Raw genomic sequence first — 57,671 nt, forward strand, 5'->3', positions numbered from 1 at the left:
GCAGGTGGGCTGTGGTTTGGTTGGAGTGGCGAAACAGGGAATGAGGTTCAGCCGCTAAAAAAGGTGAAAAAAGGAAATATTACTTGGGCCTCTTTTAACCTCAGCGAACAGGATCTCGACGAATACTACAACCAATTCTCTAATGCCGTTCTCTGGCCTGCATTTCATTATCGACTCGATCTGGTGCAATTTCAGCGTCCTGCCTGGGACGGCTATCTACGCGTAAATGCGTTACTGGCAGATAAATTACTGCCGCTGCTGGAAGACGATGACATTATCTGGGTTCACGATTATCACCTGTTGCCATTTGCGCATGAATTACGCAAACGTGGGGTGAATAATCGCATTGGTTTCTTCCTGCATATTCCTTTCCCGACGCCGGAAATCTTCAATGCGCTGCCGACGTATGACACCTTGCTTGAACAGCTTTGTGATTATGATTTACTGGGTTTCCAGACAGAGAACGATCGTCTGGCGTTCCTGGATTGCCTTTCTAACCTGACCCGCGTTACGACGCGTAGCTCAAAAAGCCATACGGCCTGGGGCAAAGCGTTTCGAACCGAAGTTTACCCCATTGGCATTGAACCAGATGAGATTGCCAAACAGGCTGCCGGACCACTGCCGGCAAAACTGGCGCAACTAAAAGCGGAACTGAAAAATGTACAGAATATCTTTTCTGTCGAACGACTGGATTATTCCAAAGGTTTGCCGGAGCGTTTTCTCGCCTATGAAGCGTTGCTGGAAAAATATCCGCAACATCACGGTAAAATTCGCTATACCCAGATTGCGCCAACGTCGCGTGGTGATGTGCAAGCGTATCAGGATATTCGTCATCAGTTGGAAAATGAAGCCGGGAGAATTAACGGCAAATATGGTCAATTAGGCTGGACGCCGCTTTATTATCTGAATCAGCATTTTGATCGTAAATTACTGATGAAAATCTTCCGCTATTCCGATGTTGGATTAGTGACGCCGCTGCGCGACGGAATGAACCTGGTCGCGAAAGAGTATGTTGCCGCACAAGATCCTGCCAATCCGGGCGTACTGGTACTTTCGCAATTTGCCGGGGCGGCAAACGAACTGACGTCGGCGTTAATTGTAAACCCATACGATCGTGATGAAGTTGCGGCGGCGCTCAATCGGGCGTTGACGATGTCGCTGGCGGAACGTATTTCCCGCCATGCAGAAATGCTGGAAGTTATTGTGAAAAACGACATTAATCACTGGCAGGAGTATTTTATTCGCGACCTAAAGCAGATAGTTCCGCGAAGCGCGGAAAGTCAGCAGCGCGATAAAGTTGCCACCTTTCCGAAACTGGCGTAATCGCGGTTAATCTCCCTTAAGCGGAACCAGTAGTACATCGACCTCGCTTGAGGCAATCACACTTTTCGCTGAGCAGGATGCTCGCGAAAAGAAACTGTGGTTATGATTGCCGCAAATCACCAAATCGAATTTATGTTTACGGCACACTGCCAGAATATGTTCGCTTAACTCTCCGCAAGCAATAAACGTCTCTTCTACCGGATATCCCGCATCCTTAATTAATTTATCAAGAAAGTTTTGTGTTTCTTCATGCATCACGCTGCGTAAATCTTCAAGCATCGGTGCGGCTAATTGATTGAATATTTCCGGGTCGGAAGCGAGAGTGATCAAACTTATGCGTCCATTAACCGGACGGGCGATAGATACCGCTTTTGTTAACAGTTGCTGGCTTTCTGGCGAGACAGCTACAGCAACAAGAACATTGGTATAGCTCATAACCTGCTCCTTATTCTGTGAACTTCAGGTGTTATTACAGCTTTACTCTGAATGAGGCACTGATGCAATAACAACTCAGTCAAAAAGGTAAATATTAGGATGGTTACTAGTAAGAATAATTAATTAGTACCGAAATGTTATCATGCGATCACCAGTGTGGTTATAAGAAGTGAAATTAACTATTTTCCTTATAAAACAAATGGATAATATTTGTAAAACATTTGCTTAACATTTGAGGAGTTCCCGGCTTTATTTTCACTTGAACAGGCTCATGTTATGTAACTCTCTGTTTGAAAATAATTTATAGAGGATAAATAAATTTATTTCATACATAACATATGGTTATTTACGGTGATTTATATTAACAGTGCGCAACATAATAATTTTATGCATCCACTTCATTTTTGAAGTCAGGGGCGCTGAAAAACTTTTTAACAGAATGAAATATCACCAAAACAAAAGTATGACTTATACATTAATGTTAAGTAATTGAGTGTTTTGTGTGATCTGAGTCACACATTATCGAAAATCGCAGCGTCGCTCCGTTGTATGTGTGAGTGGTGACGAGTACAGTTGCGTCGAATTAGGAAAAATCTTAGATAAGTGTAAAAAACACTACTCTCTGTAAGGGATTGTTTCATCTCTTACGATGCCTGTGTTTTTTCGTTGATCGCAACTATTCCATGGTTATTTACTTTTTACCGGGATTTCCCGGCGACATCACGGGGTGCGGTGATACCGCATAAAAATAAAGTTAGTTATTCTGGATGGGAATAATGCATACCTCCGAGTTGCTGAAACATATTTATGACATCAATTTGTCATATTTACTTCTTGCACAACGTCTGATCGTTCAGGACAAAGCGTCCGCCATGTTTCGTCTCGGTATTAATGAAGAAATGGCAACAACGTTAGCGACGCTGACGCTTCCGCAAATGGTTAAACTGGCAGAAACCAATCAACTGATTTGTCATTTCCGCTTTGACAGCCACCAGACTATTAATCAGTTGACGCAGGATTCCCGCGTTGACGATCTCCAGCAAGTTCATACCGGTATCATGCTCTCTACACGTTTGTTGAATGATGTTAATCAGCCCGAAGAAGTGCTGCGTAAAAAAAGGGCCTGATAATGAGCGAAAAAAGCATTGTTCAGGAAGCCCGGGATATTCAGCTGGCAATGGAATTGATCACCCTCGGCGCTCGTTTGCAGATGCTGGAAAGTGAAACACAATTAAGTCGCGGACGTCTGATCAAACTCTATAAAGAACTGCGCGGAAGTCCGCCGCCGAAAGGTATGCTGCCATTCTCCACCGACTGGTTTATGACCTGGGAACAAAATGTTCATGCGTCGATGTTTTGTAATGCATGGCAGTTTTTGCTGAAAACCGGGTTATGTAACGGCGTCGATGCCGTGATCAAAGCCTATCGTTTATACCTCGAACAGTGTCCGCAAGCCGAAGAAGGCCCTCTGCTGGCGTTGACACGCGCCTGGACACTGGTGCGATTTGTTGAAAGTGGTTTACTACAACTTTCCAGTTGCAAGTGCTGCGGCGGTAATTTTATCACCCATGCCCATCAGCCTGTTGGCAGCTTTGCCTGCAGCTTATGTCAGCCGCCATCACGAGCGGTAAAAAGACGTAAACTTTCTCAAGACCCTGCCGATATTATCCCTCAACTGCTGGATGAACAGAGAGTACAGGCTGTTTAACTCACGCGATATGGCGAAACATTCCAGTAGCGGCAAGTGATTGTCGCTGCTTTTTTTCCCCGACCGTAAGTTAACGCCCGACGACTGAACATCCTGTCATGGTCAACAGTGAAAGGATGATGTCGTGCTTATCTTATTAGGTTACCTGGTTGTTCTCGGTACAGTTTTCGGCGGTTATTTGATGACCGGCGGAAGCCTTGGAGCACTCTATCAACCCGCTGAACTGGTGATTATTGCCGGTGCAGGCATTGGGTCGTTTATTGTCGGCAACAACGGTAAAGCCATCAAAGGCACGCTTAAGGCGCTGCCGTTACTGTTTCGCCGCTCCAAATACACCAAAGCGATGTATATGGATCTGCTGGCACTGCTTTACCGGCTAATGGCGAAATCACGCCAGATGGGCATGTTTTCGCTGGAGCGCGATATTGAAAATCCTCGCGAGAGCGAGATCTTCGCCAGTTATCCTCGCATTATGGCAGATGCCGTCATGCTTGATTTTATTGTCGATTATCTGCGCCTGATTATTAGTGGTCACATGAATACCTTCGAAATCGAAGCTTTGATGGATGAAGAGATCGAGACTCACGAAAGCGAGGCGGAAGTCCCGGCAAACAGTCTGGCGCTGGTCGGTGACTCGCTCCCGGCATTTGGTATTGTCGCCGCAGTGATGGGGGTGGTTCACGCGTTAGGTTCAGCCGATCGTCCTGCCGCCGAACTGGGGGCGCTGATTGCTCATGCAATGGTGGGGACTTTCCTCGGTATCTTATTGGCTTACGGATTTATTTCCCCGCTGGCAAGTGTTTTGCGCCAGAAAAGCGCAGAGACCAGCAAAATGATGCAGTGCGTCAAAGTCATACTGCTTTCTAATCTCAACGGTTATGCACCGCCAATTGCGGTTGAATTTGGTCGCAAAACGCTCTATTCCAGCGAGCGCCCGTCGTTCGTCGAACTGGAAGAGCACGTTCGTGCAGTGAAAAATCCGCAACAGCAGACGACAACCGAGGAAGCATGAAGAATCACGCGCATCCAATTATTGTCGTCAAGCGACGCAAAGCGAAAAGTCACGGCGCGGCGCATGGATCGTGGAAGATTGCTTATGCTGACTTTATGACTGCGATGATGGCTTTTTTTCTGGTGATGTGGCTGATCTCCATCTCCAGCCCAAAAGAGCTGATTCAGATTGCGGAATATTTCCGCACGCCGCTGGCGACGGCAGTAACGGGCGGCGATCGCATTTCGAATAGTGAAAGCCCAATTCCTGGCGGGGGTGATGATTACACCCAAAGCCAGGGAGAAGTGAATAAGCAGCCAGACATTGAAGAACTGAAAAAACGCATGGAGCAAAGTCGGCTGCGGAAATTGCGGGGCGATCTCGACCAGCTTATTGAATCAGACCCGAAACTACGGGCGCTGCGTCCACATCTCAAAATCGATCTGGTGCAGGAAGGTTTACGCATTCAGATTATCGACAGCCAGAATCGCCCGATGTTTAAAACCGGCAGTGCTGACGTCGAACCCTATATGCGTGACATTCTGCGGAGTATTGCGCCTGTGCTGAACGGTATTCCTAACCGTATCAGTCTCTCCGGTCATACCGATGATTTCCCTTACGCCAAGGGTGAGCAAGGCTATAGCAACTGGGAGCTTTCTGCCGAACGCGCTAATGCGTCGCGCCGTGAGCTAATGGTGGGCGGTCTGGCTGATGGCAAAATTCTGCGCGTCGTAGGCATGGCAGCCACCATGCGTTTAAGCGATCGTGGACCTGATGATGCCGTCAATCGTCGAATCAGCCTGCTGGTTCTGAACAGACAAGCCGAACAAGCTATTTTGCATGAAAACGCTGAAAGCCAGAATGAGCCGGTAAGTGTTCTGGAAAAAACAGGGAGCGCACCGCAGGTCAGTGTTCCCACAATGCCATCAGCCGAACCGAGGTGACAGCGTGAGCATGGATATAAGCGATTTTTATCAGACATTTTTTGATGAAGCGGACGAACTGTTAGCCGATATGGAGCAGCATCTGCTTAATTTGCAACCAGAAGCGCCAGATGCCGAACAGTTGAATGCCATCTTCCGTGCAGCCCATTCCATCAAAGGAGGGGCAGGAACGTTTGGTTTTACTGTGTTACAGGAAACCACGCATCTGATGGAAAATCTGCTCGATGAAGCCAGACGCGGTGAGATGCAGCTTAATACCGACATTATCAATCTGTTTTTGGAAACGAAGGACATCATGCAAGAACAGCTCGACGCTTATAAACAGTCGCAAGAGCCGGATATCGCCAGCTTCGATTATATCTGCCAGGCCTTGCGTCAACTGGCATTAGAAGCGAAAGGCGAAACGGTATCCGCAGTGGCCCGATTAAGTGTGGTTGCCAAAAGTGAACCGCAAGATGGTCAGAATAGTAGTCAATCGCCGCGACGAATTATCCTTTCGCGCCTGAAAGCGGGAGAAATCGATCTGCTGGAAGAAGAGCTGGGACATCTGACAACGTTGGCTGACGTGGTGAAAGGAGCCGATTCGCTATCGGCGACATTAGCGGGAGATATTGCGGAAGACGACATTACTGCGGTGCTTTGCTTTGTCATTGAGGCCGATCAGATTGCCTTTGAAAGCGTTGAGTCTACGGCGAAAGTATCTGCGCCACCGGTGCTTAAACTTGCCACAGCAGAAGCGCCAGTCGTACGGGCAGAACGGGAAAAACCGCCGCGCGGCAGCGAATCCACCAGTATCCGTGTGGCGGTGGAGAAGGTTGATCAACTGATTAACCTTGTCGGCGAACTGGTTATCACCCAGTCAATGCTGGCCCAGCGTTCCAGCGAACTGGACCCGGTTAATCATGGTGATTTGATTACCAGCATGGGGCAGTTACAACGTAACGCTCGTGATTTGCAGGAATCGGTGATGTCGATCCGCATGATGCCGATGGAATATGTCTTTAGTCGCTATCCCCGGCTGGTGCGTGATTTGGCGGGAAAACTCGGCAAGCAGGTGGAACTGACGCTGGTGGGCAGTTCCACCGAACTCGACAAGAGTCTGATAGAACGCATTATCGATCCGCTGACCCACCTGGTACGCAACAGTCTCGACCACGGAATTGAACTGCCGGACAAACGCCTCGCCGCAGGCAAAAACAGCGTCGGAAATTTGGTTCTGTCTGCTGAACATCAGGGCGGCAACATCTGCATCGAAGTGACCGACGATGGCGCGGGGCTGAACCGTGAACGGATTCTGGCAAAAGCTGTTTCACAGGGTCTGACCGTCAGCGACAACATGACGGATGACGAAGTGGCAATGCTGATATTTGCTCCTGGTTTTTCTACAGCAGAGCAGGTTACCGATGTCTCTGGACGCGGCGTCGGTATGGATGTCGTCAAACGTAATATCCAGGAGATGGGCGGTCATGTCGAAATCAAATCGAAGCCGGGCGCAGGAACCACAATCCGTATTTTACTGCCGCTGACGCTGGCGATCCTCGATGGCATGTCTGTGCGTGTTGCAGATGAAGTTTTCATTCTGCCGCTGAATGCCGTCATGGAATCATTGCAACCTCGTGAAGCTGATATGCATCCACTGGCGGGTGGCGAGCGGGTACTGGAAGTACGAGGTGAATATCTGCCCATCGTCGAACTGTGGAAAGTGTTCAACGTTGCGGGCGCGAAAACTGAAGCCACTCAGGGCATTGTGGTGATCCTGCAAAGTGGCGGTCGCCGCTACGCCTTGCTGGTGGATCAATTAATTGGTCAACACCAGGTGGTAGTGAAAAACCTGGAAAGTAACTATCGAAAAATCCCGGGAATATCCGCCGCAACGATTCTCGGCGACGGCAGCGTGGCACTGATTGTTGATGTATCTGCCTTGCAGACGATAAATCGCGAACAACGTATGGCGAACACCGCCGCCTGATTGAGTAAAAAGGTAATAAATATGACCGGTATGACAAATGTAACAAAACTGGCCAGCGAACCGTCAGGCCAGGAATTTCTGGTATTTACCCTTGGTGACGAAGAGTACGGTATTGATATTCTGAAAGTGCAGGAGATCCGTGGCTACGATCAGGTTACGCGGATTGCGAACACGCCTGCATTTATCAAAGGTGTCACTAACCTGCGCGGCGTTATTGTGCCGATTGTCGACTTACGCATTAAATTCAGCCAGGTGGATGTGGAATATAACGACAACACGGTGGTCATCGTCCTGAATCTGGGGCTGCGTGTGGTCGGCATTGTGGTTGATGGCGTGTCAGACGTTCTTTCATTGACGGCGGAGCAAATTCGTCCGGCACCGGAATTTGCTGTGACGCTTTCTACTGAATATCTCACCGGGCTGGGGGCGCTGGGTGACCGCATGTTAATTCTGGTGAATATCGAAAAACTGCTCAATAGTGAAGAGATGGCGCTGTTAGATAGCGCAGCGTCAGAGGTGGCGTAATTTATCCTGCTGTACTGAAATGAACCCGATGACCTGCGCATCGGGTTTTTTTACTTCATTTCGCCATGACTGGCATCAGCAATAAAGTTTCCCTTCTTCCTGCCGATAACGAAAACAACTTGTTTTCAGGAAGGTGCCTTATGATTAACCGTATCCGCGTAGTCACGCTGCTGATGATGGTGCTGGGGGTATTTGCACTGTTACAGCTTATTTCCGGCAGTCTGTTTTTTTCTTCGCTTCACCATAGCCAGAAAAGCTTTGTCGTTTCCAATGAACTACGGGAACAACAGAGTGAGCTAACCTCAACCTGGGATTTAATGCTACAAACGCGCATTAACCTGAGTCGTTCAGCGGTGCGGATGATGATGGATTCATCCAATCAACAAAGCAGTGCAAAAGTTGAATTGCTCGATAGCGCCAGGAAAACATTGGCACAGGCGTCTACCCATTATAAAAAATTCAAAAGCATGGCGCCGTTACCTGAAATGGTCGCCACCAGTCGTAATATTGATGAAAAATACAAAAACTATCACACAGCATTAACAGAACTGATTGATTATCTTGATTATGGCAATACTGGCGCCTACTTCGCTCAACCAACCCAGGGAATGCAAAATGCGATGGGCGAAGCATTTGCTCAGTACGCCCTTAGTAGTGAAAAACTTTACCGCAATATCGTCACTAACAATGCAGAAGATTACCGCTTTTCCCAGTGGCAACTGGCGATTATCGCGCTGGTGGTGGTATTAATTTTGCTGGTGGCGTGGTTCGGCATCCGCCGCATGTTGCTTAACCCGCTGGCGAAAATCATTGCTCACATTCGCGAAATTGCCGGCGGTAACCTGGCGAATAGCCTCATCATTGATGGACGCAGTGAAATGGGCGAGCTGGCACAGAGCGTTTCGCATATGCAGCGTTCCTTGACCGACACAGTTACTCACGTGCGGCAGGGGTCGGACGCCATCTATGCCGGCACACGTGAAATTGCAGCGGGCAATACCGATCTTTCCTCCCGTACTGAACAGCAGGCATCCGCGCTGGAAGAAACTGCCGCCAGCATGGAACAGCTCACCGCGACGGTAAAACAGAACGCCGATAACGCCCGTCAGGCCTCGCAACTGGCACAAAGTGCCTCCGACACCGCGCAGCACGGCGGCAAAGTGGTGGATGGCGTGGTGAAAACCATGCATGAAATCGCCGACAGTTCGAAGAAAATTGCCGACATTATTAGCGTAATCGACGGCATCGCATTCCAGACCAATATCCTCGCGCTGAATGCCGCTGTTGAAGCCGCGCGTGCCGGGGAACAGGGGCGTGGTTTTGCTGTGGTGGCGGGCGAAGTGCGTAATCTTGCCAGTCGCAGCGCCCAGGCAGCAAAAGAGATCAAAGCTCTGATAGAAGACTCAGTTTCCCGCGTTGATACCGGTTCGGTGCTGGTCGAAAGCGCCGGGGAAACGATGACGAGTATCGTTAATGCGGTTACGCGCGTCACCGACATTATGGGGGAAATTGCTTCAGCCTCCGATGAGCAGAGCCGTGGCATTGATCAAGTTGCGCTGGCTGTGTCGGAAATGGATCGCGTCACTCAACAGAATGCCTCGTTGGTGCAGGAGTCAGCCGCCGCTGCTGCCGCACTGGAAGAGCAGGCCAGCCGTTTAACTCAGGCTGTATCCGCATTTCGTCTGGCTGCAAGTCAGCTAAACCACAAACCACCACTAAAATCCCGGCCTGCCAGTGAGCAATCACCAGCACAGTCGCGGCGGCGTATCGCGGAACAAGAGCCAAACTGGGAAACATTTTGATGGGTATTTACCCAAGCGCCATTGCCGCCAGATGAGGCCGATGATGCAACAGAACGTCGCGCTTATCGTCTCTGATGGCGCTATTACAACACAATCGGCGCAGTTACAGGCTGTGTCAGTGGTTTCCTGAAGTGATTGAGAAGGCGCTATGACATCATCTCAGCCCTGTGGGCAAACGTCTTTATTGTTACAGATGACCGAGCGCCTGGTGCTTTCCGACGTTCATTTTCGGCGGATAAGCCAATTGATCTATCAACGGGCGGGGATCGTTCTGGCCGATCACAAGCGTGACATGGTCTACAACCGGTTGATACGCCGTTTGCGTTCGCTGGGACTGGCCGATTTTGGTCATTATCTGAACATGCTGGAATCTAATCAGCTCAGCGGCGAGTGGCAGGCATTTATTAACTCGCTGACCACCAACCTGACGGCATTTTTTCGTGAAGGGCATCATTTCCCACTGATCGCGGCTCACGCTCGCCGTCGTTCCGGAGAATATCGTGTATGGAGCGCGGCGGCGTCGACAGGTGAAGAGCCGTACAGCATTGCCATGACGCTGGCGGACACATTAGGCACCGCGCCCGGACGCTGGAAAGTGTTCGCCAGTGATATCGACACCGAAGTGCTGGAAAAAGCCAGAAGCGGTATTTATCGCCATGAAGAACTGAAAAACCTGACGCCACAACAACTCCAGCGTTACTTCATGCGCGGCACGGGGCCGCATGAAGGGCTGGTGCGCGTGCGCCAGGAACTGGCGAGCTATGTCGATTTTTCCCCGCTGAATTTGTTGGCGAAACAGTACACCGTACCGGGGCCGTTTGATGCGATCTTCTGTCGTAACGTCATGATCTACTTTGATCAAACGACCCAACAGGAGATTTTGCGCCGCTTCGTACCACTACTTAAACCTGACGGATTGCTGTTTGCGGGGCACTCTGAAAATTTCAGCCACCTTGAGCGCAGCTTCACGCTGCGTGGGCAGACGGTGTATGCGCTAAGTAAGGATTAACCATGAGCAAAATCAGGGTGTTGTCTGTCGATGATTCGGCACTGATGCGCCAGATCATGACGGAAATCATCAACAGCCATAGCGATATGGAAATGGTGGCAACGGCGCCCGATCCGCTGGTCGCACGAGATTTGATTAAGAAATTCAACCCCGATGTGCTGACGCTGGATGTTGAAATGCCACGGATGGACGGACTGGATTTCCTCGAAAAGTTAATGCGTTTGCGTCCAATGCCCGTTGTGATGGTTTCTTCTCTGACCGGCAAAGGTTCTGAAGTGACGCTGCGCGCGCTGGAGTTGGGAGCGATAGATTTTGTCACTAAACCGCAACTGGGTATTCGAGAAGGGATGCTGGCGTACAGCGAAATGATCGCTGAAAAGGTGCGTACGGCGTCAAGGGCGAGCCTCGCGGCGCATAAACCATTATCGGCTCCGGCAACACTGAAGGCGGGGCCGTTGTTGAGTTCTGAAAAACTGATTGCGATTGGCGCTTCGACGGGGGGAACTGAGGCAATTCGGCACGTATTGCAGCCGCTGCCGCTTTCCAGCCCGGCACTGTTAATCACCCAGCATATGCCGCCTGGCTTTACCCGTTCTTTTGCCGACCGCCTGAATAAGCTGTGTCAAATCGGCGTGAAAGAGGCGGAAGACGGTGAACGCGTCTTACCGGGACATGCCTATATCGCCCCAGGCGATCGACATATGGAACTGGCGCGCAGCGGCGCGAACTATCAAATCAAAATTCACGATGGCCCGGCGGTTAACCGTCATCGACCGTCAGTGGATGTGTTGTTTCATTCTGTCGCCAGACAGGCGGGGCGCAACGCGGTTGGGGTGATCCTCACCGGTATGGGCAACGACGGTGCGGCGGGAATGTTGTCGATGCGTCAGGCGGGGGCATGGACCCTTGCGCAAAACGAAGCAAGCTGTGTGGTGTTCGGTATGCCGCGCGAGGCTATCAATCTGGGGGGCGTCTGCGAAGTGGTCGATCTTAGCCAGGTAAGCCAGCAAATGCTGGCGAAAATCAGTGCCGGACAGGCGATACGTATTTAAATCAGGAGTGTGAAATGGCGGATAAAGAACTTAAATTTTTGGTTGTGGATGACTTTTCCACCATGCGACGCATTGTGCGTAACCTACTGAAAGAGTTGGGTTTCAACAATGTTGAGGAAGCAGAAGATGGCGCTGATGCTCTCAACAAGTTACAGGCGGGTGGTTATGGTTTTGTGATCTCCGACTGGAATATGCCGAATATGGATGGTCTGGAGTTGCTGAAAACCATTCGTGCCGATGGGGTGATGTCGGCGCTGCCAGTGCTGATGGTGACCGCAGAGGCGAAGAAAGAGAACATTATCGCGGCAGCACAAGCGGGGGCCAGTGGCTATGTGGTTAAGCCATTTACCGCCGCGACGCTGGAGGAAAAACTCAACAAAATCTTTGAGAAACTGGGCATGTGAGGATGCGACTATGATGCAACCATCAATCAAACCTGCTGATGAACATGCAGCCGGCGATATCATAGCGCGCATCGGTAGCCTGACGCGTATGCTGCGTGACAGCCTGCGTGAGCTGGGGCTGGATCAGGCGATAGCCGAAGCAGCGGAAGCCATCCCTGATGCCCGCGATCGCCTGTTCTACGTTGTACAGATGACTGCGCAGGCCGCAGAGCGGGCGCTGAACAGCGTTGAGGCGTCGCAACCGCATCAGGATCAAATGGAGAAATCGGCAAAAGCATTAACCCAACGTTGGGATGACTGGTTTGCCGATCCGATTGATCTTGCCGATGCCCGGGAACTGGTGACGGATACGCGGCAATTTCTGGCGGATGTGCCCGCTCATACCAGCTTCACTAACGCGCAGTTACTGGAAATTATGATGGCGCAGGATTTTCAGGATCTCACCGGGCAGGTGATTAAACGGATGATGGATGTGATTCAGGAAATTGAACGCCAGCTGTTGATGGTGCTGCTGGAAAACATCCCGGAGCAGGATGCGCGCCCGAAACGTGAAAACCAGAGTTTGCTTAACGGACCACAGGTCGATACCAGCAAAGCCGGTGTGGTTGCCAGTCAGGATCAGGTTGACGATTTACTGGATAGCCTTGGGTTTTGATTTGTATTGCCTGATGGGACGTGACCGCGTCATATCAGGCGGTCGGATAAGGCGTTTACACCACATCCGACAAACGTGGACCATGCCTGGTGTATTGCGGCAAAAGCCCCAAATCCCACCTGTTTTGCCTCTTACTCCAGGCATTGAACGCTTTCCGCTCTGGCATTATTCACGCTTATCACCATTTCCAGGATTGGCGACGTGTCTGACGAGAGCGACGACAAAACAGAAGCCCCCACACCTCACCGACTTGAAAAAGCGCGGGAAGAGGGGCAGATCCCACGCTCCCGTGAGCTGACTTCACTGCTGATTTTGCTGGTTGGCGTGTGTGTTATCTGGTTTGGTGGCGCGTCTCTGGCACGGCGGTTGTCGGGGATGCTCTCCGCCGGGCTGCATTTTGATCACAGCATCATTAATGATCCCAACCTGATCCTCGGACAGATTATTTTGCTGATCAGAGAAGCCATGCTGGCACTGTTGCCGCTGATTAGCGGGGTGGTGCTGGTGGCGCTTATTTCGCCGGTCATGCTGGGGGGGCTGGTATTTAGCGGCAAATCATTGCAACCGAAGTTTTCTAAACTCAACCCGCTACCGGGCATTAAACGTATGTTCTCGGCGCAAACTGGCGCGGAGCTGCTGAAAGCTATCCTGAAATCTACACTGGTTGGCTGTGTTACTGGCTTTTATCTCTGGCATCACTGGCCGCAGATGATGCGCTTAATGGCGCAGTCACCCATTACTGCAATGGCTAACGCGATGGATGTTGTGGGGTTATGCGCGCTTTTAGTGGTGCTTGGTGTCATTCCGATGGTGGGATTTGACGTCTTTTTTCAAATTTTCAGCCACCTGAAAAAGCTGCGTATGTCACGACAGGATATTCGTGATGAGTTCAAACAAAGCGAAGGCGATCCGCATGTCAAAGGGCGAATTCGTCAGATGCAGCGTGCTGCCGCGCGGCGGCGGATGATGGCCGATGTGCCGAAAGCGGACGTCATTGTTAATAACCCAACTCACTACTCAGTGGCATTGCAATATGACGAAAACAAAATGAGCGCGCCGAAAGTCGTTGCTAAAGGCGCGGGGCTGGTGGCGTTACGCATTCGTGAAATTGCCGCTGAAAATAACGTCCCGACTCTTGAAGCACCGCCGCTGGCGCGCGCGCTGTATCGACACGCAGAAATCGGCCAGCAAATTCCCGGTCAACTGTATGCCGCCGTGGCGGAAGTGCTGGCCTGGGTCTGGCAACTGAAACGCTGGCGTCTGGCCGGTGGACAACGCCCCGTACAACCCACTTATCTTCCGGTGCCGGAAGCCCTGGATTTTATCAACGAGAAACCGTCCCATGAGTAATCTGGCCGCGATGCTGCGCCTGCCCGCAAACCTGAAATCGACACAATGGCAGATCCTTGCCGGGCCTATTTTGATCTTGCTGATTTTGTCGATGATGGTGCTGCCATTGCCTGCATTCATTCTCGATCTGCTGTTTACCTTCAATATTGCCTTGTCGATTATGGTGTTGCTGGTGGCGATGTTTACCCAGCGCACGCTTGAGTTTGCCGCGTTTCCGACCATTCTGTTGTTTACCACGCTGTTGCGTCTGGCGCTTAATGTGGCCTCCACGCGTATCATTTTGATGGAAGGCCATACCGGTGCGGCGGCGGCAGGGAAGGTCGTCGAAGCGTTCGGTCATTTTCTCGTGGGCGGTAACTTTGCCATTGGCATTGTGGTGTTCGTCATTCTTGTGATCATCAACTTTATGGTTATCACCAAAGGTGCCGGACGTATCGCGGAAGTGGGCGCGCGCTTTGTTCTCGACGGTATGCCGGGTAAGCAGATGGCGATTGATGCCGACCTCAACGCTGGCCTGATTGGCGAAGATGAAGCAAAAAAGCGACGTTCAGAAGTGACCCAGGAAGCTGATTTTTACGGCTCAATGGACGGGGCGAGTAAGTTTGTCCGTGGTGACGCCATCGCCGGGATCCTCATCATGGTCATTAACGTTGTTGGCGGATTGCTGGTTGGTGTGTTGCAACATGGCATGAGCATGGGTCATGCAGCGGAAAGTTATACGTTGTTGACCATCGGTGATGGCCTGGTCGCGCAAATACCAGCACTGGTTATTTCTACCGCTGCGGGGGTTATCGTCACGCGAGTCAGCACCGATCAGGATGTTGGCGAGCAGATGGTGAATCAGCTTTTCAGTAACCCCAGAGTCATGCTGTTAAGTGCCGCTGTGTTGGGTTTACTTGGTCTGGTGCCAGGAATGCCAAACCTGGTATTTTTACTGTTCACAGCGGGATTGCTGGGGCTGGCGTGGTGGATACGTGGACGCGAACAAAACGCGCCTGCTGAACCGAAACCAGTGAAGATGGCGGAAAATAATGCCGTTGTCGAAGCGACCTGGAACGATGTGCAACTGGAAGATTCTCTGGGAATGGAAGTGGGTTATCGGCTGATCCCGATGGTCGATTTTCAGCAGGATGGCGAGTTGCTTGGTCGTATTCGCAGTATTCGCAAGAAATTTGCTCAGGAGATGGGCTTTCTGCCACCAGTGGTGCACATCCGCGACAATATGGATCTACAACCTGCCCGCTATCGTATCTTGATGAAAGGCGTTGAGATTGGCAGTGGTGATGCTTATCCGGGGCGCTGGCTGGCCATTAACCCAGGAACAGCCGCCGGGACGCTTCCCGGTGAAGTGACTGTCGATCCGGCATTTGGTCTTAATGCTATCTGGATCGAAAGTGCGCTTAAAGAACAAGCGCAGATTCAGGGATATACGGTAGTTGAAGCCAGTACAGTGGTGGCAACGCATCTTAACCACCTCATTAGTCAACATGCCGCAGAACTGTTTGGTCGCCAGGAGGCGCAGCAGTTGCTGGATCGCGTGGCGCAGGAGATGCCAAAACTGACGGAGGATCTGGTTCCTGGCGTTGTCACGCTCACTACGCTGCATAAAGTGCTACAAAACCTGCTTGATGAAAAAGTACCGATCCGCGATATGCGCACCATTCTCGAAACGCTGGCGGAACATGCGCCCATCCAGAGCGATCCGCATGAATTAACCGCCGTTGTCCGCGTGGCGCTGGGGCGGGCAATTACTCAGCAGTGGTTCCCCGGTAAAGATGAAGTTCACGTTATTGGTCTGGATACGCCATTGGAGCGGTTACTGTTACAGGCGTTGCAGGGCGGTGGCGGACTGGAACCGGGGCTGGCGGATCGTTTGCTGGCGCAAACCCAGGAAGCATTATCCCGTCAGGAGATGCTGGGTGCGCCGCCAGTACTGTTGGTGAACCACGCGCTGCGCCCGCTATTGTCTCGCTTTCTGCGCCGTAGCCTGCCGCAACTGGTGGTGCTGTCGAATCTCGAACTCTCTGATAACCGGCAGATTCGGATGACGGCGACTATTGGGGGTAAATAATGAGGATCTTACTGGCGATATTGTTGTTTCCGCTGGTTGTACAAGCTGCCGGGGATGGGATGTGGCAGACAAGTAGTGTGGGCGTTACGCTAAATCATCGCGGTGAGTCGATGTCGTCAGCGCCTCTTTCTTCGCGACAACCAGCATCAGGATTGATGACGCTGGTGGCGTGGCGTTATCAGCTTATCGGCCCGACACCATCGGGGCTGCGGGTACGCTTGTGTTCACAATCTCGTTGTGTCGAATTAGACGGGCAGAGTGGGAGCACTGTGGCCTTTTCCGGTATACCGGCGGCAGAACCGTTGCGATTTATCTGGGAAGTGCCTGGCGGTGGGCGGTTAATTCCGCCGCTGAAGGTACAACGTAATGAAGTGATTGTGAATTATCGCTGAAGTACAAATAAAAAATACGCGCTCGCAAGCATGTTTAATAACTCAGTGAAAAAGGCTCCATGTTTTGTTGCAATTATTTATCAGGAATAGCTTGCAACAAAACATGCCAAAAATATGTGAATTACCCTCTTGTCAAAGGGCTTGGATAAAAATCTTCAGAGTTACGGTATAGCTGCAACTGGCGAGTTCGCGTATTGGTCTGGATGATCATACATGATAGCCATTCTGATTCAGAATAAGGGTTACTTAAATCCTGAACGTCCTCATTTGAAAGTATTAATTCACATTCTTTGTCCCTAAAGTCCAGCCAGGCACGCTGTGATTTTCTAAGCAAGTTAAGTTGTTCGGTATCAGGTTTTTTTGCACCTGTGCGTGGCACCTGTTCTATATAACGATAAGCTTCACCATAGGCTTTATTTAATTGCGCATCGACGAGATTGTATTCTTGTCGCAGGCATGATTTGATCACGTTAATGTCAGTATCATCATCTGAATTTTTTTGCCAACAATCTTTGATGGCTGAAATGTCATGGTCATTTACTATAACCGTATCTTCTGCGTAAGCCTGGCAAGAAATAATGCCTAATGTTAATACAAGAAATTTAAACACTGCGGTATTCCTTAAAATCAACCGTTACCGTTTCCCTGGGGCTGGATATTACGCTTCTGGCCTCTTACCCAACAGTGAGAAAACGATGGTATGTCCATTTTCAGAATACATTTAGATGGCAATAAAAAAGCCTGATCGGGTAACCCTGATCAGGCTTCATTCTCACGAAAAATGGATTACATACGCTCTACTGTCTCAATACCCAGCGTATCCAGACCCAGCTTCAGCGTCTTCGCCGTCAGTTGTGCCAGTTTCAGCCGGCTGTTACGCACTTCTTCGTTTTCTGCGCTGAGGATCGGGCAGTGCTCGTAGAAGCCAGAGAACAGACCGGCCAGATCGTACAGGTAAGAACACATCACATGCGGCGTGCCTTCACGAGCAACCACAGTGAGGGTTTCTTCAAACTGCAGCAGGCGAGCAGCCAGTTGTGCTTCGCGATCTTCACGGATGATCACCGGAGCGGCAGCCAGTTGTTCTTCGTTAATTTCCGCTTTACGGAACACGGACAATACACGGGTGTAGGCATACTGCATGTACGGCGCGGTATTACCCTCAAACGCCAGCATGTTGTCCCAGTCGAAGATGTAGTCGGTGGTGCGGTTTTTGGAGAGATCCGCATATTTCACCGCACCAATACCAACCGCGTTAGCCAGTTTTTCCAGCTCGTCAGCTGGCATATCCGGGTTCTTCTCTGCCACCAGACGACGTGCACGTTCCAGTGCTTCATCCAGCAGATCGGCCAGTTTCACCGTACCGCCCGCACGGGTTTTAAACGGTTTGCCGTCTTTGCCCAGCATCATGCCAAACATGTGGTGTTCCAGCGGTACGGATTCCGGCACGTAGCCTGCTTTACGGACGATCGCCCACGCCTGCATCAGGTGTTGATGCTGACGGGAGTCGATGTAATACAGCACGCGATCGGCATGTAGCGTCTCGTAACGGTACTTCGCACAGGCGATATCGGTGGTGGTGTAGAGATAGCCGCCATCTTTTTTCTGAATGATGACGCCCATCGGTTCGCCTTCCTTGTTTTTGAACTCATCAAGGAATACGACGGTCGCGCCTTCACTTTCTACTGCCAGACCTTTGGCTTTCAGATCTGCCACGATACCCGGCAGCATCGGGTTATAAAGGCTTTCGCCCATCACGTCATCGCGGGTCAGCGTCACATTCAGACGATCGTAGGTGATCTGGTTCTGCGTCATGGTGATGTCGACCAGCTTGCGCCACATCTCGCGGAAATATTTGTCACCGCTTTGCAGTTTTACCACGTAGTTACGTGCGCGTTCGGCGAACTCTTCATCTTCGTCGTAATGCTTTTTCGCATCGCGGTAGAAACCTTCAAGGTCAGCCAGTTCCATTTCACCGGCGTTTTCCTGCTGCTGCTTTTCCAGCCACGCAATCAGCATACCGAACTGAGTGCCCCAGTCGCCAACGTGGTTAGCGCGAATCACTTTGTGACCGAGGAACTCCAGAGTACGTACTGCCGCGTCACCAATAATGGTGGAACGCAGATGACCGACGTGCATCTCTTTCGCTACGTTTGGCGCGGAGTAGTCAACCACAATGGTCTGTTTTTCTGGCATAGCAACACCGAGACGATCGGACGCCAGCGCCTGCTGAACATGTTCAGCCAGGAATGCCGGATCAAGGAAAATGTTGATAAAACCAGGACCGGCGATCTCAACTTTGTTGGCGATACCGTTAAGATCCAGATGAGTCAGCACCTGCTCTGCTAATTGTCGCGGTGCCATACCCAGTTTTTTAGCAACTGCCATCATGCCGTTAGCCTGATAGTCGCCGAACTGAACTTTTGCTGACTGACGAACCTGCGGTTCGCAATCCGCAGGCGCGCCTGCCGCAATCATGGCCTGACGGACTTTTTCTGAGAGAAGAGCCTGAATATTCACCGGAATACCTTACATTGATGAAGCGAGCAAAAATTGCCCGCACCAGTTAAAGAAATTAGGGCGGGAGTATACTGCAAATGGCTGTTTTCGTCAGCTACGTGCGCGTGGCGTATTGCCGTTTTCACTATTGCATCAGGAGCTGCGCGAAATCAGCGGTTGGTTGGCGCAGGGCAACAGGGTAAATTAACGCTTTTACTGAAAGACGAAGAGTGATTATGGCGAACTGGCAATCTATCGACGAGTTGCAGGATATTGCAACGGATTTACCGCGATTTATCCACGCATTAGACCAACTTTCACACCGCCTGGGGCTGGATATCACCCCGCTGACTGCCGATCACATTTCTTTGCGTTGCCATCAAAACACCACGGCTGAACGCTGGCGTCGCGGGTTTGAACAGTGCGGCGAACTCCTGTCAGAAAATATTATCAATGGCAGACCGATTTGCCTGTTTAAATTGCGTGAACCGGTACAGGTTGCTCACTGGCAGTTTTCGATTGTTGAGCTACCGTGGCCTGGGGAAAAACGCTACCCGCACGAAGGCTGGGAACATATCGAAATTGTTCTGCCAGGAGAGCCGGAAACGTTGAATGCCCGTGCGCTGGCGTTGCTTTCTGATGAAGGACTCCGCCAGCCGGGGATCTCGGTTAAAACCAGCTCGCCAAAAGGTGAACATGAGCGATTACCAAATCCGACGCTGGCGGTCACCGATGGCAAAACGACGATTAAGTTTCATCCGTGGTCTATCGAAGAGATTGTCGCCAGTGAGCAGTCGGCGTGATTAAGGAGCAAAAATGGCATTACTGGAAATTTGCTGTTACAGCATGGAGTGCGCGCTGACGGCGCAGCAAAACGGTGCCGACAGAATAGAATTGTGTGCGGCACCGAAAGAAGGGGGGCTAACGCCGTCGCTGGGCGTTCTTAAGTCCGTGCGCCAGCATGTTACGATCCCCGTACATCCGATCATCCGCCCACGCGGTGGCGATTTTTGCTACAGCGACGGTGAGTTTGCCGCCATTCTTGAAGATATCCGCACAGTACGCGAATTAGGATTTCCTGGGCTGGTGACGGGCGTTCTGGATGTTGACGGTAATGTCGATATGCCACGAATGGAAAAAATAATGGCGGCTGCCGGTCCGCTGGCAGTCACTTTTCATCGCGCCTTCGATATGTGCGCTAACCCTTTAAATACACTGAATAACCTTGCTGAATTAGGCGTTGCCAGGGTGCTGACATCGGGGCAAAAATCAGATGCATTGCAAGGTTTATCAAAAATTATGGAACTTATTGCCTATGGTGATGCTCCAATCATCATGGCCGGAGCAGGAGTCCGTGCAGAAAACCTGCACCATTTCCTCGATGCCGGAGTGCTGGAAGTCCATAGCTCTGCAGGAGCGTGGCAAGCCTCACCGATGCGTTATCGTAATCAGGGATTGTCCATGTCATCAGATGCACGCGCGGACGAGTATTCGCGTTATGTCGTAGACGGGACGGCGGTTGCTGAAATGAAAGGAATCATTGAGCGCCATCAGGCCAAATGATTTTTACCGTTGCATCATGTCGCCCAATATGATGCTTGCTCGTACCAGGCCCCTGCCCATTCAACAGGGGCCTTTTTTTATTCTTGAATAGTATAAAAAATGAACAATTATCGTGTGATAGTGCGCAAATTCATGCTGCTAAAATGTTATATATATTCATATTAACTATGTGATTTAAATTATTAAAACCACCAAATATATATTAAAAATAACGACTGCTTTCTTCTTTAATAATTAATGGTTAAATTGCAATAAATCATATTCTTTGTCGATTATTTCAGGCAGTGTTGTGCCGAATTTAGTGAGTTATTAATTCGTTGTGTATTTATTTATACAACTAGTTCGGTGTACTGGAATTTAATTAGAGGAATCTATGCGAGGGAAAAAACGCATTTGGTTATTTTTTCTACTCATGGCAGTAGTGGTGGGTGGCGGTGGGTTATTGCTGGTGCAAAAAACGTTGCACAAAACGTCGGAAACGGCATTTTGTCTTTCCTGCCACTCAATGAGCAAACCGTTTGAGGAATATCAGGGGACTGTCCATTTTTCTAATCAAAAAGGTATTCGTGCTGAATGTGCCGATTGCCATATTCCAAAGTCAGGAATGGATTATTTATTTGCTAAATTAAAGGCATCTAAAGATATTTATCATGAATTTGTTAGCAGCCAAATAGACAGCGACGATAAGTTCGAATCCCATCGTCAGGAAATGGCCGAAACAGTGTGGAAAGAATTAAAGGCCTCAGACTCTGCAACGTGCCGTAGTTGCCATTCTTTTGATGCCATGGATATTGCTTCGCAAAGTGAAGCTGCGCAGAAAATGCACAACAAAGCGCAAAAGGATGGCGAAACCTGTATCGATTGTCATAAAGGCATTGCCCATTTTCCGCCTGAAATAAAAATGGATGACAAGGCGGAGCATGAACTGGAAAGTCAGGCCGCCACATCAGTGACTAATGGCGCGCATATTTATCCTTTCAAACCTTCCCGCATAGGTGAACTGGCTACTGTGAATCCTGGCACCGATCTCACGGTTGTTGATGCCAGTGGCAAACAGCCGCTCGTCCTGTTGCAGGGATATCAGATGCAGGGCAGTGAAAACACGCTCTACCTGGCGGCAGGTCAACGACTGACGTTAGCCACACTAAGCGAAGAAGGTATCAAGGCGCTAACGATAAACGGGGAATGGAAAGCTGACGAATACGGTAATCAATGGCGTCAGGCGTCATTACAGGGGACGCTTACCGATCCCGCATTAGCAGACCGTAAACCGCTATGGCAATACGCTGAAAAACTTGACGACACCTATTGCGCTGGTTGCCATGCGCCTATTGCCGCCGACCATTACACCGTCAATGCCTGGCCGTCCATTGCCAAAGGGATGGGGGCGCGAACCAGCATGAGCGAAAACGAACTGGATATTTTGACGCGGTACTTCCAGTACAACGCTAAAGATATTACCGAGAAACAGTGATCTTCGTTGATCAGGGAGGAAGTTATGACATTAACAAGACGTGAATTTATTAAACATAGCGGTATTGCGGCAGGGGCGCTGGTGGTGACATCGGCTGTACCGTTACCTGCCTGGGCAGAAGAGAAGGGCGGTAAAATTCTTACCGCAGGCCGTTGGGGGGCGATGAACGTAGAAGTGAAGGACGGTAAAATTGTTTCTTCTACAGGCGCGCTGGCGAAGACCATCCCGAACTCTTTGCAATCTACGGCGGCGGATCAGGTGCATACCACGGCGCGTATTCAGCATCCGATGGTGAGAAAAAGCTATCTCGACAATCCACTGCAACCGGCGAAAGGTCGCGGCGACGACAGTTACGTTCAGGTGAGCTGGGAACAGGCATTAAAACTGATTCATGAACAACACGATCGCATCCGCAAGGCCAATGGACCATCGGCCATTTTTGCCGGATCTTACGGCTGGCGTTCTTCTGGCGTGTTGCATAAAGCGCAAACTTTACTGCAACGTTATATGAATCTGGCGGGCGGTTATTCAGGACATAGTGGCGATTACTCGACCGGGGCTGCGCAGGTGATCATGCCGCACGTTGTCGGTTCCGTAGAGGTTTATGAACAGCAGACCTCCTGGCCGCTGATTCTGGAAAACAGCCAGGTGGTGGTGTTGTGGGGGATGAACCCGCTGAATACCTTAAAAATTGCCTGGAGCAGTACTGATGAACAGGGGCTGGAGTACTTCCATCAACTGAAGAAATCCGGCAAACCGGTGATTGCCATTGATCCTATCCGTTCCGAAACGATCGAGTTCTTTGGCGATAACGCCACCTGGATCGCGCCGAATATGGGCACCGACGTGGCGCTGATGTTAGGGGTTGCGCACACCCTGATGACACAAGGCAAACACGATAAAGCGTTCCTTGAAAAATACACCACTGGCTATCCGCAGTTTGAAGAGTATCTGACCGGCAAGAAAGATAATACGCCGAAGAGCGCGGCCTGGGCGGCGGAAATTACCGGTGTGCCGGAGGCGCAGATAGTCAAACTCGCCGAACTGATGGCGGCGAATCGCACGATGCTGATGGCAGGTTGGGGAATTCAGCGCCAGCAATATGGTGAACAGAAACACTGGATGCTGGTGACCCTGGCGGCGATGTTAGGACAGATTGGTACGCCGGGCGGCGGCTTTGGTTTCTCTTATCATTACTCCAACGGTGGCAACCCAACACGCGTTGGCGGCGTACTGCCGGAAATGTCTGCGGCGATTGCCGGACAGGCCAGTGAGTCCGCTGATGATGGCGGAATGACGGCGATCCCTGTCGCCCGTATTGTCGATGCGCTGGAAAATCCTGGCGGCAAATATCAGCACAATGGTAAAGAACAAACTTACCCAAATATCAAAATGATCTGGTGGGCTGGCGGCGGTAATTTCACCCATCACCAGGATACCAATCGTCTGATAAAAGCCTGGCAGAAACCAGAGCTGATCGTCGTTTCTGAATGCTACTGGACGGCAGCAGCTAAACACGCGGATATCGTATTACCGATCACCACATCGTTTGAGCGCAATGACCTGACGATGACCGGCGACTACAGCAACCAGCACATCGTACCGATGAAGCAAGTGGTTGCGCCGCAGTTTGAAGCACGTAACGATTTTGACGTGTTTGCCGACCTTGCTGAATTACTGAAACCTGGCGGAAAAGAGATCTATACCGAAGGTAAAGATGAAATGGCGTGGCTGAAATTCTTTTATGATGCCGCTCAGAAAAGCGCCCGTGCGCAGCGTGTTACCATGCCAGTGTTTAATACCTTCTGGCAGCAAAATAAACTGATCGAAATGCGCCGCAGCGAGAAGAACGAACAGTACGTTCGTTATGGTGATTTCCGCGCCGATCCGGTGAAAAATGCGCTGGGTACGCCAAGCGGCAAAATTGAGATCTATTCCAAAACGCTGGAAAAATTTGCTTATAAGGATTGCCCGGCGCACCCAACCTGGCTTGCACCTGATGAGTGGAAAGGCACCGCCGACGAGAAGCAGTTGCAGCTTCTGACCGCGCATCCGGCACATCGTTTACACAGTCAGCTTAACTATGCGGAACTGCGTAAAAAATATGCGGTTGCCGATCGTGAACCGATCACTATTCACACCGAAGATGCTGCTCGTTTTGGCATTGCGAACGGCGATCTGGTACGCGTCTGGAACAAACGCGGTCAGATCCTGACTGGAGCCGTGGTGACTGACGGGATCAAAAAAGGCGTGGTGTGCGTGCATGAAGGCGCATGGCCAGATCTGGAGAATGGCTTGTGTAAAAACGGCTGCGCAAACGTGTTAACTGCGGATATTCCAAGCTCGCAGTTGGCGAATGCCTGTGCCGGTAACTCTGCGCTGGTGTATATCGAAAAATATACGGGTAATGCACCGAAGTTAACGGCGTTTGATCAGCCAGCCATTCAGGCGTAAGAAATAAATAGCGCCCGAAAACGGGCGCTAAATTTTTACGGCTTACGCGCAATCAGCACCGCGCGTTTAGGCGCAGGATAGCCTTCTACTGTTTTACTCGGATCATGCGGGTCGAGGAAATCGGACAGAGACTCGGTAACCATCCATTCAGTGCGACGCTGCTCTTCTGTTGTGGTGACACTCACGTCCACAATGCGGATATCAACAAAACCACACTTCTTCAGCCAGTTTTTCAGCGCCAGCGCCGAAGGAATGAAGTAGACATTACGCATTTGCGCGTAACGGTCGCCCGGCACCAGCACGGTGTTTTCGTCGCCATCAATAACCAGTGTTTCCAGTACCAGTTCACCTTCATTCACCAGCTGATCTTTCAACTGCCAGAGATGCTCCAGCGGCGAACGGCGATGGTAAAGCACGCCCATCGAAAAGACGGTATCAAAGGCTTTCAGCGCCGGAAGTTGTTCAATGCCTAAAGGCAACAGATGTGCGCGCTGATCGTTACCCAGTAGTTTACGCACCGCTTCAAACTGGCACAGAAACAGTTGCGTAGGGTCGATACCCACCGCCAGATGTGCACCCGCGCCAATCATGCGCCACATGTGATAACCGCTGCCGCAGCCGACATCGAGGATCGTGCGCCCGGTCAAATCAGAGAGATGGGGCAGAACACGATCCCACTTCCAGTCGGAACGCCATTCGGTATCAATGTTAACGCCATACAGCGAGAACGGCCCTTTGCGCCACGGCATCAGGTTGCGCATCAGGGTTTCAATGCGTTTAATTTGCCCGGCACTCAGCGGCTCTTCGCTTTCTGCCGTCACGCTATGCAGTAAATCAAGACGATACGGTTTAATTTCAGGCAGAAATTCCACCGCATTGGACCACTGTTTAAACAGACCGTGCTGCTGTTCACGCTGCCAGTTGGCAATCTGCGCGGGCAGTGTTTCCAGCCAGTGCGAAAGGTGATTTTTGGCAATCAGAGAATAAAAGTTACCAAAGTCGATCATGCAGCGCCCTCTGCTTTTAATGCCACCAGCGAACCAAAGTTAAAGCACTGGAACCATAGCTCGCTATGTTCAAACCCGGCTTGATGCAGACGCGCTTTGTGGGTTTCAACGGAATCAGTCAACATTACGTTTTCTAACATGCTGCGCTTCTGGCTGATTTCCAGCTCGCTGTAACCGTTGGCTCGTTTAAAGTCGTGGTGCATGTTGAACAGCAGTTCACCAACTTTGGCATCTTCGAAACTGAATTTTTCCGAAAGCACCAGCGCGCCGCCAGGATTCAGCCCCTGATAAATTTTATCCAGTAATGCCTGACGTTCAGAAGGTTCCAGGAATTGCAGGGTAAAATTCAGTACCACCATTGACGCGTTTTCAATAGCGATATCGCGAATGTCACCCTCGATCACGTCTACAGGTGTCGGCGCTTTGTATGCATCGATATGGCGACGGCAGCGTTCGATCATCGCTGGAGAGTTGTCGATGGCAATAATTTTGCAATTATCATGATGAATGTTGCGACGCACCGAGAGCGTCGCGGCGCCCAAAGAACAGCCCAAATCGTAGACCTGCGTACCGGGTTGTACAAAGCGTTCAGCCAGCATCCCAATCATTGAAATAATATTGGAATAGCCAGGAACGGAACGCTGGATCATATCCGGGAAGACTTCGGCTACCCGTTCATCAAAGGTCCAGTCACCCAGACTGGCGATAGGGGCAGAAAATAGCGTGTCGCGGTGAGACATAACGTAAAAATCCGGGAAAAAGAAAGTGGCGTATTGTGCGCTAACGCAGGGAGAAAACCAACTCCCAGGGCATATACCAAAGATTCGCCAGCACCATCAGCAACAGCGCACACCAGGTGGCGCTCATGCCGGAACGTCGCCAGCGAAACAGACGGTGATGAAAACCGTAATAATGCATCAGACGACCAGCAAGTAGAATGATGCCGCAAATATGCACCATCCAGGTTTCTGCGCCATTCATTTCCATAAACAGCATCAACACAATCGCGATGGGAATATATTCCACCGCGTTACCGTGAATGCGAATGGCGCTTTGCAGTTCGCTAAAACCGCCGTCGCCATAGGCAACGCGATATTGCATTCGCAGGCGAACAACATCAAAAGAGAACTTCATTAATAACAACGCACCTAAAACGGCATACAGCGCGCTTACCATACAAACTCCCTTTAAAATGGCCGATGGCACTTGTCTATGATAGGTGGCAATTTCAGAAAAGAGAAGATTGCTGTGGAATAGCCGGAACTGCTCCGATCTCTGGGAGTGTTTTACGCAAGTCTTCCCACAGAGTATGTACCAGTTCCGGTGCCTGGGCGATATCTGGTGTATGCAGGAAAAGATAAGGCGTGGTGGTCTGTTGCCATTGCGCTAATTTTTGCAACCAGACCTGAAATAATTCCTGGTTTTGTGTCATATCATCGCTACCGATAAAACGGATCAGCGGATTCGTCGCCGTCAACACGGCATGTACCGGAACTTTCGGTTTTTTCCGCTGCGCGTCGCGAATGGCTTCACTATGTGGACGTGCTGCATGAACCGGACGGCTGTCTAAAATCACCCGATTAACGCCACGCTGATGCAAACCGCGATTAAGCGTTTGTTCTTCCTCGCCTTTGGTGAAAAACTGCGGATGGCGGACTTCCACACCATAGGTAAATTCGTCAGGAAGAGAATCAAGAAAGTGCCAAAGAGCTGGCAGCTCCCGTGGACCAAACGTGGCGGGCAGTTGCAGCCAGTATTGTCCAATGCGCGGCGCTAACGGTGACATGCGGGTCAAAAATTCAGTCACTAAATCATCGCAATGCCGTAATGCTGCCTGATGCGAAATAGTCGCCGGAAACTTAAAGCAAAAACGAAAATCATCGGTGGTCTGCTCGCGCCAGCGCAGAACAACTTCCGGCTTTGGCAGAGCATAAAGTGTGGTGTTGCCCTCCACGCAGTTAAAATGGCGGGCGTACTCTTCCAGGCTGGAGATCCCCAACCGCACCCATTTGGGATGCGACCATTGCGGCAGACCGATGTAAATCATAATGCGTTGAGGATCTCTTCCACGCGACGCACGCGGGCAATGCGCGGGTAGATATGGTTGATGCTGTTATTGTGCTGTTCGGTGCTGGCTGCACTGCAGGCGTCTTCGGCTATCACCAGATTAAAGCCGAGTTCCCAGGCATTGCGGGCGGTTGATTCGACGCCAATATTGGTTGAGATCCCACATAAGACGATGGTGTCAATGCCACGACGGCGTAATTGTAACTCCAGATCCGTACCGTAAAACGCACCCCATTGACGCTTGATGATTTCGATATCGCTGTCGGTTGCACCTAACGCCGCAGGATGTTGCCACCAGTTTTCCGGCAACGTTCTGGCAGGTGAGGGTGCATCAACTGGCTGTTTTAATGCTTCGGCGTAATCGGCAGACCAGCCGACGCGCACCAGAAACACAGGCTGTCCGTTAGCTCGAAATTTCGCTGCCAGCTTCCCGGCGCGATTAACGACATCTTCAGCAGTGTGCGGACCACCGGCAAACGGTAAGATGCCTTCTTGTAAATCAATCACCACCAGCGCAGTGGTTTTAGCATTCAGTTCAAGCATGATGACTCCAGATAAAACAAAATCGAGCCTCTCACCTTAATGCGATTAGCCGATGGCAGAACGACAAATTTTGTTAATTTTTATGTGCTCAGGCAACACCTTTATAGCAAACAAGGGTAGAGTCTGATTTCAGGCCTGATATAAAGTGGTAACGAGTCGTTCCAGAGCGGGCCAGACTCTTACGGTGCGGCAGAATTTCCAGTATAATAGCCGCCTTTTTTCATTCAGTTGTGACATACAGCTAACGCTGCGACTTAGGTCACCTGCGCAGCAGGGGACGTCCGCCGGCAGCTAAGTTAAGGGATATCTCATGCGTACAGAATATTGTGGACAGCTCCGTTTGTCCCACGTGGGGCAGCAGGTGACTCTGTGTGGTTGGGTCAACCGTCGTCGTGATCTTGGTAGCCTGATCTTCATCGATATGCGCGACCGCGAAGGTATCGTGCAGGTATTTTTCGATCCGGATCGTGCGGACGCGTTAAAGCTGGCCTCTGAACTGCGTAATGAGTTCTGCATTCAGGTAACGGGCACCGTACGTGCGCGTGACGAAAAAAATATCAATCGCGATATGGCGACCGGCGAAATCGAAGTGCTGGCGTCCTCGCTGACCATCATCAACCGCGCAGACGTTCTGCCGCTGGACTCTAACCACGTCAACACCGAAGAAGCGCGTCTGAAATACCGCTATCTTGATCTGCGTCGCCCGGAAATGGCTCAGCGCCTGAAAACCCGCGCAAAAATCACCAGCCTGGTGCGCCGTTTTATGGATGACCATGGCTTCCTCGACATCGAAACCCCGATGCTGACCAAAGCGACGCCGGAAGGTGCGCGTGACTACCTGGTGCCTTCTCGTGTGCATAAAGGTAAATTCTATGCGCTGCCGCAATCGCCGCAGTTGTTCAAACAGTTGCTGATGATGTCCGGTTTCGACCGTTATTATCAGATTGTAAAATGCTTCCGTGACGAAGACCTGCGTGCTGACCGTCAGCCAGAATTTACCCAGATCGATGTGGAAACCTCTTTCATGACCGCGCCGCAAGTGCGTGAAGTGATGGAAGCCCTGGTGCGTCATCTGTGGCTGGAAGTGAAGGGCGTGGATTTGGGCGATTTCCCGGTAATGACCTTTGCGGAAGCCGAACGCCGTTACGGTTCCGATAAACCGGATCTGCGTAACCCGATGGAACTGACCGACGTTGCAGACCTGCTGAAATCTGTTGAATTTGCGGTATTCGCGGGTCCGGCGAACGATCCGAAAGGTCGTGTTGCTGCTCTGCGTGTTCCGGGCGGTGCATCGCTGACCCGTAAGCAGATCGATGAATACGGTAACTTCGTCAAAATCTACGGCGCGAAAGGTCTGGCTTACATCAAAGTCAACGAACGCGCGAAAGGTCTGGAAGGTATCAACAGCCCGGTAGCGAAGTTCCTCAACGCTGAAATCATCGAAGCCATCCTGGATCGTACTGCCGCGCAAGATGGCGATATGATTTTCTTCGGTGCCGACAACAAGAAAATTGTTGCCGACGCGATGGGCGCACTGCGTCTGAAAGTGGGTAAAGACCTTGGTCTGACTGACGAAAGCAAATGGGCACCGCTGTGGGTTATCGACTTCCCGATGTTTGAAGACGACGGCGAAGGCGGCCTGACCGCGATGCACCATCCGTTCACCGCACCGAAAGACATGACTGCTGCCGAGCTGAAAGCGGCGCCGGAAAATGCGGTGGCGAACGCTTATGATATGGTCATCAATGGTTACGAAGTAGGCGGTGGCTCTGTGCGTATCCATAATGGTGATATGCAGCAGACGGTGTTTGGTATTCTGGGGATCACCGAAGAGGAACAGCGCGAGAAATTCGGCTTCCTGCTCGACGCCCTGAAATACGGTACTCCGCCGCACGCAGGTCTGGCATTTGGCCTTGACCGTCTGACCATGCTGCTGACTGGCACCGACAACATCCGTGACGTTATCGCCTTCCCGAAAACCACGGCGGCAGCGTGTCTGATGACTGAAGCTCCGAGCTTTGCCAACCCGACTGCTCTGGCTGAGCTGAGCATTCAGGTTGTAAAGAAGGCTGAGAATAATTGATATGACTTATAAGCGTCCCGTTTCGATCTTAGTGGTCATCTATGCACAAGATACGAAACGGGTGCTGATGTTGCAGCGGCGTGACGATCCCGATTTCTGGCAGTCGGTAACCGGCAGCGTGGAAGAGGGTGAAACCGCGCCGCAAGCTGCCATGCGCGAAGTAAAGGAAGAGGTCACTATAGATGTTGTCGCTGAACAACTGACCTTAATTGACTGTCAGCGCACGGTAGAGTTTGAAATTTTTTCACATTTACGTCATCGCTATGCGCCGGGCGTGACGCGCAATACAGAATCATGGTTCTGCCTTGCGCTCCCCCACGAACGTCAGATTGTTTTTACTGAACATCTGGCCTACAAGTGGCTTGATGCGCCCGCTGCAGCGGCGCTCACTAAGTCATGGAGCAACCGGCAGGCGATTGAACAGTTTGTAATTAACGCTGCCTGAACAGGCAGGGCTATCTGGAGATATTTTTATGGCAGGTCATAGTAAATGGGCCAACACCAGACATCGTAAAGCTGCGCAGGATGCTAAGCGCGGTAAAATCTTCACTAAAATCATTCGTGAGCTGGTGACCGCAGCGAAACTGGGCGGTGGCGATCCGGATGCTAACCCGCGTTTGCGTGCAGCCATTGATAAAGCACTGTCTAACAACATGACTCGTGACACCCTGAACCGCGCAATTGCACGTGGTGTGGGCGGTGATGATGATGCGAATATGGAAACCATCATCTACGAAGGTTACGGTCCTGGCGGCACTGCAATCATGATTGAATGTCTGTCTGACAACCGTAACCGTACTGTTGCTGAAGTGCGTCACGCATTCAGCAAATGTGGCGGCAACCTTGGTACTGACGGTTCCGTAGCCTATCTTTTCAGCAAAAAAGGTGTGATTTCCTTCGAGAAAGGTGATGAAGACACCATCATGGAAGCGGCGCTGGAAGCAGGTGCAGAAGACGTTGTGACCTATGATGACGGCGCAATCGACGTCTACACTGCGTGGGAAGAGATGGGTAAAGTACGTGATGCTCTGGAAGCGGCTGGTCTGAAAGCAGACAGCGCAGAAGTTTCCATGATCCCGTCAACCAAAGCCGATATGGATGCAGAAACTGCACCGAAACTAATGCGTCTGATCGATATGCTGGAAGACTGTGACGACGTGCAGGAAGTTTACCATAACGGTGAGATCTCTGATGAGGTTGCAGCGACCCTCTGATGAGGCCGGCTAACCAACAAAACGGAGACGCGTGATGTCTATTATTCTCGGTATTGACCCGGGTTCGCGCGTTACCGGCTACGGCGTTATCCGTCAGGTGGGCAGGCAACTGTCCTACCTGGGCAGTGGATGCATACGCACCAAAGTGGATGATTTACCGTCTCGTCTGAAGCTCATCTATGCGGGCGTGACGGAAATCATCACCCAGTTCCAGCCCGATTATTTCGCAATCGAACAAGTCTTTATGGCGAAGAATGCCGACTCTGCCCTGAAACTGGGGCAGGCACGCGGCGTGGCGATTGTGGCAGCGGTTAATCAGGAATTGCCGGTGTTTGAATATGCTGCCCGTCAGGTCAAACAAACGGTGGTAGGTATTGGTAGTGCTGAAAAAAGTCAGGTGCAACATATGGTGCGCACCTTGCTAAAACTACCTGCTAACCCACAGGCGGACGCCGCCGATGCGCTGGCGATTGCCATCACCCACTGCCATGTCAGCCAGAATGCGATGCAGATGAGCGAATCGAGGCTGAACCTGGCTCGCGGGCGACTGCGTTAAGTTATAGCGCCTCAGTCAATTCTGGCTGAGGTGTTTCTATTCCTTCTGCATATATCAACGCCAGACCCGGATGATGCCACAAACTCGCTGGCGTGACGGTTTTACGCGCCCACGGAATCGAACCTAAAAACCAGAATTTCCAGAAAGTAAGCTTTGCATTCGGATTGCTGTTTAACAGTTCTCCAAATGTCTCTATTTCACCCACCGGGATACATAGCGCCTCTTTATAAATATCAAAAACGAATTTTGAACAGAACTGGTGGGAAGATTCGTATTTAAAACCGGTATGGTAGAGCTTGCGCAGCCGGGAGGGAACCTGTTCTACCAGCCGTTGTTTTTGCTGTTCTGTTAGCCCGGTACCTAATCGCTTTACTGCATAGAGTTGGTTAGCAGAGCGTTTAATAAAGCGGGACAGTGTGGTGATTGTGGAGAGGGGAACACGACTTTCTGCGACCAGAAAATCATCGCCGTCATGACCGATAATGATCCCGACGTGATTACTCCAGCAATTTGATGCGGCAGATATTTGACCAAATAAGGCAGCACCTATACATGTAAATACAATATCGCCAATTTCATATTCAGAAGGGTAATTAATTTTCACTTTGTCATTCCATTGAAATAAATATGAATATACGTAATACCATAAAAAATATTTTTTTGCAGGAACGGAAAGGTTTATTTTTTTAGTGGATTTATCCTCTAAATATTTAACATTACAATATTTATTTTAAAGATGACTTAGCGGATGAATTATACTGCGCCATTTTTCAGTTCATCGAGACGCCTCGCAATTTTTCTTCATCCTTCGCTGGATATCTATCCAGCATTTTTTTATCATACAACATTATCTTTGATTCATTACGCAGGAGCGTCATGTGATAGGCAGGCTGAGAGGCATCATTCTGGAAAAACAACCCCCGCTGGTGTTACTTGAAGTGGGCGGCGTAGGCTATGAAGTGCATATGCCGATGACCTGTTTTTATGAACTCCCTGAAGCGGGCCAGGAAGCGATTGTTTTCACTCACTTTGTGGTGCGTGAAGATGCGCAGCTACTGTATGGTTTTAACAATAAACAAGAGCGCACGTTGTTTAAAGAGTTGATCAAAACTAACGGCGTGGGACCGAAACTGGCACTGGCGATCCTCTCGGGTATGTCAGCGCAGCAGTTTGTGAATGCCGTTGAGCGTGAAGAACTGGGTGCACTGGTGAAATTACCTGGCATTGGTAAGAAAACTGCTGAACGCCTGATCGTTGAAATGAAAGATCGCTTTAAAGGTCTGCATGGCGATCTGTTCACACCGGCTGCCGATCTGGTATTGACCTCACCGGCAAGCCCAGCAACCGACGATGCCGAACAGGAAGCTGTTGCTGCGCTGGTGGCGCTGGGCTATAAACCACAAGAAGCCAGCCGCATGGTGAGCAAAATCGCTCGCCCTGATGCCAGCAGTGAAACATTAATTCGCGAAGCCCTGCGCGCCGCGTTATGAGGTAAAGGATGATTGAAGCAGACCGTCTGATTTCTGCCGGTACGACTTTGCCGGAAGATGTGGCAGATCGCGCCATTCGCCCCAAACTACTGGAAGAGTATGTTGGTCAGCCGCAGGTTCGTTCACAGATGGAAATTTTCATCAAAGCGGCGAAACTGCGCGGCGATGCCCTTGATCATCTATTGATTTTTGGTCCTCCGGGGCTGGGTAAAACCACACTTGCCAACATCGTTGCCAATGAAATGGGCGTCAATTTACGCACCACGTCCGGCCCGGTGCTGGAAAAGGCGGGCGATCTGGCGGCGATGCTCACCAACCTTGAACCACATGATGTGTTGTTTATTGATGAGATCCACCGTCTTTCGCCTGTGGTGGAAGAAGTGCTGTATCCGGCCATGGAAGACTACCAGTTGGATATTATGATTGGTGAAGGCCCGGCAGCACGTTCAATTAAAATCGATCTCCCCCCGTTCACCCTGATTGGCGCGACAACGCGTGCTGGCTCATTGACATCGCCATTGCGTGACCGTTTCGGTATTGTGCAGCGCCTGGAGTTTTACCAGGTGCCTGATTTGCAATATATCGTCAGTCGTAGCGCACGGTTTATGGGGCTTGAGATGAGTGACGATGGCGCGCTGGAAGTGGCTCGCCGGGCGCGAGGTACGCCACGTATCGCCAACCGCCTGCTGCGTCGTGTGCGAGATTTCGCTGAAGTGAAGCATGATGGCACCATCTCGGCAGATATCGCTGCTCAGGCGCTGGATATGCTGAACGTTGATGCTGAAGGTTTCGATTATATGGACCGCAAGTTATTGCTGGCGGTAATTGATAAATTCTTCGGTGGGCCGGTAGGCCTGGATAACCTGGCAGCGGCCATTGGCGAAGAACGTGAAACCATTGAAGATGTGCTGGAACCTTATTTGATTCAGCAGGGCTTTTTGCAGCGCACGCCGCGCGGGCGTATGGCGACAGTGCGGGCGTGGAACCACTTCGGGATTACGCCGCCAGAAATGCCGTAGGTCGGGCAAGGCGTCCACGCCGCATCCAACATTAAGCTATCGACAAGATGAAGCCAGACAGGCGCTCCCGCAGGAGCGCCGAATTGATTAGCGACCAAACAGGTCACGTTTTTTTGCTTTAAACGGCTGAGAGATCACCACCAGCACTGCGACAATCAGGTAAGCAACAAAAATACCGAGCAGCCACTGCGGCATATCCAGACCTAAAAAATCCCACTGACGCTCAGCGCAATCACCAGAGGCGACAAACACTTGTGGCACCCATTTATCCAGCGGCAGCCAGTCCGGGAATCGGACCATGAAATCACAGGTCATAAACGGTGAAGGATAGAGCTGGAGCATGGTGTGCTCGTAAGTTAATTGCACGCCACGAAAAGCACTATACAGCCAGATGATCATCGCCACATAACGCAGCGGAGTTTTCGGGGCGATAGCGCCAATCAGCGCGGCGCCCAGAATGCCGAATAACGCACAGCGTTCATAAATACAGAGCACGCAAGGTTTAAGTAACATCACATGCTGGAACCACAGCGCCGTCAGTTCCAGTGCCAGAGCGGTAAACGCCATTAACAGCCACGCCCCCCGGCCTTGTGAACATTGGTTCAAAAATCGCAACATAATAATTTCCCTGCAATATGCATCGAATGCGCAGTTTAAACCAATTCATTCGTTGCGCCACCAGGAGGGAGTAAAAATAGGATGTAATTGAACAATTATCGGGCGGAAAGGCAAACCGGGCATAAATATGCCCGGTAAGTTGTTATCAAAGCGTTGCAATCCACCCCATTTGCATAAACCATTCAGTTACAGGGGCAAGAGTAAACTCTACGCAGAGTAATCCGACGAGGGTCAGTACGAGAGTGTAGGGCAGAGCCATCCACACCATGCGGCCATAAGAAAGACGTATCAATGGCGCAAGTGCTGAGGTCAACAGGAATAAGAACGCTGCCTGTCCGTTCGGCGTGGCGACGGAGGGCAGGTTGGTCCCGGTGTTGATGGCGACTGCCAGCAGTTCATATTGCTTCATACTAATAGCACCGCTCTCCATTGCCGCTTTTGCTTCATTGATATAAATCGTCCCTACAAAGACGTTATCCGAAATTGAAGACAGCAAACCGTTGAAGATATAAAACAGCGATAGCTGAGCGTGTTCTGATGCCTGCAATACAAACTGGATAATTGGGGAGAACAGTTGTTGGTCGATAATCACCGCCACTACCGAGAAAAAGACCGTCAACAGTGCGGTGAATGGCAGAGATTCGGTGAAGGCTTTGCCGATTGCATGTTCATCAGTTACACCGGTCAGTGATGTCGCCAGAATAATGACAGACAAACCAATCAAGCCGACCTCTGCCAGATGCAACGCCAGCGCGGTGACCAGCCAGACGCCGATAATCGCCTGGACAATCAAACGAATTTTATCCTGACGTGTACGCTGGAGGCGGCTTTGATCGTCAAACTGTTGCAGCACTTCGCGGACTTTTTCCGGCAGCGTTTCGCCGTAGCCAAACCAACGCAGCTTCTCCACCAGCAGGCAGGTTAACAGACCGCAAATCAGGACAGGGACGGTCACCGGTGACATGCGCAGGAAGAAATCGCCAAAATGCCAGCCAGCAGCTTTGGCAATGATCAGGTTCTGTGGTTCGCCTACCATAGTCATCACGCCGCCTAATGCAGTGCCGACACCCGCATGCATCATCAGGCTACGCAGAAAGCCACGGAACTGCTCCAGAACTACTTTGTAATGCTTGTCGATATGGCTGTCGTCTTGCAGGTCGGTATCTTCGGTGCGGGAAGAAGCTACGCGGTGATAAATACCATAAAAACCAACAGCAACGCTGATCACCACAGCAACTACGGTTAAGGCATCGAGGAACGCAGAGAGAAACGCCGCCGCCACGCAAAAAGAGAGTGACAGCAGCATTTTGGAGCGAATGCTTAACAGTAAACGGGTAAATATGAACAGCAGAAGCTGTTTCATAAAATAGATGCCCGCCACCATAAACATCAGTAACAGTAAGACTTCAAGATTTGCCGCCACCTCTTCACGGACGTGTTCCGCACTGGTCATGCCGATGAAGACAGCTTCGATAGCCAATAGACCGCCGGGGAGCAGCGGATAGCATTTCAGAGCCATCGCCAGAGTGAAAATAAATTCCGCGACAAGCAGCCAGCCAGCAACAAAAGGGCTGATGAGGAAAATTAACGGGTTAACAATTAAGAAAATAATAAGGGCAAGTTTGTACCAGTCAGGTGACTGACCCAAAAAATTGCGCCATAACGCGCGGCCCCAGGAGATCTCCATGATGGTTTCCCTTACCTTACAAATAATAAATGATGTTTTTATGTTAGAACGCAAAGCTTAACGGTCAGGGGGGATCGAGGCAAGTCTTGATAGTCAAGGGGAAAGAGATACAGAAAATGAAGCCTTGATCCCTTTTTTCTTCTTTTTGTCTGCTATCAGCGTTGTTAGCCCTCTGGTATGATGAGTCCAACTTTGTTTTGCTGTGTTATGGAAATCTCACTATGGTCATTAAGGCGCAAAGCCCGGCGGGTTTCGCGGAAGAGTACATTATTGAAAGTATCTGGAATAACCGCTTCCCACCCGGGACTATTTTGCCCGCAGAACGTGAACTTTCAGAATTAATTGGTGTAACGAGAACGACGTTACGCGAAGTGTTACAGCGCCTGGCGCGAGACGGCTGGCTGACCATTCAACACGGCAAACCGACGAAGGTGAATAATTTCTGGGAAACCTCCGGGTTGAATATCCTTGAGACGCTGGCGCGACTGGATCACGAAAGTGTACCGCAACTCATAGATAATTTGCTGTCAGTGCGTACCAATATTTCGACCATTTTTATTCGTACCGCGTTTCGCCAGCATCCTGATAAAGCGCAGGAAGTGCTGGCAACGGCTAATGAAGTGGCCGATCACGCAGACGCTTTTGCTGATCTGGATTACAACATTTTTCGCGGTCTGGCGTTTGCCTCTGGTAACCCGATTTATGGTCTGATCCTTAACGGAATGAAAGGGTTGTATACGCGCATTGGTCGTCACTATTTCGCCAATCCGGAAGCGCGTAGTCTGGCGCTGGGCTTCTACCACAAGCTGTCTGCGTTGTGCAGTGAAGGCGCCCACGACCAGGTTTACGAAACAGTACGCCGCTATGGGCATGAGAGTGGCGAGATTTGGCACCGGATGCAGAAAAACCTGCCGGGTGATTTAGCCATTCAGGGGCGATAATCCATCCATACTGATGACTAATGCATAGTTACCTGATGCGCTATGCTTATCAGGCCTTCAATATATTGAATTTGCTATGTTCTATAAGCCGGATAAGACGTTTACGCCGCATCCGGCAAAATAAACCCTCCTCAAACGAGGAGGGATATTTACAGATTTCCCATTCTTGGCGGGCAACGTTCCAGTAACTCAACGCTGCCGTCTTCGTTTTGCTGTTCGAGCATCACATCAAACCCCCACAGGCGATGTACATGCTTCAGCACTTCTTTACGCCCCCGATCCAGTGGTGCGCGGTTATGTGGAATGTAACGTAGCGTCAGCGAACGGTCGCCGCGTAAATCTACGTTCCAGATCTGAATATTCGGCTCAAGATTACTTAAGTTATATTGCGACGATAAACGGTTACGGATCTCCCGATAACCTTCCTCATTATGAATGGCGGAAATCTCCAGATAATTATGCCGATCGTCATCCAGCACTGTGAAGAAGCGGAAATCACGCATTACTTTCGGTGACAGGAACTGGCTGATAAAGCTCTCATCTTTGAAGTCACGCATCGCGAAATGCAGCGTTTCCAGCCAGTCGGAACCGGCGATATCCGGGAACCAGTATTTGTCTTCTTCCGTTGGCGACTGACAAATCCGTTTAATATCCTGAAACATAGCGAATCCGAGGGCATACGGGTTAATTCCGCTGTACCACGGGCTGTTATAGGGCGGCTGGAAGACCACATTGGTGTGGCTATGCAAGAACTCCAGCATAAAACGTTCGGTCACTTTCCCTTCATCATACAGATGGTTAAGGATAGTGTAGTGCCAGAAGGTCGCCCAGCCTTCGTTCATCACCTGAGTCTGTTTTTGCGGATAAAAATACTGGCTCACTTTACGTACAATGCGCAGGATTTCACGCTGCCATGATTCCAGCAGCGGCGCATTTTTCTCCATAAAATAGAGCAGGTTTTCTTGTGGCTCGGATGGATAGCGGCGCGCTTCGGCAACGGTTTTCTCTTCCTCGCGCTTAGGCAGCGTTCTCCAGAGCATATTGACCTGGCTTTGCAGATACTCTTCGCGACTTTTCTGCCGGGCTTTCTCCTCTTGCAGCGAGATTTTTTGTGGGCGTTTATAACGATCCACACCGTAGTTCATCAGCGCATGGCACGAGTCCAACAGCTTTTCTACCTCATCAACGCCATAGCGTTCTTCGCACTCGGTAATGTATTTGCGGGCGAAAATCAGGTAATCGACAATCGAGCTGGCATCGGTCCAGCTACGGAATAAGTAATTGTTTTTGAAGAAAGAGTTATGGCCATAACAGGCGTGAGCCATCACCAGCGCCTGCATGGTAATGGTGTTCTCTTCCATCAGGTAAGCGATGCACGGATTAGAGTTAATAACGATTTCATAGGCCAGCCCTTGCTGACCGTGCTTATACAGACGCTCGGTTTCAATAAACTTTTTGCCAAACGACCAGTGCGGATAGTTAATTGGCATCCCGATGCTGGAGTAGGCATCCATCATTTGCTCTGATGTAATTACTTCAATCTGGTGCGGGTAGGTATCAAGCCGGTAGAGTTTTGCCACCCGGTCTATCTCTGCCAGATAAATATCCAGCAGGTCGAACGTCCAGTCAGGTCCATCGCTCAAACGTGTGGAGTCCTTATTCATAGAATCGATCGTCGCCATACGCGCACCTCATTGTTGTCGGCGCTCTCTGTGTGGAGCACCTCATTTCAAGCATAGAACACCAGTTAAAAACCGCGTCGCTGGAGAATTTTTTTCTTTGCGATTTCTTATTATCGGAGTGCCAATAATTAGCTTCTGAACGGAATTTTCTGCTGGATATAAAGCTCGACCAGCAGGAGATACCAAAGACGCCATATTCCCGTAGAGTCAGGGAGATGTGAGCCAGCTCACCATAAAAAAGCCATATGTTGAATAATATTTTCATCTGGGTTATCAAGATGTAATTAGATTATTGTTCTTTTACTATATCTACCGTTATCGGAGTGGCTATGCGAGTTGTCATACTGGGAAGTGGTGTGGTAGGCGTTGCCAGCGCCTGGTATTTAAATCAGGCAGGACATGAGGTCACCGTCATTGATCGGGAGCCGGGCGCAGCACTGGAAACCAGCGCAGCAAATGCCGGGCAAATTTCTCCCGGATATGCCGCGCCGTGGGCGGCGCCAGGCGTGCCTTTAAAAGCGATTAAATGGATGTTCCAGCGCCATGCGCCGCTGGCGGTTCGTCTCGATGGTTCGCAATTCCAGTTGAAATGGATGTGGCAAATGTTACGTAACTGTGACACCAGCCACTATATGGAAAACAAAGGGCGGATGGTGCGCCTGGCAGAATACAGCCGTGATTGCCTGAAAGCATTGCGCGCCGAAACCAATATCCAGTATGAAGGCCGGCAGGGCGGGACGCTGCAACTGTTCCGCACTGAACAACAGTATGAAAACGCCACTCGCGATATCGCCGTACTGGAAGATGCAGGCGTGCCATATAAATTGCTGGAATCCAGTCGCCTGGCGGAAGTGGAACCTGCGCTGGCGGAAGTTGCGCACAAGCTGACTGGCGGTCTGCAACTACCCAATGACGAAACCGGTGACTGTCAGCTCTTTACCCAGAATCTGGCGCGAATGGCGGAACAGGCGGGGGTTAAATTCCGCTTTAATACACCAGTCGATCAACTGCTTTGTGACGGCGAGCAGATCTATGGCGTGAAGTGTGGTGATGAGGTGATTAAGGCCGATGCGTATGTTATGGCATTTGGCTCTTACTCGACGGCGATGCTCAAGGGCATTGTCGATATCCCGGTTTATCCGCTGAAAGGTTATTCTTTGACCATTCCGATTGCGCAAGAAGACGGTGCGCCGGTGTCCACCATTCTTGATGAAACCTACAAAATCGCTATTACCCGTTTCGATAACCGTATTCGTGTCGGCGGGATGGCGGAAATTGTTGGCTTTAACACCGAGCTGTTGCAACCGCGTCGTGAAACGCTGGAAATGGTGGTACGCGATCTTTATCCACGCGGCGGTCATGTCGAGCAGGCTACTTTCTGGACCGGTCTGCGTCCGATGACACCAGACGGCACGCCGATTGTGGGGCGTACACGCTTTAAAAATTTGTGGCTGAATACCGGTCACGGCACGCTTGGCTGGACGATGGCTTGCGGTTCCGGTCAGTTGCTAAGCGATCTGCTGTCAGGGCGCACGCCAGCGATCCCGTATGAGGATCTAAGTGTAGCGCGCTACAGTCGTGGATTTACGCCATCACGTCCAGGCCATTTACATGGCGCGCACAGTTAAGGAATCGAGATGACTCGTCCGATACAGGCCAGCCTCGATCTGCAGGCATTAAAACAAAATCTGACCATTGTCCGCCAGGCCGCGCCGCACGCGCGCGTCTGGTCGGTGGTAAAAGCGAACGCTTACGGGCACGGTATCGAGCGTATCTGGAGCGCGCTCGGGGCGACCGATGGTTTTGCGTTACTTAATCTTGAAGAGGCTATTATCCTGCGCGAGCGTGGCTGGAAAGGGCCAATCCTGATGCTGGAGGGTTTTTTTCACGCTCAGGATCTGGAAATTTATGACCAGTACCGCCTGACCACCTGCGTGCACAGTAACTGGCAGCTCAAAGCACTGCAAAATGCGCGGCTAAAAGCGCCGCTGGATATTTACCTTAAGGTGAATAGTGGGATGAATCGGTTGGGGTTCCAGCCCGATCGCGTGCTCACTGTCTGGCAGCAGCTGCGGGCGATGGCGAACGTTGGCGAAATGACGCTGATGTCGCATTTTGCCGATGCGGAGCATCCTGATGGGATTTCCGGCGCGATGGCGCGTATTGAGCAGGCAGCGGAAGGGCTGGAGTGTCGGCGCTCGTTGTCTAATTCGGCGGCAACCCTGTGGCATCCGGAAGTGCATTTTGACTGGGTTCGACCTGGCATTATTTTATATGGTGCTTCGCCGTCCGGTCAGTGGCGCGATATCGCCAATACCGGATTACGTCCGGTAATGACGTTAAGCAGTGAGATTATTGGTGTTCAGACGCTAAAAGCGGGCGAACGTGTGGGCTATGGCGGTCGCTATACTGCGCTCGATGAGCAGCGAATCGGCATTGTCGCCGCCGGATACGCCGACGGCTATCCGCGTCATGCACCAACCGGAACACCTGTTTTAGTGGACGGCGTGCGCACCATGACGGTGGGGACAGTCTCGATGGATATGCTGGCGGTCGATTTGACGCCTTGCCCGCAGGCGGGTATTGGTACGCCAGTTGAGCTGTGGGGCAAGGAGATCAAAATTGATGATGTCGCCGCCGCTGCCGGAACGGTGGGCTATGAGTTGATGTGCGCGCTGGCGCTACGTGTACCTGTTGTGACGGTGTAACTTGTGGCAAGCCGGATAAAATGCGTAAGCATCGCATCCGGCGATATCAGCCGCATCAAACTTAAGATTCGGCTTCTTCCTCCGCCACCCGAACGCCAATCTTCAACACTTCGTTATCTTCTTTCTCAGCCACCGTCCAGATCATCCCGGCAAACTCCACCTGGTCGCCGACAACCGGAGCCGCACCTAACAATTGCTGAACAATTTCACCCAGCGTTTGCTGTTTATCGCGATACTCCCGACCGTCTTCCAGACCATAGATCAGCGCCACATCGGCATATTTCGCGCTGGCTTCGAGAATGAAGTCACCAAAGAAGCGTTGATCAAGCGCGACCGGCGGCGACTGGCTAAACAGTTTTCCGAGTGCCGGAAGATCGCGTTCCCGACCAATCACGCATAACACGTCGCCTTCGCGCAGTCGGGTGCTGCCGGTGGGGTGAAGCAACTGGTTATCACGAAACAGTGCCGCAATGCGCGTCTCTTTTGGCATATGCAGATCGCGCAGCGCCGCGCCCACGCACCATTTATCGGCACTCAATTGGTAAACAAACTGCTCCCACGGATTTTCCGGATGAATATCCAGTCCAACGCGTGACACCGGACGCCCCACTGGCGGAACCACCACTTTGGCTTTTTTCGCTGCCCACGACAGCGATGTTCCCTGCAATAGCAGTGAAACCAGAACTACGAAGAAGGCGACATTAAAGAACAGACGCGCATTCTCCAGCCCCGCCATCATCGGGAACACCGCCAGGATGATCGGCACTGCGCCGCGTAATCCAACCCAACTAATAAACACGCGCTCGCGCAGATTGAAGCCACGGAACGGTAGCAATCCAGCAAATACCGAAAGGGGGCGGGCGAAGAAAATCATCCATGCAGACAAAATGAGCGCCGGAATGGCAATAGGCAACAGGTCGCTCGGGTTAACCAACAGCCCCAGCACCAGGAACATAGCGATTTGTGCCAGCCAGGCGAGGCCGTCGAAATTTTGCAGAATGCCGTAGCGGTTGCGAATCGGACGATTACCCAGCAGAAAACCGCACAGATAAACTGCCAGAATGCCGCTGCCTTCCAGCGCCGTGGTTAAAGCAAAAATTAAAATACCGCCGCTTAATGCCAGCAATGGATACAAGCCCGCAGGCAGGGCGATGCGGTTAATCATCTGCAGCAGTAAATAACCCCCGCCAAGACCGATTACGATCCCCAGGCCAAATTGTTGCAGGATATCGACAACGAACATCCAGCTAATAGTGCTTTCATGCTGCTGGATCATCGCAATCAGGGTTATTGTCAGAAAGACCGCCATCGGATCATTGCTGCCGGACTCTATTTCCAGCGTCGAGCCAACACGTTCGTTAAGCCCTTTGCCGCCCAGCAGAGAAAAGACCGCTGCGGCGTCGGTGGAGCCGACAATTGCGCCAATCAATAAGCCTTCAATCAAATCAAGATTAAACAGCCATGCCGCCATCATGCCGGTTAAACCGGAGGTGATAAGCACGCCCAGCGTCGCCAGTGAAAGTGCAGGTCCTAACGCCACGCGAAATGAACTGGCCTGGGTGCGCATTCCGCCATCGAGCAAAATAATCGCCAGTGCCAGGTTACTTACCATGTAGGCAAAAGGATAATTATCAAACGGAATGCCGCCGACACCATCGACTCCAGCCAGCATACCGATCGCCAGGAAAATAACCAGAATCGGAATGCCAAGGCGGGAAGAAAATGAACTAAGTAAAATACTGCTGGTGACAAGGATGGAGCCTAAGATAAAAAGGCTAATAATTGTTGCGGCATCCAACGGTCGGTTACTCCTGATTACGCTGTCTCGTGCTATAAACCTACCATATTCACGGCAGAAACAGCGTTTTAGTTAGCCCGGAAGCGTGATTTTTTTACGCTTTCAGAACAGGATGACCGCTAATTGTCAATTGTGTGCCGTTTTTGTCGTTTTTGAGGATAGCATGTGCACCCAGCGGCAGCGTCACTGTGCGTTGTTCATGACCAAAGTCGAGGCCGGTAATCAGCGGAATCGACAGGCGGGAACGCAAGAACGTGTACACCGACGCCAGGTTGTAACCCGCATCATAATCATTGGGCGTGCTGCCACTGAAGCTACCGAGAATAATCGCCTTCTGGCGCTGTAAAATTCCAGCATGATAAAGCTGTAACAACATGCGTTCGACACGGAACGGATGTTCGTTGATGTCTTCCAGTACCAGAATACCGTTCTCAATTTGTGGCATCCACGGCGTACCGATAAGCGAAATCAACATCGCGAGGTTGCCTCCCCACAATGTTCCTTCTGTTTGACACGCCGGGCCTTCCCCTTGCCATTCAATGCTGAACGTTTCATTGCGTAACGCCAGCCAGAAGTGGTGCTCGGTAAAGGCATTCAGCTCATCCGCGCCAAAATTTGCCACCAGCATCGGGCCGCTAAAGGTGATGACATTGCCTTGTGCCAGAAGACCGCACTGAATGGCCGTAAAATCGCTATGCCCGCAGATAAGCAACGGATCATGTTGTTGGCGAGCCACCAGAGCCTGCCAGTCAATATCCGCCAGTAAGCGACTGGCACCGTAACCGCCGCGTACTGCCAGCACGATGGTGTCGGGTGAGGTCAGTCTGGCAAGGGAATTGAGATCTTCCAGACGCTCCGTTTCCGTACCAGCAAAACGTTCACAGCGACGGGTGATAACCCCGACGTTATTGACCTGATGCCCCGCATCGGTAAGGCGCTGAACGCCGCGCTGTGCGGCGTGCTGATTAATGCAGTAACCCGACGGGGCAATTAAGTGAAACAGAGACATGGCAATTCCTTGCTGACAACAGAAACGAAATGTATATCATGCCGCTTAGGTGTGCCGTTGTCACCTCAACGGCGATTCCAGGCTATAAGGATTGATGAAGTGAAATTGAGATGGTTTGCCTTTTTGATTGTGTTATTAGCGGGTTGTTCTTCAAAGCATGACTATACGAACCCGCCATGGAATGCGAAAGTCCCGGTACAACGTGCGATGCAGTGGATGCCAATAAGTCAGAAAGCCGGAGCGGCATGGGGCGTTGATCCGCAATTGATCACGGCAATTATCGCTATCGAATCGGGTGGTAACCCGAACGCGGTAAGTAAATCGAATGCTATTGGTTTAATGCAGTTAAAAGCCTCAACCTCCGGTCGTGATGTTTATCGCCGTATGGGTTGGAGTGGCGAGCCGACGACCAGCGAGCTGAAAAACCCGGAGCGTAATATCTCAATGGGGGCGGCTTACCTGAATATTCTGGAAACCGGCCCGCTGGCAGGCATTGAAGATCCGAAGGTACTGCAATATGCGCTGGTGGTGTCATACGCTAACGGGGCTGGTGCGTTGCTGCGGACTTTCTCATCAGATCGGAAAAAAGCGATCAGTAAAATTAATGATCTGGATGCTGATGAGTTCCTCGATCACGTAGCAAGAAATCACCCTGCACCGCAGGCTCCACGCTATATCTACAAACTTGAGCAGGCGCTGGACGCGATGTAACTCAGTCGCGCACTTTGTCCGCTTTCTCCCGGGCTTCCCGTTCGAGTGAGAATATAATCCGCTGTAATTGCCGCTCCACCGTCGGGCTGACGTTAAGAAAACGAAAGCTCAGGCGGGGAGTGGAGATAGTTTCATTTCTGCTATCAATCACTTTGCGCTCGCTGATGGTCAGTAACTGGGCGTCAAAGTGAAAAACGCCCCATTGTCCCATGTTGACTTCAATCTGTGCGAAGCGCATACCTTCGTGCAATCCGGCCGGTTTTTCCGTTTCCAGTAATGCACCCATGCCACCTAGTGATAAATCACTCAGGCGAAAACGTAACGTACTGTTATCCGCCAGTTTGGTCTGACAATAATAAGGCGGATGAAGTGGGGCGGAGATGCGGAAATATCTGCGTCGTTGCACAAACCATAATGCGGGAGGGGGAGTGGCGATAAACGCCGGAAGCTGCAAATATTCACTTTGCTGTAATTGAGCAAGGGTAAATTCGATTTTGGCGCCTTGCGTTTCGGCGGTAATAGTGATTTGTCGCGCTTTAAGCACGGCATTGTTGTCTTCTTGCTGACTACCAAAATCCAGCACCAGTTTATCAGGGCTTATCGCCAGTATATTGCTGATCAACTGACCATCTGACCAACTGATACGCAGTGGTACTGCGGCTTTATGTAAATCGCGTAAAACGCCCAGGACTGCTAACGGATTTTGTTTCAGGAACTGCTCATGGTAATGACTCACGCGGAAAAACTCCTGACCGACAAACTGTCTTTGGTTTATCGGTAGGGACTAACAAAACTTAATACAAATGCGTGAATTTTTTTTACAACTTACGACTAATTCAACCGACAGCCTCCCACCATTGATCCTGTGCTTGCCTATACTTAGAGCGTTGACGTAAGCATTTCTTGCGTCCGATTCATCGAAACGAGGGCCTGAACATGGGAATTATTGCCTGGATTATTTTTGGCCTGATAGCCGGCATTATCGCCAAGCTGATCATGCCAGGGCGTGATGGTGGTGGATTTTTCCTGACCTGCATTCTCGGGATAGTCGGTGCGGTTGTCGGCGGCTGGCTGGCGACCATGTTTGGCATTGGCGGCTCCATCAGTGGTTTTAATTTACATAGCTTCCTGGTGGCGGTGGTCGGCGCTATCCTGGTGCTGGGGGTATTCCGCCTCCTGCGAAGAGAATAACGTAATCTTTCTGGCGGATAGCGGTGCAGGCATCACTATCCGCTTTCAAATTATGTGTAAATCTCACGGTGTTTGAAAACCAGATAAAACGGCAACGTCATCCAGATAAGCAGAATGACGCTGTCGGGAGAAGAAAAGATTAAGGTGTGGGTTCTGTGACTTTTGTTGGCTGCGTTGCGGAAGCACTGGTCGGGCGCGTTGCCGGAACGTTGTCACACGGCTTTTCTTTCGGGCAGATCAAATCCAACATTTTCAGCGTTACGCCGTTGGTCCAACCAAAACCATCCTGCAACGGATATTCGCCACCACCGCCACCTGTTCCGGTGGTGCTGACATCATATTTCTCCACCAGCTTTTTCTCCCGGTCATAGGTGTGCTGAACATTGGTCAGAAAGTGCCAGCTAATGTCCATCGCCACATCTTCCTGTCCGTAGTTTTGCAATCCCTCAGTAGCGACCCATTGTAACGGTGCCCAGCCATTTGGCGCATCCCATTGCTGCCCACTTTTCACCGAGGTGGTGTTCAGTCCGCCAGGTTGCAGCAGATGCGTTCTGGTCGCCGTTGCCATTTTACTGGCGCGATCTTTCGCTGCTGCATTAACGTACAACGGGAACAGGGCGGCGGCAGTTAACTGATTACGTACTTTATGACTCTTCAGATCGTAATCGGCATACCAGCCGTGTTGATCATTCCACAAGTATTTTTCGATCCCTTTCTGACGGGCATTCGCCAGCGTTTCGTATTGGCTGGCCATCGCATTATCCCCGGCGGCTTTACTGGCGCTGGCAAGGATTTTTTCCATTTTATACATCAGGCTATTGAGATCGACCGGTACGATGCTGGTGGTGCGTAATGTACTTAACTGCTGTGGATTGTCCATCCAGCGCGAGCTGAAATCCCAGCCAGATGCGGCGGCAGAACGCAGGTCACGGTAAATTTCAGTGGCAGGACGATTTGGATTGCTTTTAGCGGTAGCGATATCTTCTACCCATGATTCCGGACGAGGTGTATCGCGGTCGTCCCAGTAGCGGTTAAGAATGGTGCCATCCTTGAGCTTTACAACGCGCTTTTCCTGTTGCCCGGCTTGCAGATTTTCAACGCCGTCCATCCAGTAAGCATATTCTTTTTGTAGTTGCGGCAGATACTGTTTCAACGCGGCGTCGCCTTCATGTTGCGCCAGTAACTCCACCATCAACGCAAAGAAAGGCGGCTGCGAACGGCTTAAATAGTAGCTGCGGTTCCCGTTGGGAATGTGTCCATAAGTATCTATTTCATAACCAAAATTCGCCACCATATCCGCCACTTTATCCCAGTGACCGCTTTCGCCAAGCCCCAGCATGGTGAAGTAACTGTCCCAGTAATACACTTCCCGAAAACGGCCTCCTGGCACGACATAGGGTTTCGGCAATGGCAACAGAGAGTCCCATTTTTCGGTGCTTTCCGTTGTGCGGGTTAATACCGGCCAAAGTCCATCAATATGTTCACGCAGCGACTGTCCCTTCGGTGGGACATGCTTCTCGCCTTCTTTTGGCAGAGTGAAATTAACTTTCACAAAGTGCCGTAAATCAAACCCGCTCTGGTTCTGCTGCATCCGGTAATCAGCGAGGATCATTAGCGGGTCGCTGTTGGGCACGGCGTCGGCAAAGGTTTTTTGATCAGGAAAAAGTTTGGCGTTTTGCACATCGTCAAACAACGGTCCCAACAAAATATCAGGCGATTGTGGTGTGACAGCGATTTCTTCCGCTTGTGCCGATAGCGTGGCAAAACACAATAAAACGGTGGTGGGAATTAACGCCATTCTTTGCAGGTGACGAGGGACACGTGGTTTCATCAATCATTCTCCTTTGGCGATACCGAACAAAACGGTAATCAAGTATCAGAAAACCTTAGTTCAGGATCGCGGCAACTGCATGATTGAAATCTCATTCTGCGAAGTGTCAGGCATATGGATGGTGTAATTAAAGGCATAAATAGTGTTGCAATATATTCACAAAATATATGTTGTTTATTAAATGGGCAGTGACTTTTGCTGTGCGATCACAGAAGAAAAAAATCATAAGAATTTAATGAAAAAACATAATAGACCGACCAAAAACTTCCGTGAAGAATTGCGCCAGTGAAAGGTATTACGTGAAGTAAATTTATAGATAAGGATAAAACATGTCTAATGTGGAAAAATTGCCAATAAAAGAAAAAATAGGCTATAGCCTGGGTGATGCTGCCAGCCATATCGTCTTTGATTCTTCTGTTGCCATCCTCGCTTATTTCTATACCGATATTTATGGTCTGCCGCCAGCCGTAATGGGAACCATGTTTTTACTGGTGCGTCTACTGGATGCAATTACCGATCCGATTATGGGGGCAATCGCCGATGCAACCTCATCTCGTTGGGGGCGTTTCCGTCCGTGGCTGTTGGCCATCTGTGTACCGTTTGCGGTCAGTTGCGTGCTGGTTTACTCCATTCCTGATTTCTCTGACAGCGGTAAGGTTGTCTATGCGGTTGCCGCCTATATATTTATGACATTAATGTATACGGCCATTAATATCCCTTACTGCTCATTGGGCGCGGCGTTGACGTCCGATCCGCGTGAAAACCTGTCACTGCAATCCTGGCGTTTTGCCATCACGCCTATTGGTGGTGCGTTAGGTACTGCATTTATCCTGCCTGTCGCTGACTTCCTCTCTCCTGGGGACCGGGCTACTGGTATCCAGATTGCGATGGCGGTTTTTGGCGTTATTGGCTGCATTATGTTCTTAATTTGTTTCCTGACCACCAAAGAGCGTGTACAACCTATTCAGGAAGAAAATCTGAATATCGCGCGCGATTTGAAGATTCTTTTTAAGAATGATCAGTGGCGCATTCTCTCTGTTTATAATTTTATGATGCTGGTGGCGGTGGTTATCCGTGGCGGTGCTGTTGTTTATTATGTTAATACCGTTTTAAATAAAGGTTCAGATATTCTTACGTGGTTTATGCTCGGCGGAATGTTTGCTTCTATGTTAGGTTCTGTACTGGCGAAACCATTTGGTACTCGCTTTTGTAAAATTAAACTTTCATTCTGGGTTAATATTATTAACGCAGCGTTGGGCGTGCTCTGTTATTTCCTGCCGGTGGAATACTGGATTATTCCATTACTGGCTCATCTGGCAATTCAGATTATTCAGGGCGGAAATGGTGCGCTCCAGTGGTCAATGATTACCGATGCGAATAACTATGGTGAATGGAAAACGCGTCGTCGTATTACGGGGATGAACGTTGCTGCGAATATTTTTGTCATCAAACTGGGTGTTGCGGTAGGAGGGGCGGTGATTGGTTGGGTACTGGCTTATTATGGTTATGCAACCAGTAGCACAACTCAATCCGCTAATTCAGTACAGGGCGTAGTGTTACTGTTTACCCTCCTGCCGGCATTCTTCTACTTCCTGACTGCAATTTCTATTAAGTTTTATCTGTTGAATGAAGCGAAAATGAACAAAGTAGTACAGGATTTACAACATGGTCAGTACGCTGGCTAATAGCGTACGGCTTTTTCGGATGGCATCGTAGCGATGCCATCCGAACACTGTTTTAGCCATCATGGCTAAAACGTTGGGTTTTAACGTCCAGAGTTAACGTCTCTTCAGGTTGTACCGCGTACAGTTTTTCCCCCTGCAGGCAAACCCAGCCAATACCCAGTTCACGGGCAATTAAGGCGCTGTGGGATACCGGACTTCCGGCACTAAGGCAGATGCCTTTAACGACCGTCGGGTCCAGTTGCAGCACGGTGGAGGGATAAATGTTCTCTGCCAACAAAATGGTCGGTGCACTAAATTGCGGTAGTTCTTCTTTCGTCTGTGTCAGATGGAGCAGGGTGCGATGCAGAAGATCATCCACATCGATATAGCGCGCCTGCAGATATTCATCATCAATCTGCTGATATTGCTGGCTAAGTTCTTTAAGAACCTGCTGCCAGGCATACTCTGCGGTGCAATGTTCATGCTGAAGAAGTTCGCTTGCTGCCGCCAGCAGTTCAGGATCGTCTAACAGAGTATGGTGACCGGAAAAGATCGCGGCGATATCGTCAAGCCCGCTTGCTTCTGCCTTTGCCGTTAACGTCATCAGGTCTAACAACGTAAAGTCAATAGCCTGGCGTAATCGTTCCTGTTCGTGTTCCACCGTCAGGATTGATTTTGCCTGTACTGTGCATAAAACCGGTTGATAATAAAAGGCTTTACCCGTGACAGGAGTAACCTGGCGCAGAGTTGGTGGCGCAATATCTTCTGTTTCACCAAAGTTATCTTCAGCCAACTGGCGGAAAGCGGCCAGCGCCTCTTCAGCTTCTGGCCCTTTCACGATCAGGCGCAGAGTATCGTTATAGCGGACTTGTAATAGCGCAATTTGGTTAATACTTTCCGGCGTGACGCATTTGCCGTTTTTCTCCAGCAACATATCTGCATTAAATACCGATAAGGTATAGACCAGTCGAGAGGCCGGGCGCACGTGGAGGCCGTTACGGTTTTTAATCACCACAGCGAGGGAACGGGCTTCTTCATCGTGCGGCGGGCATGTGTCAGATATCTCAGTGGCGGATGACGGTAAACCCAGTTGTTCGCGTTTGGCTTCCAGCGCAGACATAGCATCATGAATAACTTTGTCGATACCTGCACCCGATGCCGCGCTAACCGTTGCCGCCAGAGTTCCTTCGACCAATGGCGCTGCACACAAACGTACTTTTGCGGCGATCTCTGGCGCCAGCAATTCCAGAGCGGTTTCTGCACTCAATAACGCGCTTCCCATGTCCATCATAACCAGCACATGGTCGGCATCAGCAACGGATTCGATGGCTTCCATCACTTTGACGGCATCAGTACCAATGGGATTTTGCGGGTCATCAATCCCTGCGGCAATGGCGATTTTACAACTATCGCTCATTAACATCTGACGGGCTAATTCACCGACACCTTCACCCAGCCGGGCGCTATGTGAAACTATGACCAGGTTTACCATCACCAATTCCTTACTCTTTCGCGGCTAACGCCAGCATTTGCATCATAAACATCACTGAGGTCGCGCCAGGATCCTGGTGACCAATACTGCGTTCACCGAGATAACTGGCACGGCCTTTGCGAGCTTGCATCGTAATCGTGCTTTGTGCAGCGGATTCAGCCACTCCGCTGGCTGCGTCGAGCGCCGCCGGAACAGAGAGATTTTGCTCGCTGGACTGGCGTAACGACTCAACCACTGGTTTCCAGACATCGCACATGGTTTTATCGCCAGGTTCGGCTTTCCCCCGGCTGATTACGCCGTCCACACCATCGCGGAACATCTGATAAAGCTCTTCCAGCGTCAGGCTTTGGCGCGCCTGAGTTGCCTGCGCGGCGCGAATAAAGAATGTACCGAATAGCGGACCACTGGCACCACCGACGCTGGAAAGCAGCGTCATACCGGTATTTTTGAGGATGAAACCAATATCCTTGTCCTCAATGGCGGGTAGTTTTTCCACCACTTTGCTAAATCCTCGATTCATATTTAGCCCGTGGTCAGCGTCGCCAATTTCACGATCCAGTCCGGTAAGATAATCGCTCTCTTTGCTGAAGATTTCCCCACAGCGAGTAAGCCAGTTAACAATTTGAGTTCTGCTCAGTGACATCGTTATCTCCTTATTTACCCCAGTTCAGCGCCGGGGTGTGGACTGGGGCATCCCATAACGCCAACGTTTCGTCATCAACCTCCAGTAAGGTGATGGAAAAACCGGTCATATCCAGTGAAGTGCAATACGCGCCGATTAAATTACGTTCGATAGTCAGCCCCGCTTGCTGACAACGCGTAGTCAGACGGTTATAGACGCCGTAAAGCTCAGAAAGTGGCGTGGCGCCGAGATTGTTGACCAGCGCAATCACCCGATCGCCAGATTGTAGCGGCTGTTTGGTTTGTATCTCTTCCTGCCAGTTTCCTTGTTGATAATTCCAGAAGCGCAGTGTGCGATGGTATGTGCCATTTTCCAGCAGTGTGTCGAACATTTCATCGACGGTTTGATCAAGGGAAGAGAAGGGGCGACGATCGATACCCGGCTCGCCATGAATACCGACGCCAAACTCCATCTCATTATCTGCCAGCGTAAATGAGGGTTTGCCAGCGGCTGGAACGGTACAGGCACCGAGAGCGATACCAATTGAGTGCCCCTGATTATTCAGCTTACGCCCCAGTTCCGCACAGGCGTCCAGTGAGTCGCCACGTTCCGCCGCCGCACCCACAAGTTTTTCTATTAATACCGTGTTGGCAACACCGCGCCGCCCGGCGGTATAAAGACTATCTTTCACCGCGACGTCGTCATCAATGACCACCGTGGTCACTTTTACGCCACTGTCGTGGAGTAATTCGGTTGCTGTTTCGAAGTTAAGAATATCGCCGGTGTAATTTTTAATGATCAGCAGTACACCTTCGCCGCCATCAATTTGCATGGCGCATTCAAAGATTTTATCGGGGGTCGGTGAAGTGAAAATTTCGCCCGGACAAGCCCCCGAGAGCATTCCCTGACCGATATAACCGCAGTGCATCGGTTCGTGCCCGCTGCCGCCGCCTGACAGCAGGGCGACTTTTCCGGCAACCGGTGCATCGGCTCGTGTGACGTACAGCGGATCCTGATGCAATGTCAGCGAAGGATGCGCTTTCGCCAGCCCTGCCAGTTGTTCGTTCAGTACGTCTTGCACATCATTGATCAATTTTTTCATTATTTTGCTCCAGCAATTATCGTAGGGCATGGATGATGTTCAACGACACGGCGACCACTGACTGCCGATGAATCCATTGTGCATCAGACTTAGGAAAAGAAAATTCATACAAATTATGTTTCATGGTGAAACATATGTTTTAATAAATGTTCCATAATGGAACACAAGAATGTCCTGATACTTAAAATTGCGAGTCAGAACACCTTTTGCCAGAAGCGAGTGGAATATGAGAGGCGGTTTTCACAACGATGACCAGGCTAACTCTCCCTGGATTGCAGCATCCTGGGAGCGATGCCGCAAACTGATGAAACGGGAATCGTGGAGCGTACCGCACCAGGCCCAGGGCGTGACATTTGCTACTATCTGTCGGCGTAAAAAGGCGATGCTGACACTTGGTCAGGCGGCGCTGGAAGATGCCCTGGAATATATGGCGCCACGAGCGTGCGTTTTGCTTATTCTCGATGAAACTGCCTGCATCCTTAGCCGTTATGGTGATCCGCAGACTATGGAGCAGCTTAGTGCGTTGGGATTTAATGACGGCACTTATTGTGCCGAAGGAATCATCGGTACTTGTGCGTTATCGTTAGCGGCTATCTCTGGTCAGGCGGTGAAAACGATAGCCGATCAACATTTTAAACAGGCGCTCTGGAAATGGGCATTTTGTGCAACGCCGCTGTTTGACAGCAAGGGGCGATTGACGGGGACGATAGCCCTGGCATGTCCGGCGGAACAATCGACAGCAGCCGATTTGCCGTTGACGCTGGCAATTGCTCGCGAGGTGGGAAACTTACTGCTAACGGACAGTTTGCTGGCTGAAACTAATCGGCATTTAAATCAGCTTAACGCCCTGTTAGAAAGTATGGACGATGGCGTGATTAGCTGGGATGAGCAGGGTAATCTGCAATTTATCAATGCTCAGGCGGCGCGTGTTTTACGTCTGGATGTGACGGCAAGTCAGGGAAGAGCAATCACGGAACTGTTAACGTTACCCGCCGTGTTGCAACAGGCAATAAAACAGGCACATCCGCTCAAACATGTGGAAGCGACCTTTGAAAGTCAGCACCAGTTTATTGATACGGTCATTACCCTTAAACCGATAGTTGAAGCTCAGGGAACCAGCTTTATTCTGCTGCTGCATCCGGTGGAACAGATGCGGCAATTGATGACCAGTCAATTAGGCAAAGTTAGTCATACTTTTGCTCATATGCCACAGGATGATCCGCAAACCCGCCGCTTGATTCATTTTGGTCGTCAGGCGGCGCGCAGCAGTTTTCCGGTGTTACTTTGTGGAGAAGAAGGCGTTGGTAAAGCCCTGTTAAGCCAGGCGATTCATAATGAAAGCGAACGCGCCGCAGGTCCCTATATCGCCGTCAATTGCGAGTTATATGGTGATGCGACGCTGGTGGAAGAATTTATTGGCGGCGATCGCACGGAGAATAAAAATGGCCGTCTGAGTCGTCTGGAACTGGCACACGGCGGCACGCTGTTTCTCGAAAAGATTGAGTATCTGGCGATGGAGTTACAGTCAGCATTGCTTCAGGTCATCAAGCAGGGCGTTATCACGCGGTTGGATGCGCGGCGTTTAATCCCGATTGATGTCAAAGTGATTGCCACAACGACCGCAGATCTGGCAATGCTGGTGGAACAAAATCGCTTTAGTCGCCAGCTTTATTACGCGCTCCATGCATTTGAAATTACCATCCCGCCTCTGCGTATGCGGCGCGGCAGTATTCCGGCGCTGGTGAATAATAAATTGCGTAATCTCGAAAAACGCTTCTCAACCCGTTTGAAGATTGATGATGATGCGCTTGCTCGTTTGGTCTCCTGCGCATGGCCCGGTAATGATTTTGAACTGTATAGCGTCATTGAGAACCTTGCCCTGAGCAGCGACAACGGGCGTATTCGCGTCAGTAATTTGCCTGAGCATCTGTTTACCGAACAGGCGACAGAAGATATCAGCGCCACGCGTCTTTCCACCAGTCTGTCATTTGCGGAAGTCGAAAAAGAAGCGATTATTAACGCCGCCCAGGTGACTGGCGGACGTATTCTGGAAATGTCGGCGTTACTTGGAATTGGTCGCACCACGCTGTGGCGAAAAATGAAACAATATGGCATTGATGCGGGTCAGTTTAAGCGCCGGGGATAGCGGGAGTATGCACTCTCCCGCGTATGACTTGCTAATTAATAGCGACCATGACTGCCATGATTTGGCCCACCATTTGAAGGTGGCATTGGCTTACCGGAAGCCGCAGGACCACGCGGGCCATCGCTGTGGCGGTGATGATGGTGAGGAACACAAGCACTTAACAGGCTCGCAAAGACAATTGCTAACAGGCTGAAGGTAAATGTTTTTTTCATGACAAACTCTTGAACAGTTAATGCACTGTGATTGTTATCACATAAAGACCGCATTGTTAATATTGCCAGAAGTCTGATTATGAGTTTTGGTAGCTCAGAATTGAAAGAAGCAGCGTAGCAGGCGTAAAAAAGCCATTATGTGCGATTCACATAATGGCTCATTATTAACCGTCAGGGGATTTAAACGTTAAACAGGAAGTTCATCACATCGCCATCTTTAACGATGTAATCTTTACCTTCTGCACGCATTTTGCCTGCTTCTTTCGCGCCTTGTTCACCTTTGTAAGTGATGAAATCTTCAAACGCGATGGTTTGTGCACGGATAAAGCCTTTTTCAAAATCGGTGTGGATTTTGCCAGCAGCCTGCGGCGCGGTTGCACCAACCGGAATGGTCCATGCGCGCACTTCTTTCACCCCGGCGGTGAAGTAAGTTTGCAGGTTCAGCAGTTTATAACCGGCACGGATCACACGGTTCAGACCCGGCTCTTCCAGTCCCAGCTCCTGCATAAATTCGTCACGTTCTTCGTCGTCCAGTTCGGCAATGTCGGCTTCAACAGCAGCACAAACCGGAACGACAACAGAACCTTCTTTCGCCGCGATTTCACGCACCTGGTCCAGATACGGGTTGTTTTCAAAACCGTCTTCGTTGACGTTAGCTATGTACATCGTCGGTTTCAACGTCAGGAAGCTCAGGTAACGAATAGCTGCTTTTTCTTCTGCGCTTAAATCCAGCGCGCGCAGCATACCTGCGTTTTCCAGTTGTGGCAGGCATTTTTCCAGTACCGCCAGCTCGGCTTTCGCGTCTTTATCGCCACCTTTGGCTTTTTTCTGTACGCGGTGAATCGCACGTTCACAGGTGTCGAGATCCGCCAGAGCCAGCTCGGTATTGATAACTTCAATATCGTCTGCCGGATTAACTTTGCCGGAAACGTGAATGATGTTGTCATTTTCAAAGCAGCGAACAACGTGACCGATCGCTTCGGTTTCACGGATGTTGGTCAGGAACTGGTTACCCAGACCTTCGCCTTTCGATGCGCCTTTTACCAGGCCAGCGATATCGACAAACTCCATGGTCGTGGGAAGCGTACGCTGCGGTTTTACGATTTCAGCCAGTTGATCCAGACGCGGATCGGGCATTGGCACAACGCCTGTGTTCGGCTCGATGGTGCAGAATGGAAAGTTGGCCGCTTCAATACCGGCTTTGGTCAGCGCGTTGAACAGGGTAGATTTCCCGACGTTGGGCAAACCGACGATACCGCATTTGAATCCCATGATTTAAATCACCTTAATATCTTAATAATCAACCTGTTATCGTAAACAGATTGTAGAAATGGAAATAACTCTGCCTATTATACACGGCACGCGGCAAAAATGCCGCAGACAACGACTTATTGCGCTTTAAAGGCGTGCAATCGGTTCGTTGCTTTGGTCAAGCCATCTGTAAACCACATTTCAGTACAACGTGCCGCTTCGTCGATGGCTTCATCAATTAACTTCTGTTCACTAACAGGAGGTTTGCCTAACACAAACCCGACAACTTTGTTTTTATCGCCCGGATGACCGATTCCAATGCGTAAACGGTGAAAGTTAGGGTTATTACCCAATTTACTGATGATATCTTTCAGTCCATTGTGACCACCATGGCCGCCGCCCAACTT

55 protein-coding genes and 1 pseudogene (2 of these 56 only partly in view) are annotated in these 57,671 nt (G+C 50.6%); 34 read left to right on the plus strand and 22 right to left on the minus strand.

Going from position 1 to position 57,671, the window contains the following annotated elements:
- On the plus strand, positions 1-1,323 hold the 3' portion of the coding sequence (gene otsA, locus C3D30_RS12215) for an alpha,alpha-trehalose-phosphate synthase (RefSeq protein WP_105286932.1). The gene continues 102 nt to the left of window position 1, outside the view; only the last 1,323 of its 1,425 coding nucleotides appear in the window; its start codon lies beyond the left edge, outside the window; the stop codon is at positions 1,321-1,323.
- A gap of 6 nt (positions 1,324-1,329) precedes the next feature.
- Here the strand turns inward: otsA and uspC are convergent, their stop codons facing one another.
- A complete protein-coding gene (uspC, locus tag C3D30_RS12220; RefSeq protein WP_000122664.1) occupies positions 1,330-1,758 on the minus strand; it encodes a universal stress protein UspC in 429 nt (142 codons plus the stop codon).
- Positions 1,759-2,534: 776 nt separating this feature from the next.
- Between uspC and flhD the strand changes: the two genes are divergently transcribed.
- The 14 genes from flhD to flhE all read left to right on the plus strand — a co-directional run bounded on the left by flhD (position 2,535) and on the right by flhE (position 16,630).
- A complete protein-coding gene (gene flhD / locus C3D30_RS12225) occupies positions 2,535-2,885 on the plus strand; it encodes a flagellar transcriptional regulator FlhD (RefSeq protein ID WP_001516558.1) in 351 nt (116 codons plus the stop codon).
- Positions 2,886-2,887: 2 nt separating this feature from the next.
- Positions 2,888-3,466: a flagellar transcriptional regulator FlhC gene (gene flhC, locus C3D30_RS12230; protein WP_001291598.1), complete on the plus strand. Its 579-nt coding sequence runs from the start codon at positions 2,888-2,890 to the stop codon at positions 3,464-3,466.
- 124 nt (positions 3,467-3,590) lie between these two features.
- A complete protein-coding gene (gene motA / locus C3D30_RS12240; protein ID WP_000906346.1) occupies positions 3,591-4,478 on the plus strand; it encodes a flagellar motor stator protein MotA in 888 nt (295 codons plus the stop codon).
- Complete coding sequence (gene motB, locus C3D30_RS12245; protein ID WP_105286933.1) at positions 4,475-5,401, plus strand: flagellar motor protein MotB; 927 nt, start codon at positions 4,475-4,477, stop codon at positions 5,399-5,401. The genes motA and motB overlap by 4 nt, the downstream gene beginning before the upstream one ends.
- Before the next feature lie 4 nt (positions 5,402-5,405).
- The gene (gene cheA / locus C3D30_RS12250; protein WP_105286934.1) at positions 5,406-7,370 is read left to right on the plus strand and encodes a chemotaxis protein CheA; all 1,965 of its coding nucleotides are present in this window, start codon (positions 5,406-5,408) and stop codon (positions 7,368-7,370) included.
- Positions 7,371-7,391: 21 nt separating this feature from the next.
- Positions 7,392-7,895 (plus strand): chemotaxis protein CheW, encoded by a 504-nt coding sequence (gene cheW, locus C3D30_RS12255; RefSeq protein WP_000147308.1) that lies wholly within the window; start codon positions 7,392-7,394, stop codon positions 7,893-7,895.
- 140 nt (positions 7,896-8,035) lie between these two features.
- Positions 8,036-9,697 carry a methyl-accepting chemotaxis protein II gene (tar, locus tag C3D30_RS12260; RefSeq protein ID WP_010350956.1) on the plus strand — a complete coding sequence of 554 codons (1,662 nt, stop codon included), beginning with the start codon at positions 8,036-8,038 and terminating at the stop codon, positions 9,695-9,697.
- Positions 9,698-9,845: 148 nt separating this feature from the next.
- Positions 9,846-10,706: a protein-glutamate O-methyltransferase CheR gene (gene cheR / locus C3D30_RS12265; protein WP_000204526.1), complete on the plus strand. Its 861-nt coding sequence runs from the start codon at positions 9,846-9,848 to the stop codon at positions 10,704-10,706.
- Positions 10,707-10,708: 2 nt separating this feature from the next.
- A complete protein-coding gene (gene cheB, locus C3D30_RS12270; protein ID WP_000036400.1) occupies positions 10,709-11,758 on the plus strand; it encodes a protein-glutamate methylesterase/protein glutamine deamidase in 1,050 nt (349 codons plus the stop codon).
- Between the two features lie 14 nt (positions 11,759-11,772).
- Entirely contained in the window at positions 11,773-12,162 is a 390-nt protein-coding gene (cheY, locus tag C3D30_RS12275; RefSeq protein ID WP_000763857.1) for a chemotaxis response regulator CheY, read from the plus strand.
- Positions 12,163-12,172: 10 nt separating this feature from the next.
- The gene (gene cheZ, locus C3D30_RS12280; RefSeq protein ID WP_000983594.1) at positions 12,173-12,817 is read left to right on the plus strand and encodes a protein phosphatase CheZ; all 645 of its coding nucleotides are present in this window, start codon (positions 12,173-12,175) and stop codon (positions 12,815-12,817) included.
- Positions 12,818-13,018: 201 nt separating this feature from the next.
- Complete coding sequence (flhB, locus tag C3D30_RS12285; RefSeq protein ID WP_001278915.1) at positions 13,019-14,167, plus strand: flagellar biosynthesis protein FlhB; 1,149 nt, start codon at positions 13,019-13,021, stop codon at positions 14,165-14,167.
- Positions 14,160-16,238, plus strand: coding sequence for a flagellar biosynthesis protein FlhA (gene flhA / locus C3D30_RS12290; RefSeq protein ID WP_000066958.1), 2,079 nt, complete (start codon positions 14,160-14,162; stop codon positions 16,236-16,238). Before flhB ends, flhA begins: the two co-directional genes overlap by 8 nt.
- Positions 16,238-16,630 (plus strand): flagellar protein FlhE, encoded by a 393-nt coding sequence (gene flhE, locus C3D30_RS12295; RefSeq protein ID WP_105286935.1) that lies wholly within the window; start codon positions 16,238-16,240, stop codon positions 16,628-16,630. Before flhA ends, flhE begins: the two co-directional genes overlap by 1 nt.
- Positions 16,631-16,751: 121 nt before the next feature.
- Here flhE and C3D30_RS12300 read toward each other — a convergent pair whose 3' ends face one another.
- Entirely contained in the window at positions 16,752-17,240 is a 489-nt protein-coding gene (locus C3D30_RS12300; RefSeq protein ID WP_105286936.1) for a lysozyme inhibitor LprI family protein, read from the minus strand.
- Between the two features lie 90 nt (positions 17,241-17,330).
- Here C3D30_RS12300 and yecV point away from each other — a divergent pair, with 90 nt between their 5' ends.
- Positions 17,331-17,375 carry a protein YecV gene (gene yecV / locus C3D30_RS20605; RefSeq protein WP_211180499.1) on the plus strand — a complete coding sequence of 15 codons (45 nt, stop codon included), beginning with the start codon at positions 17,331-17,333 and terminating at the stop codon, positions 17,373-17,375.
- 41 nt (positions 17,376-17,416) lie between these two features.
- Here yecV and argS read toward each other — a convergent pair whose 3' ends face one another.
- The gene (argS, locus tag C3D30_RS12305; protein ID WP_105286937.1) at positions 17,417-19,150 is read right to left on the minus strand and encodes an arginine--tRNA ligase; all 1,734 of its coding nucleotides are present in this window, start codon (positions 19,148-19,150) and stop codon (positions 17,417-17,419) included.
- A 215-nt stretch (positions 19,151-19,365) separates the two neighbouring features.
- Between argS and C3D30_RS12315 the strand changes: the two genes are divergently transcribed.
- The 4 genes from C3D30_RS12315 (at position 19,366) to torZ (ending at position 24,620) form a co-directional block, all read left to right on the plus strand.
- Positions 19,366-19,932, plus strand: a complete 567-nt coding sequence (locus C3D30_RS12315; RefSeq protein ID WP_105286938.1) for a VOC family protein — start codon at positions 19,366-19,368, stop codon at positions 19,930-19,932.
- A 13-nt stretch (positions 19,933-19,945) separates the two neighbouring features.
- Entirely contained in the window at positions 19,946-20,692 is a 747-nt protein-coding gene (cutC, locus tag C3D30_RS12320; protein WP_001185708.1) for a copper homeostasis protein CutC, read from the plus strand.
- A gap of 373 nt (positions 20,693-21,065) precedes the next feature.
- Complete coding sequence (locus C3D30_RS12325; protein WP_105286939.1) at positions 21,066-22,166, plus strand: NapC/NirT family cytochrome c; 1,101 nt, start codon at positions 21,066-21,068, stop codon at positions 22,164-22,166.
- Between the two features lie 24 nt (positions 22,167-22,190).
- Complete coding sequence (torZ, locus tag C3D30_RS12330) at positions 22,191-24,620, plus strand: trimethylamine N-oxide reductase TorZ (RefSeq protein ID WP_105286940.1); 2,430 nt, start codon at positions 22,191-22,193, stop codon at positions 24,618-24,620.
- A gap of 35 nt (positions 24,621-24,655) precedes the next feature.
- On the opposite strand, the gene cmoB is transcribed toward torZ, so the two are convergent.
- Genes cmoB through C3D30_RS12355 form a run of 5 tightly spaced genes read right to left on the minus strand, consistent with a single transcriptional unit; the run spans position 24,656 to position 28,237 of the window.
- On the minus strand, positions 24,656-25,627 hold the full coding sequence (cmoB, locus tag C3D30_RS12335) for a tRNA 5-methoxyuridine(34)/uridine 5-oxyacetic acid(34) synthase CmoB (protein ID WP_000564734.1): 972 nt from the start codon (positions 25,625-25,627) through the stop codon (positions 24,656-24,658).
- Positions 25,624-26,367, minus strand: a complete 744-nt coding sequence (gene cmoA, locus C3D30_RS12340) for a carboxy-S-adenosyl-L-methionine synthase CmoA (RefSeq protein WP_105286941.1) — start codon at positions 26,365-26,367, stop codon at positions 25,624-25,626. Before cmoA ends, cmoB begins: the two co-directional genes overlap by 4 nt.
- 40 nt (positions 26,368-26,407) lie before the next feature.
- Positions 26,408-26,803: an MAPEG family protein gene (locus C3D30_RS12345; protein ID WP_002462319.1), complete on the minus strand. Its 396-nt coding sequence runs from the start codon at positions 26,801-26,803 to the stop codon at positions 26,408-26,410.
- Between the two features lie 52 nt (positions 26,804-26,855).
- Positions 26,856-27,674, minus strand: a complete 819-nt coding sequence (locus C3D30_RS12350; RefSeq protein ID WP_000639251.1) for a DUF72 domain-containing protein — start codon at positions 27,672-27,674, stop codon at positions 26,856-26,858.
- Entirely contained in the window at positions 27,671-28,237 is a 567-nt protein-coding gene (locus tag C3D30_RS12355; protein ID WP_000891640.1) for a hydrolase, read from the minus strand. Before C3D30_RS12355 ends, C3D30_RS12350 begins: the two co-directional genes overlap by 4 nt.
- A 310-nt stretch (positions 28,238-28,547) precedes the next feature.
- Between C3D30_RS12355 and aspS the strand changes: the two genes are divergently transcribed.
- Genes aspS through ruvC form a run of 4 tightly spaced genes read left to right on the plus strand, consistent with a single transcriptional unit; the run spans position 28,548 to position 32,090 of the window.
- A complete protein-coding gene (aspS, locus tag C3D30_RS12360; RefSeq protein WP_001258658.1) occupies positions 28,548-30,320 on the plus strand; it encodes an aspartate--tRNA ligase in 1,773 nt (590 codons plus the stop codon).
- Positions 30,313-30,765 carry a dihydroneopterin triphosphate diphosphatase gene (nudB, locus tag C3D30_RS12365; RefSeq protein ID WP_077629253.1) on the plus strand — a complete coding sequence of 151 codons (453 nt, stop codon included), beginning with the start codon at positions 30,313-30,315 and terminating at the stop codon, positions 30,763-30,765. The genes aspS and nudB overlap by 8 nt, the downstream gene beginning before the upstream one ends.
- Positions 30,766-30,793: 28 nt before the next feature.
- Positions 30,794-31,534, plus strand: coding sequence for a YebC/PmpR family DNA-binding transcriptional regulator (locus C3D30_RS12370; protein ID WP_000907234.1), 741 nt, complete (start codon positions 30,794-30,796; stop codon positions 31,532-31,534).
- Positions 31,535-31,568: 34 nt separating this feature from the next.
- Positions 31,569-32,090 carry a crossover junction endodeoxyribonuclease RuvC gene (ruvC, locus tag C3D30_RS12375; protein WP_010350951.1) on the plus strand — a complete coding sequence of 174 codons (522 nt, stop codon included), beginning with the start codon at positions 31,569-31,571 and terminating at the stop codon, positions 32,088-32,090.
- A 1-nt stretch (position 32,091) separates the two neighbouring features.
- On the opposite strand, the gene C3D30_RS12380 is transcribed toward ruvC, so the two are convergent.
- Positions 32,092-32,694, minus strand: a complete 603-nt coding sequence (locus C3D30_RS12380) for a YebB family permuted papain-like enzyme (protein WP_105286942.1) — start codon at positions 32,692-32,694, stop codon at positions 32,092-32,094.
- Positions 32,695-32,968: 274 nt separating this feature from the next.
- On the opposite strand from C3D30_RS12380, the gene ruvA reads away from it, so the two are divergent.
- Together ruvA and ruvB are read left to right on the plus strand one after the other, a co-directional pair.
- Positions 32,969-33,580 carry a Holliday junction branch migration protein RuvA gene (ruvA, locus tag C3D30_RS12385; RefSeq protein WP_000580341.1) on the plus strand — a complete coding sequence of 204 codons (612 nt, stop codon included), beginning with the start codon at positions 32,969-32,971 and terminating at the stop codon, positions 33,578-33,580.
- An 8-nt stretch (positions 33,581-33,588) separates the two neighbouring features.
- Complete coding sequence (gene ruvB / locus C3D30_RS12390; RefSeq protein ID WP_000568522.1) at positions 33,589-34,599, plus strand: Holliday junction branch migration DNA helicase RuvB; 1,011 nt, start codon at positions 33,589-33,591, stop codon at positions 34,597-34,599.
- 87 nt (positions 34,600-34,686) lie between these two features.
- Here ruvB and dsbB read toward each other — a convergent pair whose 3' ends face one another.
- Entirely contained in the window at positions 34,687-35,217 is a 531-nt protein-coding gene (dsbB, locus tag C3D30_RS12395; RefSeq protein ID WP_000943445.1) for a disulfide bond formation protein DsbB, read from the minus strand.
- A gap of 145 nt (positions 35,218-35,362) precedes the next feature.
- Complete coding sequence (nhaB, locus tag C3D30_RS12400; RefSeq protein ID WP_000406399.1) at positions 35,363-36,904, minus strand: Na(+)/H(+) antiporter NhaB; 1,542 nt, start codon at positions 36,902-36,904, stop codon at positions 35,363-35,365.
- A gap of 221 nt (positions 36,905-37,125) precedes the next feature.
- Between nhaB and fadR the strand changes: the two genes are divergently transcribed.
- Positions 37,126-37,845, plus strand: a complete 720-nt coding sequence (gene fadR, locus C3D30_RS12405; RefSeq protein ID WP_010350948.1) for a fatty acid metabolism transcriptional regulator FadR — start codon at positions 37,126-37,128, stop codon at positions 37,843-37,845.
- A 149-nt stretch (positions 37,846-37,994) separates the two neighbouring features.
- Here fadR and C3D30_RS12410 read toward each other — a convergent pair whose 3' ends face one another.
- Positions 37,995-39,527, minus strand: a complete 1,533-nt coding sequence (locus C3D30_RS12410; protein WP_105286943.1) for a SpoVR family protein — start codon at positions 39,525-39,527, stop codon at positions 37,995-37,997.
- A 329-nt stretch (positions 39,528-39,856) separates the two neighbouring features.
- On the opposite strand from C3D30_RS12410, the gene dadA reads away from it, so the two are divergent.
- Genes dadA through C3D30_RS20860 form a run of 3 tightly spaced genes read left to right on the plus strand, consistent with a single transcriptional unit; the run spans position 39,857 to position 42,425 of the window.
- Positions 39,857-41,155, plus strand: coding sequence for a D-amino acid dehydrogenase (dadA, locus tag C3D30_RS12415; protein WP_105286944.1), 1,299 nt, complete (start codon positions 39,857-39,859; stop codon positions 41,153-41,155).
- A 9-nt stretch (positions 41,156-41,164) separates the two neighbouring features.
- Positions 41,165-42,235, plus strand: a complete 1,071-nt coding sequence (dadX, locus tag C3D30_RS12420; RefSeq protein WP_000197886.1) for a catabolic alanine racemase DadX — start codon at positions 41,165-41,167, stop codon at positions 42,233-42,235.
- Positions 42,236-42,278: 43 nt separating this feature from the next.
- The gene (locus C3D30_RS20860; protein ID WP_423779532.1) at positions 42,279-42,425 is read left to right on the plus strand and encodes a hypothetical protein; all 147 of its coding nucleotides are present in this window, start codon (positions 42,279-42,281) and stop codon (positions 42,423-42,425) included.
- On the opposite strand, the pseudogene C3D30_RS12425 reads toward C3D30_RS20860, so the two are convergent.
- Together C3D30_RS12425 and ldcA are read right to left on the minus strand one after the other, a co-directional pair.
- A pseudogene (locus C3D30_RS12425) lies at positions 42,363-44,033 on the minus strand (potassium/proton antiporter); the annotation flags it as partial. The gene C3D30_RS20860 and the pseudogene C3D30_RS12425 sit on opposite strands and share 63 nt — an antisense overlap.
- A 94-nt stretch (positions 44,034-44,127) precedes the next feature.
- Complete coding sequence (gene ldcA / locus C3D30_RS12430; protein WP_105286945.1) at positions 44,128-45,042, minus strand: muramoyltetrapeptide carboxypeptidase; 915 nt, start codon at positions 45,040-45,042, stop codon at positions 44,128-44,130.
- Positions 45,043-45,141: 99 nt separating this feature from the next.
- On the opposite strand from ldcA, the gene emtA reads away from it, so the two are divergent.
- Entirely contained in the window at positions 45,142-45,753 is a 612-nt protein-coding gene (gene emtA / locus C3D30_RS12435; protein WP_001295616.1) for a membrane-bound lytic murein transglycosylase EmtA, read from the plus strand.
- A gap of 1 nt (position 45,754) precedes the next feature.
- On the opposite strand, the gene ycgR is transcribed toward emtA, so the two are convergent.
- Positions 45,755-46,489, minus strand: coding sequence for a flagellar brake protein YcgR (ycgR, locus tag C3D30_RS12440; RefSeq protein WP_000020171.1), 735 nt, complete (start codon positions 46,487-46,489; stop codon positions 45,755-45,757).
- 200 nt (positions 46,490-46,689) lie between these two features.
- On the opposite strand from ycgR, the gene C3D30_RS12445 reads away from it, so the two are divergent.
- A complete protein-coding gene (locus C3D30_RS12445) occupies positions 46,690-46,944 on the plus strand; it encodes a GlsB/YeaQ/YmgE family stress response membrane protein (RefSeq protein ID WP_000511315.1) in 255 nt (84 codons plus the stop codon).
- Positions 46,945-47,083: 139 nt separating this feature from the next.
- Here C3D30_RS12445 and C3D30_RS12450 read toward each other — a convergent pair whose 3' ends face one another.
- Entirely contained in the window at positions 47,084-48,775 is a 1,692-nt protein-coding gene (locus tag C3D30_RS12450; RefSeq protein ID WP_000804566.1) for an alpha,alpha-trehalase, read from the minus strand.
- Positions 48,776-49,104: 329 nt separating this feature from the next.
- Here C3D30_RS12450 and C3D30_RS12460 point away from each other — a divergent pair, with 329 nt between their 5' ends.
- Entirely contained in the window at positions 49,105-50,460 is a 1,356-nt protein-coding gene (locus C3D30_RS12460; protein WP_000072948.1) for a glycoside-pentoside-hexuronide (GPH):cation symporter, read from the plus strand.
- Positions 50,461-50,512: 52 nt separating this feature from the next.
- On the opposite strand, the gene dhaM is transcribed toward C3D30_RS12460, so the two are convergent.
- Genes dhaM through dhaK form a run of 3 tightly spaced genes read right to left on the minus strand, consistent with a single transcriptional unit; the run spans position 50,513 to position 53,655 of the window.
- Positions 50,513-51,931 (minus strand): dihydroxyacetone kinase phosphoryl donor subunit DhaM, encoded by a 1,419-nt coding sequence (gene dhaM / locus C3D30_RS12465; RefSeq protein WP_105286946.1) that lies wholly within the window; start codon positions 51,929-51,931, stop codon positions 50,513-50,515.
- Between the two features lie 10 nt (positions 51,932-51,941).
- Positions 51,942-52,574 carry a dihydroxyacetone kinase subunit DhaL gene (gene dhaL, locus C3D30_RS12470; RefSeq protein WP_000059414.1) on the minus strand — a complete coding sequence of 211 codons (633 nt, stop codon included), beginning with the start codon at positions 52,572-52,574 and terminating at the stop codon, positions 51,942-51,944.
- A gap of 10 nt (positions 52,575-52,584) precedes the next feature.
- Positions 52,585-53,655, minus strand: coding sequence for a dihydroxyacetone kinase subunit DhaK (dhaK, locus tag C3D30_RS12475; RefSeq protein WP_105286947.1), 1,071 nt, complete (start codon positions 53,653-53,655; stop codon positions 52,585-52,587).
- A gap of 226 nt (positions 53,656-53,881) precedes the next feature.
- On the opposite strand from dhaK, the gene dhaR reads away from it, so the two are divergent.
- Positions 53,882-55,801, plus strand: a complete 1,920-nt coding sequence (gene dhaR / locus C3D30_RS12480) for a dihydroxyacetone kinase operon transcriptional regulator DhaR (protein WP_105286948.1) — start codon at positions 53,882-53,884, stop codon at positions 55,799-55,801.
- A 35-nt stretch (positions 55,802-55,836) separates the two neighbouring features.
- Here the strand turns inward: dhaR and C3D30_RS12485 are convergent, their stop codons facing one another.
- The 3 genes from C3D30_RS12485 to pth all read right to left on the minus strand — a co-directional run.
- Complete coding sequence (locus C3D30_RS12485) at positions 55,837-56,013, minus strand: hypothetical protein (protein ID WP_016158417.1); 177 nt, start codon at positions 56,011-56,013, stop codon at positions 55,837-55,839.
- A gap of 180 nt (positions 56,014-56,193) precedes the next feature.
- Positions 56,194-57,285 carry a redox-regulated ATPase YchF gene (gene ychF / locus C3D30_RS12490; RefSeq protein WP_000505865.1) on the minus strand — a complete coding sequence of 364 codons (1,092 nt, stop codon included), beginning with the start codon at positions 57,283-57,285 and terminating at the stop codon, positions 56,194-56,196.
- Between the two features lie 116 nt (positions 57,286-57,401).
- A protein-coding gene (gene pth / locus C3D30_RS12495) for an aminoacyl-tRNA hydrolase (protein WP_000152950.1) crosses the window boundary here: on the minus strand, positions 57,402-57,671 show its 3' portion. It continues 315 nt past the right edge of the window; 270 of the gene's 585 nt are visible here — the last part of the coding sequence; the start codon falls outside the window, past its right edge; it ends in the stop codon at positions 57,402-57,404.

Source organism: Escherichia sp. MOD1-EC5433, from assembly GCF_002966005.1.
Classification (GTDB): Bacteria; Pseudomonadota; Gammaproteobacteria; order Enterobacterales; family Enterobacteriaceae; genus Escherichia; species Escherichia ruysiae.

What these genes read in the sequence shown, in the direction of transcription:
- aspS (WP_001258658.1), top strand. Translation starts at nt 28,548, where the DNA reads ATGCGTACAGAATATTGTGGACAGCTCCGTTTGTCCCACGTGGGGCAG.
- flhE (WP_105286935.1), top strand. Translation starts at nt 16,238, where the DNA reads ATGAGGATCTTACTGGCGATATTGTTGTTTCCGCTGGTTGTACAAGCT.
- cmoA (WP_105286941.1), bottom strand. Translation starts at nt 26,367, where the DNA reads ATGTCTCACCGCGACACGCTATTTTCTGCCCCTATCGCCAGTCTGGGT.
- dadX (WP_000197886.1), top strand. Translation starts at nt 41,165, where the DNA reads ATGACTCGTCCGATACAGGCCAGCCTCGATCTGCAGGCATTAAAACAA.
- flhD (WP_001516558.1), top strand. Translation starts at nt 2,535, where the DNA reads ATGCATACCTCCGAGTTGCTGAAACATATTTATGACATCAATTTGTCA.
- dhaL (WP_000059414.1), bottom strand. Translation starts at nt 52,574, where the DNA reads ATGTCACTGAGCAGAACTCAAATTGTTAACTGGCTTACTCGCTGTGGG.
- C3D30_RS12355 (WP_000891640.1), bottom strand. Translation starts at nt 28,237, where the DNA reads ATGCTTGAACTGAATGCTAAAACCACTGCGCTGGTGGTGATTGATTTA.
- ldcA (WP_105286945.1), bottom strand. Translation starts at nt 45,042, where the DNA reads ATGTCTCTGTTTCACTTAATTGCCCCGTCGGGTTACTGCATTAATCAG.
- ruvB (WP_000568522.1), top strand. Translation starts at nt 33,589, where the DNA reads ATGATTGAAGCAGACCGTCTGATTTCTGCCGGTACGACTTTGCCGGAA.
- cmoB (WP_000564734.1), bottom strand. Translation starts at nt 25,627, where the DNA reads ATGATCGACTTTGGTAACTTTTATTCTCTGATTGCCAAAAATCACCTT.
- C3D30_RS12460 (WP_000072948.1), top strand. Translation starts at nt 49,105, where the DNA reads ATGTCTAATGTGGAAAAATTGCCAATAAAAGAAAAAATAGGCTATAGC.
- C3D30_RS12370 (WP_000907234.1), top strand. Translation starts at nt 30,794, where the DNA reads ATGGCAGGTCATAGTAAATGGGCCAACACCAGACATCGTAAAGCTGCG.
- C3D30_RS12315 (WP_105286938.1), top strand. Translation starts at nt 19,366, where the DNA reads ATGGCGAACTGGCAATCTATCGACGAGTTGCAGGATATTGCAACGGAT.
- C3D30_RS12410 (WP_105286943.1), bottom strand. Translation starts at nt 39,527, where the DNA reads ATGGCGACGATCGATTCTATGAATAAGGACTCCACACGTTTGAGCGAT.
- dhaK (WP_105286947.1), bottom strand. Translation starts at nt 53,655, where the DNA reads ATGAAAAAATTGATCAATGATGTGCAAGACGTACTGAACGAACAACTG.
- flhC (WP_001291598.1), top strand. Translation starts at nt 2,888, where the DNA reads ATGAGCGAAAAAAGCATTGTTCAGGAAGCCCGGGATATTCAGCTGGCA.
- dadA (WP_105286944.1), top strand. Translation starts at nt 39,857, where the DNA reads ATGCGAGTTGTCATACTGGGAAGTGGTGTGGTAGGCGTTGCCAGCGCC.
- C3D30_RS12350 (WP_000639251.1), bottom strand. Translation starts at nt 27,674, where the DNA reads ATGATTTACATCGGTCTGCCGCAATGGTCGCATCCCAAATGGGTGCGG.
- flhA (WP_000066958.1), top strand. Translation starts at nt 14,160, where the DNA reads ATGAGTAATCTGGCCGCGATGCTGCGCCTGCCCGCAAACCTGAAATCG.
- dhaR (WP_105286948.1), top strand. Translation starts at nt 53,882, where the DNA reads ATGAGAGGCGGTTTTCACAACGATGACCAGGCTAACTCTCCCTGGATT.
- C3D30_RS12450 (WP_000804566.1), bottom strand. Translation starts at nt 48,775, where the DNA reads ATGAAACCACGTGTCCCTCGTCACCTGCAAAGAATGGCGTTAATTCCC.
- cheY (WP_000763857.1), top strand. Translation starts at nt 11,773, where the DNA reads ATGGCGGATAAAGAACTTAAATTTTTGGTTGTGGATGACTTTTCCACC.
- ychF (WP_000505865.1), bottom strand. Translation starts at nt 57,285, where the DNA reads ATGGGATTCAAATGCGGTATCGTCGGTTTGCCCAACGTCGGGAAATCT.
- C3D30_RS12345 (WP_002462319.1), bottom strand. Translation starts at nt 26,803, where the DNA reads ATGGTAAGCGCGCTGTATGCCGTTTTAGGTGCGTTGTTATTAATGAAG.
- dsbB (WP_000943445.1), bottom strand. Translation starts at nt 35,217, where the DNA reads ATGTTGCGATTTTTGAACCAATGTTCACAAGGCCGGGGGGCGTGGCTG.
- cheZ (WP_000983594.1), top strand. Translation starts at nt 12,173, where the DNA reads ATGATGCAACCATCAATCAAACCTGCTGATGAACATGCAGCCGGCGAT.
- cheR (WP_000204526.1), top strand. Translation starts at nt 9,846, where the DNA reads ATGACATCATCTCAGCCCTGTGGGCAAACGTCTTTATTGTTACAGATG.
- C3D30_RS12485 (WP_016158417.1), bottom strand. Translation starts at nt 56,013, where the DNA reads ATGAAAAAAACATTTACCTTCAGCCTGTTAGCAATTGTCTTTGCGAGC.
- tar (WP_010350956.1), top strand. Translation starts at nt 8,036, where the DNA reads ATGATTAACCGTATCCGCGTAGTCACGCTGCTGATGATGGTGCTGGGG.
- cheW (WP_000147308.1), top strand. Translation starts at nt 7,392, where the DNA reads ATGACCGGTATGACAAATGTAACAAAACTGGCCAGCGAACCGTCAGGC.
- ruvC (WP_010350951.1), top strand. Translation starts at nt 31,569, where the DNA reads ATGTCTATTATTCTCGGTATTGACCCGGGTTCGCGCGTTACCGGCTAC.
- uspC (WP_000122664.1), bottom strand. Translation starts at nt 1,758, where the DNA reads ATGAGCTATACCAATGTTCTTGTTGCTGTAGCTGTCTCGCCAGAAAGC.
- fadR (WP_010350948.1), top strand. Translation starts at nt 37,126, where the DNA reads ATGGTCATTAAGGCGCAAAGCCCGGCGGGTTTCGCGGAAGAGTACATT.
- cutC (WP_001185708.1), top strand. Translation starts at nt 19,946, where the DNA reads ATGGCATTACTGGAAATTTGCTGTTACAGCATGGAGTGCGCGCTGACG.
- C3D30_RS12325 (WP_105286939.1), top strand. Translation starts at nt 21,066, where the DNA reads ATGCGAGGGAAAAAACGCATTTGGTTATTTTTTCTACTCATGGCAGTA.
- motB (WP_105286933.1), top strand. Translation starts at nt 4,475, where the DNA reads ATGAAGAATCACGCGCATCCAATTATTGTCGTCAAGCGACGCAAAGCG.
- dhaM (WP_105286946.1), bottom strand. Translation starts at nt 51,931, where the DNA reads ATGGTAAACCTGGTCATAGTTTCACATAGCGCCCGGCTGGGTGAAGGT.
- cheB (WP_000036400.1), top strand. Translation starts at nt 10,709, where the DNA reads ATGAGCAAAATCAGGGTGTTGTCTGTCGATGATTCGGCACTGATGCGC.
- nhaB (WP_000406399.1), bottom strand. Translation starts at nt 36,904, where the DNA reads ATGGAGATCTCCTGGGGCCGCGCGTTATGGCGCAATTTTTTGGGTCAG.
- torZ (WP_105286940.1), top strand. Translation starts at nt 22,191, where the DNA reads ATGACATTAACAAGACGTGAATTTATTAAACATAGCGGTATTGCGGCA.
- C3D30_RS12445 (WP_000511315.1), top strand. Translation starts at nt 46,690, where the DNA reads ATGGGAATTATTGCCTGGATTATTTTTGGCCTGATAGCCGGCATTATC.